Origin of the sequence: Streptomyces sp. NBC_01450, from assembly GCF_036227505.1 — a bacterium.
Taxonomy (GTDB): domain Bacteria; phylum Actinomycetota; class Actinomycetes; order Streptomycetales; family Streptomycetaceae; genus Streptomyces.
Map to the genome: position 1 here is coordinate 10,636,300 of NZ_CP109480.1, position 56,326 is coordinate 10,692,625.

Annotated in this window: 51 protein-coding genes and 8 pseudogenes (2 of these 59 running past the window's edge); 30 read left to right on the forward strand and 29 right to left on the reverse strand. The window is 69.5% G+C overall.

Going from position 1 to position 56,326, the window contains the following annotated elements; genetic code table 11:
- Positions 1-304 (forward strand): annotated as a pseudogene (locus tag OG568_RS47430) (IS5/IS1182 family transposase) (its annotated part extends 25 nt beyond the left edge of the window); the annotation flags it as partial.
- Positions 305-380: 76 nt separating this feature from the next.
- On the opposite strand, the gene OG568_RS47435 reads toward OG568_RS47430, so the two are convergent.
- On the reverse strand, positions 381-815 hold the full coding sequence (locus OG568_RS47435) for a VOC family protein (protein ID WP_329536121.1): 435 nt from the start codon (positions 813-815) through the stop codon (positions 381-383).
- A 114-nt stretch (positions 816-929) separates the two neighbouring features.
- Here OG568_RS47435 and OG568_RS47440 point away from each other — a divergent pair, with 114 nt between their 5' ends.
- The 5 genes from OG568_RS47440 (at position 930) to OG568_RS47470 (ending at position 5,523) form a co-directional block, all read left to right on the forward strand.
- Positions 930-1,133, forward strand: coding sequence for a hypothetical protein (locus OG568_RS47440; protein ID WP_329536122.1), 204 nt, complete (start codon positions 930-932; stop codon positions 1,131-1,133).
- Positions 1,134-2,454: 1,321 nt separating this feature from the next.
- Positions 2,455-2,847 carry a hypothetical protein gene (locus tag OG568_RS47455; protein ID WP_329536123.1) on the forward strand — a complete coding sequence of 131 codons (393 nt, stop codon included), beginning with the start codon at positions 2,455-2,457 and terminating at the stop codon, positions 2,845-2,847.
- A 122-nt stretch (positions 2,848-2,969) separates the two neighbouring features.
- Positions 2,970-4,196 (forward strand): sensor histidine kinase, encoded by a 1,227-nt coding sequence (locus OG568_RS47460; RefSeq protein WP_329536124.1) that lies wholly within the window; start codon positions 2,970-2,972, stop codon positions 4,194-4,196.
- Positions 4,193-4,894: a response regulator transcription factor gene (locus tag OG568_RS47465; protein WP_329536125.1), complete on the forward strand. Its 702-nt coding sequence runs from the start codon at positions 4,193-4,195 to the stop codon at positions 4,892-4,894. The genes OG568_RS47460 and OG568_RS47465 overlap by 4 nt, the downstream gene beginning before the upstream one ends.
- A gap of 353 nt (positions 4,895-5,247) precedes the next feature.
- Positions 5,248-5,523: a hypothetical protein gene (locus tag OG568_RS47470; RefSeq protein ID WP_329536126.1), complete on the forward strand. Its 276-nt coding sequence runs from the start codon at positions 5,248-5,250 to the stop codon at positions 5,521-5,523.
- Between the two features lie 169 nt (positions 5,524-5,692).
- Here the strand turns inward: OG568_RS47470 and OG568_RS47475 are convergent.
- Positions 5,693-6,082 (reverse strand): annotated as a pseudogene (locus OG568_RS47475) (beta-1,3-glucanase family protein); the annotation flags it as partial.
- Between the two features lie 293 nt (positions 6,083-6,375).
- On the opposite strand from OG568_RS47475, the gene OG568_RS47480 reads away from it, so the two are divergent.
- The 4 genes and pseudogenes from OG568_RS47480 to OG568_RS47495 all read left to right on the forward strand — a co-directional run bounded on the left by OG568_RS47480 (position 6,376) and on the right by OG568_RS47495 (position 12,822).
- Positions 6,376-9,147 (forward strand): ricin-type beta-trefoil lectin domain protein, encoded by a 2,772-nt coding sequence (locus tag OG568_RS47480; protein ID WP_329536127.1) that lies wholly within the window; start codon positions 6,376-6,378, stop codon positions 9,145-9,147.
- Between the two features lie 154 nt (positions 9,148-9,301).
- Positions 9,302-10,777 (forward strand): annotated as a pseudogene (locus OG568_RS47485) (glycoside hydrolase family 97 catalytic domain-containing protein); the annotation flags it as partial.
- Positions 10,710-11,930 carry a ricin-type beta-trefoil lectin domain protein gene (locus OG568_RS47490; protein WP_329536128.1) on the forward strand — a complete coding sequence of 407 codons (1,221 nt, stop codon included), beginning with the start codon at positions 10,710-10,712 and terminating at the stop codon, positions 11,928-11,930. The pseudogene OG568_RS47485 and the gene OG568_RS47490, both read left to right, overlap by 68 nt.
- A gap of 10 nt (positions 11,931-11,940) precedes the next feature.
- Positions 11,941-12,822, forward strand: coding sequence for a hypothetical protein (locus tag OG568_RS47495; protein ID WP_329536129.1), 882 nt, complete (start codon positions 11,941-11,943; stop codon positions 12,820-12,822).
- Between the two features lie 131 nt (positions 12,823-12,953).
- Here the strand turns inward: OG568_RS47495 and OG568_RS47500 are convergent, their stop codons facing one another.
- From OG568_RS47500 to OG568_RS47515, 4 genes are all read right to left on the reverse strand, one after another.
- Positions 12,954-14,192, reverse strand: coding sequence for a SpoIIE family protein phosphatase (locus tag OG568_RS47500; RefSeq protein WP_329536130.1), 1,239 nt, complete (start codon positions 14,190-14,192; stop codon positions 12,954-12,956).
- 359 nt (positions 14,193-14,551) lie between these two features.
- Positions 14,552-15,202, reverse strand: coding sequence for a carbonic anhydrase (locus OG568_RS47505; protein ID WP_329536131.1), 651 nt, complete (start codon positions 15,200-15,202; stop codon positions 14,552-14,554).
- A gap of 225 nt (positions 15,203-15,427) precedes the next feature.
- The gene (locus OG568_RS47510; protein ID WP_329536132.1) at positions 15,428-15,739 is read right to left on the reverse strand and encodes a hypothetical protein; all 312 of its coding nucleotides are present in this window, start codon (positions 15,737-15,739) and stop codon (positions 15,428-15,430) included.
- A 113-nt stretch (positions 15,740-15,852) separates the two neighbouring features.
- Complete coding sequence (locus OG568_RS47515) at positions 15,853-16,143, reverse strand: hypothetical protein (RefSeq protein ID WP_329536133.1); 291 nt, start codon at positions 16,141-16,143, stop codon at positions 15,853-15,855.
- Between the two features lie 1,242 nt (positions 16,144-17,385).
- On the opposite strand from OG568_RS47515, the gene OG568_RS47520 reads away from it, so the two are divergent.
- A complete protein-coding gene (locus OG568_RS47520; protein ID WP_329536134.1) occupies positions 17,386-17,967 on the forward strand; it encodes a hypothetical protein in 582 nt (193 codons plus the stop codon).
- 50 nt (positions 17,968-18,017) lie between these two features.
- Here the strand turns inward: OG568_RS47520 and OG568_RS47525 are convergent, their stop codons facing one another.
- From OG568_RS47525 to OG568_RS47535, 3 genes are all read right to left on the reverse strand, one after another.
- On the reverse strand, positions 18,018-18,194 hold the full coding sequence (locus OG568_RS47525; RefSeq protein WP_329536135.1) for a hypothetical protein: 177 nt from the start codon (positions 18,192-18,194) through the stop codon (positions 18,018-18,020).
- 45 nt (positions 18,195-18,239) lie between these two features.
- Positions 18,240-18,575: a hypothetical protein gene (locus OG568_RS47530; protein ID WP_329536136.1), complete on the reverse strand. Its 336-nt coding sequence runs from the start codon at positions 18,573-18,575 to the stop codon at positions 18,240-18,242.
- A gap of 1,012 nt (positions 18,576-19,587) precedes the next feature.
- Positions 19,588-19,959, reverse strand: coding sequence for a hypothetical protein (locus OG568_RS47535; RefSeq protein ID WP_329536137.1), 372 nt, complete (start codon positions 19,957-19,959; stop codon positions 19,588-19,590).
- A gap of 213 nt (positions 19,960-20,172) precedes the next feature.
- On the opposite strand from OG568_RS47535, the gene OG568_RS47540 reads away from it, so the two are divergent.
- Positions 20,173-20,415 (forward strand): hypothetical protein, encoded by a 243-nt coding sequence (locus OG568_RS47540; RefSeq protein ID WP_329536138.1) that lies wholly within the window; start codon positions 20,173-20,175, stop codon positions 20,413-20,415.
- Between the two features lie 419 nt (positions 20,416-20,834).
- Here the strand turns inward: OG568_RS47540 and OG568_RS47545 are convergent.
- Positions 20,835-21,062: pseudogene (locus OG568_RS47545) on the reverse strand (thiamine pyrophosphate-binding protein); the annotation flags it as partial.
- A gap of 123 nt (positions 21,063-21,185) precedes the next feature.
- On the opposite strand from OG568_RS47545, the gene OG568_RS47550 reads away from it, so the two are divergent.
- The 3 genes from OG568_RS47550 to OG568_RS47560 all read left to right on the forward strand — a co-directional run bounded on the left by OG568_RS47550 (position 21,186) and on the right by OG568_RS47560 (position 23,906).
- The gene (locus OG568_RS47550; protein WP_329536139.1) at positions 21,186-21,923 is read left to right on the forward strand and encodes a flavodoxin family protein; all 738 of its coding nucleotides are present in this window, start codon (positions 21,186-21,188) and stop codon (positions 21,921-21,923) included.
- Positions 21,924-22,083: 160 nt separating this feature from the next.
- Positions 22,084-23,334, forward strand: a complete 1,251-nt coding sequence (locus tag OG568_RS47555; RefSeq protein WP_329536140.1) for a molybdopterin-dependent oxidoreductase — start codon at positions 22,084-22,086, stop codon at positions 23,332-23,334.
- Positions 23,335-23,378: 44 nt separating this feature from the next.
- Complete coding sequence (locus OG568_RS47560) at positions 23,379-23,906, forward strand: hypothetical protein (protein WP_329536141.1); 528 nt, start codon at positions 23,379-23,381, stop codon at positions 23,904-23,906.
- A 432-nt stretch (positions 23,907-24,338) separates the two neighbouring features.
- On the opposite strand, the gene OG568_RS47570 is transcribed toward OG568_RS47560, so the two are convergent.
- On the reverse strand, positions 24,339-25,388 hold the full coding sequence (locus tag OG568_RS47570; protein WP_329536142.1) for a PucR family transcriptional regulator: 1,050 nt from the start codon (positions 25,386-25,388) through the stop codon (positions 24,339-24,341).
- 249 nt (positions 25,389-25,637) lie between these two features.
- On the opposite strand from OG568_RS47570, the gene OG568_RS47575 reads away from it, so the two are divergent.
- The 3 genes and pseudogenes from OG568_RS47575 to OG568_RS47585 all read left to right on the forward strand — a co-directional run bounded on the left by OG568_RS47575 (position 25,638) and on the right by OG568_RS47585 (position 28,848).
- Positions 25,638-26,252 (forward strand): hypothetical protein, encoded by a 615-nt coding sequence (locus tag OG568_RS47575; protein WP_329536143.1) that lies wholly within the window; start codon positions 25,638-25,640, stop codon positions 26,250-26,252.
- A 71-nt stretch (positions 26,253-26,323) separates the two neighbouring features.
- A pseudogene (locus OG568_RS47580) lies at positions 26,324-26,614 on the forward strand (flotillin family protein); the annotation flags it as partial.
- Positions 26,615-27,066: 452 nt separating this feature from the next.
- Positions 27,067-28,848 (forward strand): FAD-binding dehydrogenase, encoded by a 1,782-nt coding sequence (locus tag OG568_RS47585; protein WP_329536646.1) that lies wholly within the window; start codon positions 27,067-27,069, stop codon positions 28,846-28,848.
- A 245-nt stretch (positions 28,849-29,093) separates the two neighbouring features.
- Here OG568_RS47585 and OG568_RS47590 read toward each other — a convergent pair whose 3' ends face one another.
- The gene (locus OG568_RS47590; protein WP_329536144.1) at positions 29,094-30,002 is read right to left on the reverse strand and encodes a LysR substrate-binding domain-containing protein; all 909 of its coding nucleotides are present in this window, start codon (positions 30,000-30,002) and stop codon (positions 29,094-29,096) included.
- Between the two features lie 117 nt (positions 30,003-30,119).
- Between OG568_RS47590 and OG568_RS47595 the strand changes: the two genes are divergently transcribed.
- The 5 genes from OG568_RS47595 to OG568_RS47615 all read left to right on the forward strand — a co-directional run bounded on the left by OG568_RS47595 (position 30,120) and on the right by OG568_RS47615 (position 34,859).
- Positions 30,120-31,241 carry a diaminopropionate ammonia-lyase gene (locus OG568_RS47595; RefSeq protein ID WP_443077835.1) on the forward strand — a complete coding sequence of 374 codons (1,122 nt, stop codon included), beginning with the start codon at positions 30,120-30,122 and terminating at the stop codon, positions 31,239-31,241.
- A gap of 229 nt (positions 31,242-31,470) precedes the next feature.
- A complete protein-coding gene (locus OG568_RS47600) occupies positions 31,471-32,655 on the forward strand; it encodes an ArgE/DapE family deacylase (protein WP_329536145.1) in 1,185 nt (394 codons plus the stop codon).
- A 324-nt stretch (positions 32,656-32,979) separates the two neighbouring features.
- Entirely contained in the window at positions 32,980-33,627 is a 648-nt protein-coding gene (locus tag OG568_RS47605; protein WP_329536146.1) for a class I SAM-dependent methyltransferase, read from the forward strand.
- A gap of 90 nt (positions 33,628-33,717) precedes the next feature.
- Positions 33,718-34,188, forward strand: a complete 471-nt coding sequence (locus OG568_RS47610) for a helix-turn-helix domain-containing protein (protein ID WP_266624875.1) — start codon at positions 33,718-33,720, stop codon at positions 34,186-34,188.
- Positions 34,077-34,859, forward strand: coding sequence for an IS630 family transposase (locus OG568_RS47615; protein WP_266624874.1), 783 nt, complete (start codon positions 34,077-34,079; stop codon positions 34,857-34,859). The genes OG568_RS47610 and OG568_RS47615 overlap by 112 nt, the downstream gene beginning before the upstream one ends.
- Positions 34,860-35,083: 224 nt before the next feature.
- Here the strand turns inward: OG568_RS47615 and OG568_RS47620 are convergent, their stop codons facing one another.
- Both OG568_RS47620 and OG568_RS61660 read right to left on the reverse strand, forming a co-directional pair.
- Positions 35,084-36,202, reverse strand: coding sequence for a DUF4037 domain-containing protein (locus OG568_RS47620; protein WP_329536147.1), 1,119 nt, complete (start codon positions 36,200-36,202; stop codon positions 35,084-35,086).
- Positions 36,203-36,322: 120 nt separating this feature from the next.
- Positions 36,323-36,651, reverse strand: a pseudogene (locus OG568_RS61660) (FAD-dependent monooxygenase); the annotation flags it as partial.
- A 356-nt stretch (positions 36,652-37,007) separates the two neighbouring features.
- On the opposite strand from OG568_RS61660, the gene OG568_RS47630 reads away from it, so the two are divergent.
- The gene (locus OG568_RS47630; RefSeq protein ID WP_329536148.1) at positions 37,008-38,030 is read left to right on the forward strand and encodes a cation diffusion facilitator family transporter; all 1,023 of its coding nucleotides are present in this window, start codon (positions 37,008-37,010) and stop codon (positions 38,028-38,030) included.
- Between the two features lie 75 nt (positions 38,031-38,105).
- Positions 38,106-38,210 (forward strand): annotated as a pseudogene (locus tag OG568_RS61665) (SDR family oxidoreductase); the annotation flags it as partial.
- A gap of 14 nt (positions 38,211-38,224) precedes the next feature.
- Here the strand turns inward: OG568_RS61665 and OG568_RS47635 are convergent.
- The 3 genes from OG568_RS47635 to OG568_RS47645 all read right to left on the reverse strand — a co-directional run bounded on the left by OG568_RS47635 (position 38,225) and on the right by OG568_RS47645 (position 40,516).
- On the reverse strand, positions 38,225-38,491 hold the full coding sequence (locus OG568_RS47635; RefSeq protein ID WP_329536149.1) for a hypothetical protein: 267 nt from the start codon (positions 38,489-38,491) through the stop codon (positions 38,225-38,227).
- 41 nt (positions 38,492-38,532) lie between these two features.
- The gene (locus OG568_RS47640; RefSeq protein ID WP_329536150.1) at positions 38,533-39,213 is read right to left on the reverse strand and encodes a histidine phosphatase family protein; all 681 of its coding nucleotides are present in this window, start codon (positions 39,211-39,213) and stop codon (positions 38,533-38,535) included.
- A 64-nt stretch (positions 39,214-39,277) separates the two neighbouring features.
- The gene (locus OG568_RS47645; RefSeq protein ID WP_329536151.1) at positions 39,278-40,516 is read right to left on the reverse strand and encodes a DUF418 domain-containing protein; all 1,239 of its coding nucleotides are present in this window, start codon (positions 40,514-40,516) and stop codon (positions 39,278-39,280) included.
- A 176-nt stretch (positions 40,517-40,692) separates the two neighbouring features.
- Between OG568_RS47645 and OG568_RS47650 the strand changes: the two genes are divergently transcribed.
- Both OG568_RS47650 and OG568_RS47655 read left to right on the forward strand, forming a co-directional pair.
- Positions 40,693-41,034: a response regulator transcription factor gene (locus OG568_RS47650; protein WP_329536152.1), complete on the forward strand. Its 342-nt coding sequence runs from the start codon at positions 40,693-40,695 to the stop codon at positions 41,032-41,034.
- The gene (locus OG568_RS47655; RefSeq protein WP_329536153.1) at positions 41,031-42,134 is read left to right on the forward strand and encodes a sensor histidine kinase; all 1,104 of its coding nucleotides are present in this window, start codon (positions 41,031-41,033) and stop codon (positions 42,132-42,134) included. The genes OG568_RS47650 and OG568_RS47655 overlap by 4 nt, the downstream gene beginning before the upstream one ends.
- Before the next feature lie 175 nt (positions 42,135-42,309).
- On the opposite strand, the gene OG568_RS47660 is transcribed toward OG568_RS47655, so the two are convergent.
- From OG568_RS47660 to OG568_RS47675, 4 genes are all read right to left on the reverse strand, one after another.
- The gene (locus OG568_RS47660) at positions 42,310-43,293 is read right to left on the reverse strand and encodes a quinone oxidoreductase family protein (RefSeq protein ID WP_329536154.1); all 984 of its coding nucleotides are present in this window, start codon (positions 43,291-43,293) and stop codon (positions 42,310-42,312) included.
- Positions 43,294-43,338: 45 nt separating this feature from the next.
- Positions 43,339-43,494: a hypothetical protein gene (locus OG568_RS47665; RefSeq protein WP_329536155.1), complete on the reverse strand. Its 156-nt coding sequence runs from the start codon at positions 43,492-43,494 to the stop codon at positions 43,339-43,341.
- 258 nt (positions 43,495-43,752) lie between these two features.
- Positions 43,753-44,124: a MerR family transcriptional regulator gene (locus tag OG568_RS47670; RefSeq protein ID WP_329536156.1), complete on the reverse strand. Its 372-nt coding sequence runs from the start codon at positions 44,122-44,124 to the stop codon at positions 43,753-43,755.
- 49 nt (positions 44,125-44,173) lie between these two features.
- On the reverse strand, positions 44,174-45,208 hold the full coding sequence (locus OG568_RS47675; protein WP_329536157.1) for an MDR family NADP-dependent oxidoreductase: 1,035 nt from the start codon (positions 45,206-45,208) through the stop codon (positions 44,174-44,176).
- A 463-nt stretch (positions 45,209-45,671) separates the two neighbouring features.
- Here OG568_RS47675 and OG568_RS47680 point away from each other — a divergent pair.
- The 3 genes and pseudogenes from OG568_RS47680 (at position 45,672) to OG568_RS47690 (ending at position 49,321) form a co-directional block, all read left to right on the forward strand.
- Positions 45,672-46,528: pseudogene (locus OG568_RS47680) on the forward strand (molybdopterin-dependent oxidoreductase).
- 280 nt (positions 46,529-46,808) lie between these two features.
- Positions 46,809-47,924 carry an LLM class flavin-dependent oxidoreductase gene (locus OG568_RS47685; RefSeq protein ID WP_329536158.1) on the forward strand — a complete coding sequence of 372 codons (1,116 nt, stop codon included), beginning with the start codon at positions 46,809-46,811 and terminating at the stop codon, positions 47,922-47,924.
- Positions 47,921-49,321, forward strand: a complete 1,401-nt coding sequence (locus OG568_RS47690; RefSeq protein WP_329536159.1) for an NtaA/DmoA family FMN-dependent monooxygenase — start codon at positions 47,921-47,923, stop codon at positions 49,319-49,321. Before OG568_RS47685 ends, OG568_RS47690 begins: the two co-directional genes overlap by 4 nt.
- Before the next feature lie 160 nt (positions 49,322-49,481).
- Here the strand turns inward: OG568_RS47690 and OG568_RS47695 are convergent, their stop codons facing one another.
- From OG568_RS47695 to OG568_RS47730, 8 genes are all read right to left on the reverse strand, one after another.
- Complete coding sequence (locus tag OG568_RS47695; RefSeq protein WP_329536160.1) at positions 49,482-50,348, reverse strand: DMT family transporter; 867 nt, start codon at positions 50,346-50,348, stop codon at positions 49,482-49,484.
- Positions 50,335-51,270, reverse strand: coding sequence for a class I adenylate-forming enzyme family protein (locus tag OG568_RS47700; protein WP_329536648.1), 936 nt, complete (start codon positions 51,268-51,270; stop codon positions 50,335-50,337). Before OG568_RS47700 ends, OG568_RS47695 begins: the two co-directional genes overlap by 14 nt.
- Positions 51,183-51,893 carry an AMP-binding protein gene (locus OG568_RS47705; protein ID WP_329536161.1) on the reverse strand — a complete coding sequence of 237 codons (711 nt, stop codon included), beginning with the start codon at positions 51,891-51,893 and terminating at the stop codon, positions 51,183-51,185. Before OG568_RS47705 ends, OG568_RS47700 begins: the two co-directional genes overlap by 88 nt.
- A gap of 241 nt (positions 51,894-52,134) precedes the next feature.
- Positions 52,135-53,226: a phosphotransferase enzyme family protein gene (locus OG568_RS47710; protein ID WP_329536162.1), complete on the reverse strand. Its 1,092-nt coding sequence runs from the start codon at positions 53,224-53,226 to the stop codon at positions 52,135-52,137.
- Positions 53,226-53,993, reverse strand: coding sequence for an ABC transporter ATP-binding protein (locus OG568_RS47715; protein WP_329536163.1), 768 nt, complete (start codon positions 53,991-53,993; stop codon positions 53,226-53,228). The genes OG568_RS47710 and OG568_RS47715 overlap by 1 nt, the downstream gene beginning before the upstream one ends.
- Complete coding sequence (locus OG568_RS47720) at positions 53,990-54,763, reverse strand: ABC transporter permease (protein WP_329536164.1); 774 nt, start codon at positions 54,761-54,763, stop codon at positions 53,990-53,992. The genes OG568_RS47715 and OG568_RS47720 overlap by 4 nt, the downstream gene beginning before the upstream one ends.
- A complete protein-coding gene (locus OG568_RS47725) occupies positions 54,760-55,797 on the reverse strand; it encodes an ABC transporter substrate-binding protein (RefSeq protein WP_329536165.1) in 1,038 nt (345 codons plus the stop codon). Before OG568_RS47725 ends, OG568_RS47720 begins: the two co-directional genes overlap by 4 nt.
- Positions 55,798-55,925: 128 nt before the next feature.
- Positions 55,926-56,326, reverse strand: the 3' portion of a protein-coding gene (locus tag OG568_RS47730) for an ABC transporter substrate-binding protein (RefSeq protein WP_329536166.1). It continues 532 nt past the right edge of the window; the window shows 401 of its 933 coding nt (coding positions 533-933); its start codon lies off the right edge, out of view; its stop codon occupies positions 55,926-55,928.

The following is a 56,326-nucleotide window of genomic DNA, read 5'->3' on the forward strand; positions in this document are numbered from 1 at the left end:
CCGTGCTGATCGTCGAATACGGTTGCCGAGCAGTCGAAGAACTACGGGTACTCGACCAACCGCCAGCTCGTCATCGACACCGACACTCGACTCGTAGTGGCCGTCGGCCGGACCACGGTCATCGCGGACGGCGGCTACCGGGGTACCGGCCCGGTCATCCGGCACCACCGCCGCGAACGCGGCCAGACCGAACTACCTGTATGGCAGGGGGAGCACAACACCTCCCACCGCAAGGTCCGGGCCCGCGTCGAGCACCGCGATGCTCGGCGAAGCCCGACCACACAACCTTGCCCTTACGGGATAACTCCCGCCCTACACGGGACCACCTTCAAGAGAGGCCCGAGGGAGACGGTTCCCCACCTCGCCGTCTCGGAGGACGCTCAGTCGAGACAGAACTCGTTGCCCTCGATGTCCTGCATCACCATGCACGACTCGTTGTCGTCATCGGCAAGCAGGAGTCGCACCCGTACCGCGCCGAGCGCGACCAGTCGCGCGCACTCGGCTTCGAGCGTGGCGAGGCGCTCTTCCCCCACGAGCCCGGTGCCGACCCGCACGCAAAGATGCAGCCGATTCTTGACGACCTTGCCTTCGGGAACGCGCTGAAAGAACAGTCGCGGGCCGACACCTGAGGGATCACCGCAGGCGAACCATGAACCCTGATCCTCAGGAGACTGTGAGCGTTCGAAATCGCCCCAAGTGGCGAATCCCTTCGGAGGCGGCGGCACGACGTACCCCAACACCTCGCACCAAAAGCGGGCGACGCGCTCAGGTTCTGCGCAGTCAAAGGTGACTTGGAACTGCTTGATCGATGACACAGGCGCACCATAACAGGGGGACTCTCTTGCTCATCTCCCGGTAGGGATCCGCATGTTGACGGGAAACTGGTCCGGCCGACCCGGGGCTGCACCTACGGAGATGACTCCTCCCGAGTGAGGACCGGAATCGCACCCACCCCGAGCAGTGCACGGCGCCGCAAGCTGTTGGAGCTCACGGGCGATGGGGCAGACCTGGTGGCGCGCGCCCAGGGGCTCGCGCGGGAGACGGACGACATCATGCCGGCCGAACTGTCCAATGAGCAGCGTCGCAGTCCGGTGGCCGCCCTGGCCATCCTGGCGACGTTGGCGGATCGCTGAAGCGCGTCGCGTCCGCCGCTCAAGCGCGGCGGACGCGAGCGCCGGCGTCGCCAGGAGACTGGTGCAGCGGGCGCCTCGGGCGCCGTGGCTCGTGAGCCGTTCGGCCGTCAATCGACGCCGCTTGCGGCCGACCGTTCCCATCCCACGCCTCCGACGATTCGCGGACGCCGTGCGCATGGAGAGCTCACGGTCGGTACGACGCCGACACGTAAGCGAGCTGCCTCGGGCGCGACCCCTCGTACGGGGAGCGTCGGTGACCGGGACGGCAGGCGTTGTCCGCGCTGCCGTCGTGGACCACCGGGCACAGGACATCATCAGGCTCGGCGGACAGGGCCGGCACCGCCGCTCTCTCCCCACGCTCGCGATCGACCGGAACATCACGGCCTCGCGGTGGCCTCGTATCTCAGCAGCGGATACGCGGCCTCGTCGGCGACCGTGCGATAGCCCCGTGTTCGGACCTGGGCGATGAGGGCCTTCTCCTGGTCGGGTGAGACGGGCCAGCCCTGTGGCTGTGCCCTGTCGACGATGCTCCACCGGGGGGTCCGGGCGGCTGCCGGGAAAGCCGAACACGGAGACCTCGGTGTGCGAGGTGAGCTGAGGGGCGAGACGGTTGGAGGCCGCGACGGTGGCGCCGTCCGGGATCCGGTCGAGCAGGTGACGGGCCGTGGCGAGCCGCGCGTCGGTGTGCCATGTATATCGGTACCGACGTCACGAACGACGTGTTCGAGTCGCAGGCCACCCGAGCGGCACGACGCCTCTCGACACTGTCGGTGCCCAACCGTCTCAGGGGTGTCGTCGGCGTCTACGACGTGACCGACGACTTGGCGCCCATCTGCGACAAGACGGACCTGCCCGGCCTCTACGTCGCGATCGGCACGAGCGGAAACCAGTTCAAGAACGCCCCTCTCGTGGGCGGTTCCTCAGGACCATCATCGACCAGACCGAGAGCGGCGTGGACCAAGACCGGCATCCAGCGGTGTTCAAGCTCTGGCACAGTCCTGGCACTGCGGGCTGTCCGCGGGCTGGTACGCGGTCAGAACGAACGTCAGCGGGCGGCACTCGCGGTCGGCGGTGAGGTGGACCTTGCTGGTCCGCCCGCCCTGGAGCGTCCCAAGGACCGTCAGGACGCCTCCGCGCCGCAGCGCCGCATTGCCGAGGACCCAGGCGCCGGTGGTTCATTCCGTACGGACGACTTGGGGGGATACGAAAGTCGGGGGTCGGGTTCCACGTTCAGGGCGACGATCGGCGCGGAGTGCCGGAACAGACTGCTTGGGCGACGTCAAAGGACGTCGGTACCCCCCCGTAGCCAAGGAGTTCTGTCATGAGCGTTGTCGGAAAGATCCTGCTCGCGATCCTGGGAGTCGCCGTGCTCGCCGGAGCCGGTCTCTGGTTCGGCATCAGGCACGTCGCGAGCGACATCAGCTCCCACATGATCACCATGGACCAGTTCAAGGGCGTTCACGAAGGCGAGAGCCGGGACGCCGTGCGCGACCGCCTCGGTGAGCCCGGCGGTCTCCAGCCGCAGGACAAGCCGAAGCCGCCGGCCGGCACCACTTGTGACTACTACCTGCAGAAGCATGTGGCCCTGGAGAAGAAGCAGACTTTTCAGATCTGCTACCGGGACGGGAAGGTCACCGCCACCCAGGCCCTGCCGTCCGACGAGGACGAGGCCGCCCGGGACAAGGCCAAGAGCAGTGAGAGCGCCCGGCCCTGAGCCGCTCGGTCTCACGCCGGCCCACCGGGGCACGCTCCGTCCCGGCGGGCCGCGGCCACTGTGCGCCGGTCGGCGGCGGTTACCGGAACGATCTCCCCGAAAGGCCCCTTACCGTGGAACACGTGTCCGTTTCCTCTGCGCCGACCTCGGTCGCGGTTCGCCCTGCCCGGATCCAGTGGCCCTCCGAGCCGCTCGCCTGGGTGCTGGCGGGGCTGATCGCCACTGGAGGGCTGCTGCCGACCGCCACACCGCGGTCCCTGTTGCCACTGCCGCTCGCTGTCTCCCTCGTCCTGGAGTGCGCTACCGGGCTCCTGCTGGCCTGGCGATGCGACCGGCCCACTCTGGTGGCGGCCGTGGTCGCCGGAGCGAGCCTGCTGACCGTTCAACCGGCCCTGCCGTTCGCGATGTACTCGCTGGCCAGACGGCGCGCAACGAGCCCCCTGCGGTACGGCGTCTACGCCACCGCGGTGCTCAGCCAGTTCACCACGGGCGCCCCGGTGGTGGGAGTCATGGCGGCAGCCCTGCTGGTGGGCGCGCCCGCCTGGCGCGGCACGGTGATCCGGTACCGGCACACCAGGCTGGAGCAGCTGGCCGAGCGCGCCGAGCAGGCCGAGCGGGAGGCGCTGCTGATCGCCCGCCGGGTCCGTGCGGAGGAACGGGCCGCGCTGGCACGTGAGATGCACGACGTGGTGGCTCACGAGGTGAGCCTGATCACGCTGCACGCGGGCGCGCTGAGTGTGGACCCGAAGGAGTCGGAGCGAGCCCGCGAGACCGGCGAGCTGATCAGAGTCACCGGCAGGCGCGGGCTGGCTCAGCTGCGCCAGATCCTCGATGTGCTGCGCGACCCGGAGACCGTCGAGAGTTCCTTCCAGCCCGGCCCGGGTCTGCGGGATCTGCCCCAGTTGCTGGCCGACTCGGCGGTGGCGGGCGTGCCCGTGGACTGGGCGCTGTGGTCCGCGACGGTGACGGAACTTCGGTCGGGTGCACGGCCGTTGCCGCCGGCGGTGGAGCACACGGTCTACCGTGTCGTCCAGGAGGCGCTGACCAACATCCGCAAACACGCCGACGGCGCCCGCGCCACGCTGGGGCTGGGGGTGGACGGGGAGTACCTGGAGTGCGAGGTGACCAATCCGGTGACCGGCGTGCCCGGCGAGGCGGCCGGCGAGGGCGCGGGCCTGGGCCTGCGCGGTCTGCGGGAGCGGGCCGCGCTCCTCGGTGGCACCCTGGACACCGGAAACCGGGACGGCGTGTTCCGCCTCCTGCTCCGGCTGCCCGTCGCCCCGCCCGCACCGAACCAGGAGCAGGAGCAGGAGACGATGAGGGCAGAACCCGCCGGGGAGGCTCAGTGATCAGGGTCCTGCTCGCCGACGACGAGGCCCTGGTCCGCGCCGGGTTGCGCCTGCTGCTGCAGACCGCTCCCGACATCACGGTGGTCGCCGAGGCCGACGACGGGCGGGCCGCGGTCGAGGCCTGCGCCCGTGAGACCCCTGACGTGGTGCTGCTGGACGTGCAGATGCCCGGCCTGGACGGAGTGGGCGCCGCCAGGGAACTGTCCGCGTTGCCCGCACCGCCGCGGATCCTGATGCTGACCACGTTCGACGCCGAAACCTATCTGCTGCCGGCGCTTCAGGCCGGCGCCCATGGCTTCCTGCTCAAGGACGCCCAGCCGGGCCAGGTCCTCGACGCGGTACGGAACACCGCGGCCGGCCTCCACGCCCTCGCCCCCGAGGCGGTGAACCACCTGGTGGCCCGGGCGGCCGCCGAGCCACCGCCGTCCGTGCCGCCCCGGCTGCCCCCGTTCACACCACGCGAGCGGGAGGTGCTGGTGGCGATAGCGGACGGGCTGAGCAACGCCCAGATCGGCCGGCGGCTGAGCCTGCGCGTGCCGACCGTGAAGGCCCATGTCTCGCGGATCATGGAGAAACTGCACTGCGAGAGCCGGGTACAGGCCGGGCTGCTCGCCATGCGCGCAGGGCTGGGCGGAGAGGCGAGTCGTCCTCCGACTCGGCCAGACCCTGCCGCTCACCTGGGTCGCGGCGCTCCTTGACCTGTTTGTCGGCCGCGTCGACCAGCTGCCCAGGGCAAGTGACCAGGCCCGGGTCTCACACAAGGAGCCGGGGAGCCCTTTCCGAACCTCGCGGTCACCGCACGGCCTGTCGGAAGCAGACCAGGAACACCGTCGCCCGGAGCGGTGCCGCGCGGGCGTAACCGGGCTGCCCCCGGCGGCTGTTGGAACGGTGTGACCAGAACCAAAGAGCACGCCGAGAACACCTGTGGTCTTGTCAGCCCGTGCCGTCTGCCGCTGTCCACGCACACCGTCACCCACTTCGCCGACCTGTTGCGACGCCGCCTGAAGTCGACACGGTCCAGGTGGCGGATCCTGCCGCCGGGAGGATCGCGGTGATCGTCCTGGCCGTGCTGCGTCACGATCAGCGCCCGGCCGACCCGGCCGGCGGCAACAACAGTTCCGAGCCCACTGTTCGCCGCCGGCGCGACGCGCTGATCGCCCTGCTGGCCGCGCACGCCACACGCCTGGACCGAGTTCTGAAGAAAGTCGCCGAGCAGGGCGGGGAGATGGTCCTGATCGACGGCACTTCCATCCCCACCCAGTGCCGCACCGTAAAGGCCGACCGGCGGAACTACTCGGGTAAACACCAAAGCCCCGGACAGCCGTGAACGTCCGGAACGGCTGGTGTGCCGAGGCCAGGGACCCCTCCGCCGCGGGCGGGCCCAGATCGTCCAGTGGTTTCCAGTGGCTGCCGAAGTCCGTGGAGGAGTGTATGAGGGACATGACGCGCAGGTCGGTGCCGTTGCTGTTCGTGACCACGAGGGAGTTCCAGGGGGCGCCATCGGTCTGGTACTGGGTGACGAGCCCCGACGCGAAGGAGGAGAGCGCTCCTGCCGGTAGCGGGCTGACCGACTGGCTGCCCGAACTGCTGTCGGTCCGCATGGAGATGGGCGCGGCCACCAGATCCACATAGCTGATGTTCGCGTACAGGTTGGTGCTGTTGGACGTGAACTTGCACGTCCAATCGGTTCCGGGCCGGGGTAGACGAAGAACTGGATCTTCTTTCCGATGGAGAGCCAGACGCGTCCGCCGATCACGCCCGGGCACCAGGACCGGGACGGCCAGTGCGGCCACGGGGGCGGTCGCAGCGGCGGAGAGAAAGGCGCGTCGTGAGAGCAAGAGGCACTCCTGGACAGGATGGAACCCGTGCCCTGCTCCCCGACGCACGAGTACTCGATTGGCATAGACCTGTTTGGCGGCGTTAAGTATCGATCATGTACCCGTCGAGATGGGCGACTGTGTGACTGCGCTCGGAGGTCAGGTCGCGCGTCGATCGCTCGCGGCCTGGGCCGGACCAACGCTTCCCGTCTGATTCAAACGGGTTCTTTGGTATAGACCTTGACTGTAAATCAACAAGACTCCACACTGGCGCGCAAACCTCCACGCACGGTTCGACATTGCGCTCGTGTGAGAGCGCTCTCATAGGCAGTCCTCACCCCCCACTGGAGAAGGACGACGCTGTGCAGCGAACCCTGAAATTCCTCCTGCCCCTGTGGCTCACGGCTCTTGTGGCCGCCCTTCTCGTGGCGGGTGTGCCGCCGGCCCGGGCGGCGACGGCCACGACGATCACGGTGGACGGCGGTCAAAGCGGCCGGACGTTCGACGGGATCGGTGCGATCAGCGGCGGCGGGGGCAACTCCCGGCTGCTGCGGGACTATCCGGCCGCCCAGCAGTCACAGATCCTCGACTACCTGTTCAAGCCGGATTACGGCGCGACCCTGCAGTTACTGAAACTGGAGATCGGCGGGGACGCCAACTCCACAGACGGCTCGGAACCGTCCATCGAGCACACCAAGGGACAGGTCAACTGCGACGCGGGCTACGAGTTCTGGCTCGCCGAGCAGGCCAAGGCCCGTAACCCGGACATCAAGTTATACGGACTGACCTGGGCCGCGCCCGGCTGGATCGACGGCGGGTTCTGGTCCACCGACACCATCGACTACCTGATCACCTGGCTGGACTGCGCGAGACAGCACGGGCTCACCGTCAGCTACCTCGGCGGCTGGAACGAGAAGGGCCATGACGCCGACTGGTACGTCCGATTGCGGTCCGCGCTGGACAACGCCGGATACGGCGCCGTGCGGATCGTCGCCGACGACTCGGGCTGGAGCGTCGCCGACGACATGGCGAACAACACGGCCTTCAATAACGCCGTTTCGGTCATCGGCGCCCACTACCCCTGCGCGGGCGGCGACGGCGGCGACGCCCGCTCCTGCTCCAGCACCACCACGGCGAAGAACAACGGCAAGCCGCTCTGGGCCTCTGAGAACGGCTCCCTGGACATGGACGCCGGGGCGCCGGCGCTGATCCGCTCGATCGTGCGCGGATACGTGGACGCGCGGATGACCGCGTACCTCAACTGGCCGCTGGTCGCGGCCCTCTACCCCAACCTGCCGTTCGGCACGGTCGGCCTGGCCACCGCCAACTCGCCGTGGTCAGGCAACTACGCGATCGGCGAGAACACCTGGGCGACCGCCCAGGTCACCCAGGTCGCCCGGCCGGGCTGGACGTTCGTCGACTCCGCGTCGGGCTACCTCGGCGGAGCCGAGTCCAACGGCACCTATGTGACCCTGAAGTCGCCGAACGGCTCCGACTACTCCACGGTGCTGGAGACCACCACCGCCGGTTCGGCGCAGACCGTCGACGTCCAGGTGAAGGGCGGCCTGTCCGCCGGCTCGGTGCATGTGTGGGCGACCCGGGTGAACAACCCGAGCGCCGCCACGGACTTCGTGCACACCCAGGACGTCACCCCGTCCGGAGGCTCGTACACGCTGACGCTGCAACCCGGCTGGATCTACAGCGTCACCACGACCACCGGCCAAGGCAAGGGCACCGCCACCGCGCCCGCCGCCCACGCCCTCGCGCTGCCCTACAGCGACACCTTCGACAACTACGCGACCGGCACCGAGGCCACGTATCTGTCCGACATGCAGGGCTCGTTCGAGGCGCGCCCGTGTGCCGACGGCCGGACGGGGCAGTGCGTGGAGCAGGTGACCCCGGTCAAGCCGATCGAATGGCAGGACGACTCCGACCCCTTCTCGCTGGTCGGCGACCCGACGTGGAGCGACTACACCGCCAAGGCCGACGTCGATCTGCGGCAGACCGGCACCGTCGAACTCCTCGGCCGCGCCAACACCCAGAACCGTCCGCAGAGCCACCAGGCCGCGTACCGACTGCGGTTGAGCGACACCGGCGCCTGGTCCATCGTCAAGAGCTCAGCGGCCGGCAACCTGACCACGCTGGCCTCCGGCAGCCGGGCAGCGCTGGGCACCAACTCGTGGCACTCCCTCGCCCTCGGCTTCTCCGGCGACCTGATCACCGCCACCGCGGACGGCGCCACCCTCGGCACGGCGACCGACGATTCCTTCGCCGCGGGCCAGGTCGGCATCGGTGTGGTCGGCTACCGGACCGACCAGTTCGACAACCTCTCCGTCACCGCCAATCCCCCGGGCAACCACGGCGGCATCCTCAAGGGCCGCCAGTCCGGACTGTGCGCGGACGTGCCCGGGGCAAGCCAGGCCGACGGCACCCAGGTCGCGCTGTGGGACTGCAACGGCGCCGCCAACCAGTCCTGGACCCTGACGCCCGCCGGCCGGCTCACCGTCTATGGCGGGGTGAAGTGCCTGGACGTCAAGGGCGGCGCGACGGCCGACGGTACGGCGGTGCAGATCTACGACTGCAACAGCTCGGCGGCCCAGCAGTGGACCGTCAACAGCGACGGTACGGTGCTGAACCCCAGCTCGGGCAAGTGCCTGGACGCCACCGCGGGCGGCCGAACGCCCGGCACCCTGCTGGAGATCTGGACCTGCACCGGCGGCACGAACCAGAGCTGGATCCGCGGCGCGGTCTCGGGGGCCGTCAAGGGCCAGGAGTCGGGCCGCTGCGTCGACGTCCCTGGCTTCAGCCAGACCAACGGCGCGCAGCCCGGGCTGTGGGACTGCAACGGCGGCACCAACCAGACCTGGACCTCCTCCACCAGCAACCAGCTGACCGTCTACGACTCCAAGTGCCTGGAGGTCACCGGTGGTGCCACCGCCGACGGCAGCGGGGTGGAGATCTGGGACTGCGACGGCGGGACCGACCAGCAGTGGCGGGTGCGTTCCGACGGCAGCGTGGTCAACGTCGGTTCCGGCAAGTGCCTGGACGCGGTCGGACACGGCACGGCCAACAGCACGGCGCTGGAGATCTGGACCTGCACCGGCGGCGCCAACCAGATCTGGCGGCTGACCTAGCCTCCCTGGCCTCCGCCCCCGCCGGGCCGCAGCCGTCCCGCTCGCGCTCACGGCCCGGCGGGCCTTCTCCCGGCGTCGCCTGCCCGCCACTTCGGCGGCACCGTACGGCCTGGCGCACGCCCCTCGTCACCACTCACCTCGATGAAGGAGGCCCATGCCCACCACACCGCTCAGACGCCTGCTGCAACGCTGTCTGCCGGCACTGCTGCTGCCCGTCGCCCTCCTGGTCGTGCCGGCGCACGCCGCGGCCGCGGCCACCGGCTGGACCGTCACCGGCCCGTCCGCGGGCTCCCCGACCGCCGCACAGGTCACGCTGGACAACGGCACCCTCGCCTTCGCCGCCTCCAGCCACGGACAGACCGTGCTGTCACCGTCCTCGATAGGGATCCGCACCAGCGCCGCCGACCTGACGAAGAACCTGACGTTCCTGCGGCGCAGCGACCGGACGGTCACCGAGTCGTACACGATGACCACGGGCAAGCAGCGCGATCGGCAGACCGCCTACACCGAGACGACCCTGTCCTTCTCGGGTACCGGCGACGCCCGGCTCGACGTCGTGGTCCGTGCCTCGGACACCGGTGTGGCCTACCGTTACGTACTGCCGGGCAGCGGATCGGTGACCGTGACCGGTGAGGCGTCGTCGTGGACGGTCCCCGCCTCGTCCAACGCATGGCTCGTGCCGCCCGACCGCGAGGACCAGGGCCAGTGGTTCGCCACCACCGCCGGTGGCGCTCCGACCAACACCTACCACCTGCCCGCGCTGTTCCAGGTCGGCGACGCCTACGCGTTGGTGGCCGAGACGGACCTCGACGGCCGGTACGCCGCCTCCTACCTGTCCCACACGTCCGGCTCCGCCACGTACACCGCCCAGCTGGAAGGCGGGATCACCAGCACGCTGCCGCTGTCGACACCGTGGCGCACAGCGGCGATCGGCGACCTGGCGAGCGTCACCCAGTCCACGATCGTCGACGACCTGGCCGCGCCCTCCAAGGTCACCGACACCTCCTGGATCAAGCCGGGCGCCGTCGCCTGGTCCTGGCTGAGCGAACACAGCAGCCCGTCCAGTGAGGACCGGCAGAAGCAGTACATCGACTTCGCCCAGCGCCACGGATGGCCCTATGTCCTCATCGACGAGGGCTGGTCGTCCTCCTGGGTTGCGGACATCGTGTCCTACGCCAAGGCCAGAGGCGTCCAGGTCGTCCTCTGGTTCAACTCCTCGGATCTGCGCACCGCAGCACAGCGAGACCAGTGGCTGCCGCAGGTGAAGAACTGGGGAGCGGCCGGGGTGAAGATCGACTTCATCGACGGGTACAGCCAGCCGACCCTGCAGTGGTACGACGTCGTCCTCGCCCAGACCGCGGACCTGAAGCTCATGGTCAACTTCCACGGCACCGCCATGCCGCGCGGCATGCAGCGCACCTGGCCCCAGGTGGTCGCCGCCGAGGCGGTGTACGGCTCGGAACAGTTCCGCAACCGCGCCGCCTTCGACACCATCCTGCCCTACACCCGGAACGTGATCTCCAGCATGGACTTCACTCCCGTGGTGTTCAGCATGACCGGCCGTGACACCACCGACGCCCACGAACTGGCCACCTCTGTCGTGTTCGAGTCCGGCTGGCAGCACTTCGCCGACAGCCCCGAGAGCTACGAGGCACACCCCGAGGCGCTGCGCATCCTCGACCAGTTGCCCCCCCGCCTGGGAAGAGACGCGCCTGCTCGGTGGCAGCCCCGGAAAGGAGACGTACCTGGCCCGTCGCGCGGGCGGACGCTGGTTCGTCGGCGGCATCTCGGCCCTGTCCGCCAAGACCTCCCAGACCCAGCTGTCCTTCCTCGGCGCCGGGCAGTGGCTGGCCGAGACGGTCCGCGACGGCTCCGGCGGCCTGACCCACGAGACCCGCGTCGTCACCAGCTCCGACACCCTGTCGGTACCGGAGCTCGCCAACGGTGGCTTCGTGACGGCCCTGTGCCCCTACACGTCCGGCATGTCGACCTGCTCCTCCCGGGGTCAGGCCGGCGCGCTGAAGGGCAGTCAGTCCGGCCTGTGCGCGGATGTCCCCGGGGCGAGCCAGACCAACGGTACGCAGGTGGCGCTGTGGGACTGCCACGGCCAGGCCAACCAGACCTGGACCGCCTCTCCGACCAGGCAGTTGACGGTCTACGGCGGGGCGAAGTGCCTGGACGTCAAGGGCGGCGCGACGGCCGACGGTACGGCGGTGCAGATCTACGACTGCAACAGCTCGGCGGCCCAGCAATGGACCGTCAACAGCGACGGTACGGTGGTCAATCCAGGCTCGGGCAAGTGCCTGGACGCCTCCGGGGGCGGCACCGCCACCGGCACCCTGCTGCAGATCTGGACCTGCAACGGCGGCACCAACCAGACCTGGTACCGCGCCAACACCGCCGCCGCCTACAAGGAGAAGCAGTCCGGCCGATGCCTGGACCTGCCCGGCGGCGACCAGGCCAACGGCACTCGCCCGGTGTTGTGGGACTGCAACGGCGGCACCAACCAGACCTGGTACTCCACGGTGAGCGGTGAACTGACCGTCTTCGCCAACCGTTGCCTGGAGGCCGCCTCAGGAGCCACCGCCAACGGCACCGCCGTACAGATCCACGACTGCAACGGCACCTACGGTCAGAAGTGGCGGGTCCGCTCCGACGGCACGATCGTCAACCTCGGCTCCGGCACCTGCCTGGACGCGGTCGACGCCGGCACCGCAAACGGCACCCAGCTACAGCTGTGGACCTGCAATGGCGGTACCAACCAGGTGTGGACGAGGAGTTGAAGGAATCCCCATGAGATCACCGTTCACGGCGGCCGGCGCAGTCGAGCGCCGTACCGCGCGCGGCCTGGCTCTCGGACTGACCGCGCTCCTGCTGGCCGTCGCGGCCCTGGTGGGACTTCCCCGTCCCGCCCAGGCCGCATCGGCGGGCGTGGCGGTGTACCCGGTCGCGTCGATCTACCCGGCGTCGACGGACTACACGCTCACCGTCAACGGAACGTCCGTCCCCGTCACCAAGTACCCGGGGTACGACATCGCCCAGTTAGCCCTCGGGACCGGCACCGCCACCATGGCGGTGACGAAGACCAACCACACCGACATCGGCTCGTACAGCATCAGTCCGCGGAAGCTGAACCTCAGTGGATCGGTCAGCGGCTCGACCCTGACCTTCACCGTGCGGCACGACGACTACCTGATCGTGAAACTGGACGGCCGCCCCAACCTGGTGATCGCGGCCGACCCGGCGGAGTCCGACCGTCCGTCGACCAGCGGCACCGGGATCTTCAACGTGCGGAGCACCCCGTACAACGTGCAGCCGAACACCGGCGACTACAGCACAACGGCCGTCCAGCGCGCACTGGACGACGCCGCCGCGTGGGGCTCCGCGAACGGAGGACAGGGCATCGTCTACGTGCCCGCCGGTGTCTACACGCTGGGCAACCTGTACCTGCGGAGCAACCGGACTACGGCCCGGTCACGATCACGCCGTAGGCACGTACCTCTCAAGCGCCGATCTCCCGCCCGCCGCCGCGCGAGCCCTGTCGTCGGGGCGGCGGGTGGAGGAGGACGGCACCCGGTCAGTACACGTGCGAGGTCCAGGCGGTGTCGGACGGCAGGCCCGGCCGGTACAGCACGTGCGGAGCCTGTGCCGACGCTGGGTCCAGCAGAGCAGTGATGGTGGTGATGCGACGAGCGGCGATGGTCACGCTTTCAAGTTCAGTGGTTCTAGAAAGTGTCCAGACGTGTCCGCCGTGTGCGGTGAGCTGTCGAGAGAGCAGTCGAGAGCTGTCGAGAGGCCGCGTAGGGTCATAGGCGGATGACGATGAGGGCGATGTCGTCGGCGGCACCCCCAGTGACGTCGAGACGGGCCAACAGCGCGTCGGCCAGCTGGTCAGGGGCGAGGGCGCTGTCCTTGGCCAGGGCTGTGGTCAGGCGTGCCAGGCTGGCGTCGATGTCCTCGTCGCGGCGCTCGATGAGGCCGTCGGTGTACATCACGAGAGTGTCCCCTAGGGTGTAGGACAGGCCGGCCTGGGGGCGGGGGACATGGTGCGGGCGGGCGCCGAGCGGCGGATCGGTCGCTCGGTCCAGCAGTTCGCAGGTCCCGTCGGAGTGGAGCAGGACGGGGGGTGGGTGTCCGGCGCTGCTGTAGATGATCAGTCTGCTGCGGGTGTCGATGAGTACCTTGACCGCGGTCGCGGCCGTCGCGCCGTCCAGGGAGCGGGCGTACAGGCCGAGGACTTCCAGGGCCTGGGCGGGGCTGGGAAGGGCGCGGATGGCTGCGCTCAGGGCGCTGCGGAGCATGCCCATGACGGCGGCGGCGTGCAAGCCGTGGCCGACGACGTCTCCGACCGCTGCGGCGTAGCGGTCGGGTGGCAGGTCGACGACGTCGTACCAGTCGCCGCACACGTTCAGTGATGTGGTCGCCGGTAGGTAGCGCACGGCGATGTTGCCGGTGTGGTGGTCGAGGTCGGGGGCGGAGAGCATGGCTTCCTGCAGGGCGACGGCGACCTGCCGTTCGCGGGTGTGGGCCTGGCGCAGTTCCTGGTTCAGTCGGTGAAGCTCGTGAGCCCGCGCGTACAGCTCGGCCGCCATGCCCTTCTCCCGCTCGGTGAACTCCTCGGTGAGCTGGCGTGCCCGGCGAGAGTGGACGAAGGAGGTGACGTCCTCGGCCCGTTGGACGATCCACTTCACCTCGCCGTCGGGCCCGGGAATCGGGGTGTGGATCTCGGACCACCATCGCTCCTCGAACCATCCTGGCTGGTGGAGGGCGGGGATGTCGTACCGCTGCAGCACCAAGGCGTCCGGCTTCCCGGTGTCCAGTACCCGGCGCAGGGACGCCCTGAGGTTCTGTTGTGTGTCGTCGGGAGCGGCAGGGTTTTCCGGCAGGGCGTCGAAGAAGTACTTTCCGATCAGCTGGCTTCTGGTCAGGCCGGTGGTCTGCAGGTATGCCGTATTGACGTAGCGGACCACCAGGTCCGTGTCCAGCATGAGGTACGGGCTTGGTGTGGCGTCGAAGAATGCCGTGAAATCAGTGTCCGCTGTCATCACGCGCTCTCCGTAGCATGCGAGCGCGGCTGCCTGCACTTCCAATCTACGCGCGCTCCAGCGGCCGGGCTCCGGAGAGGAGCAAGACGTCAGTGCAGGGCCGTATGGCTGCGCCTGTATCCACACAGGTCAAGCAGCGGCCCGCTGGCAGAGTACGCAGGCGGGGACGGCTTTACTGCCGCTTCGCACGGGCCCTGACGACGATGGCGTCACGTGTCTTGGACATTCGCAGGGCTCCGGTGCCGGTCACAACGGCGGCTGGGTTGGCACCACCGCCCCCGGCCGACCGAAGGAGCCTACGACCGCAGCGGTCGGCACCAGCACTCGTTGGCAGGGCAGCCGCGCCGCTCCCTCTCCGCTCAGGCGCCCAGGCTTGGGGCAGCTTCTTCGGCCGGAAGACCTCGGGCGGTGACGAGGCGGGCACTGCCGTCAGCCAGCCGGTAGGACAGGCCCACCACGGCCGTCCGTCCGGCGGTGACCTGGTCGGCGAGTACCCGGGAGCGGTCCAGGAGGAGGTCGACAGTGTGCCGTATGTGCTCGGCGATGATGTCGTCCTCCTGGGTGAGCCCGGCGGCGCGGGCGGCCAGGACACTGGGCGTGACGCGCTCGATGACGTCGCGCACGTATCCGGTGGCGCCCAGGCCGTCAGTCAGGGCGGCACGGGTCGCCGCGACGGCGCCGCACGAGTCGTGGCCCAGCACGACGACCAGCGGGCAGTCCAGGACGCTCACTCCGTACTCGATGCTGCCCAGCACCTCAGGCCCGGCCACGTGGCCTGCGGTGCGGACCACGAAAAGGTCGCCCAGGCCCCGGTCGAAGATGATCTCCGCGGCGAGGCGTGAGTCGGAGCAGCCGAAGAGCACGGCAAACGGGCGCTGGCCGGGTGCCGTTGCGGCGCGGCGCGCGGCGTCCTGGTTCGGGTGCTGTGGGGAGCCCGCGACGAAGCGTTGATTGCCGGCCAGCAGCAGGTCGAGGGCTTCGGACGGCGTCAGGTGCGGGGTGTCAGCCATGGCCGCAGGCTACGTCCAGACACTGCGTACTACACCGCGGGGGTCCGCCACACCAGGCGCGGGTGCGGCGGCCAAGGGCCGGGGACTGTCGCGCGTCGGGCACGCCCAGACGCGCTGAGGCTGCGGCTTCTAGCCGCAGCCTCAGCGCGCGGCGAGTCCCGTCTCCCTGGTAGGAGCAGTTGCCACTGGTTGGCGCGCTGCCTGCATGCTGTTCACCGTGCACGGTCACGCTGTCCCCAACGAGTCGATTGCGCTCACGACGCCCGCCGAACGGGTGACTCCCGCAGGCAGGGTGCGCCCCCCCTGTTCCCTCACCAGGCCGGGTCGGGAGCCGTCCCGCAGGTCGGGGATCACGGTCCTCGGACGCTCGGCGCTGATCGCGCCCGCACGTTTGAGAATGGGGAACGGGCCGGTGACGTCCACGTTCGAGGAGGCGACGGCGGCCGCTGTGGGTTCGCCGTCCAGGTAGACGGCGACCGAGTTGCCGAGCATGTGCTGGGCGGCATCGCGGTTCTGCGGGGACGGCTGCTGGGCCACGTTGGCGCGCTCGAGACTGCCATCGGCCCGGACTGGGCCAGCAGATCAAGCGTTACGGGTGGGACGGCGTCCGGACGGCGACTGCGAAGACGGCCACGTTCACCGTGCACCGCTCAGTCGGCAAACTCGCCGATGCCGTCGACCGTGATGACGAGACCGAGCACGGTCACGACGGCCGCGGAGACCATGGGCAGCCATTGCACCAGCTGGCCGGACCCACACTGACGGAGACCTGCAAGGCTGGCGCGGGCGCTCACCAGGATCAGGCCCAGGCCGACCAGGACGCCGGCCAGACCGACGCTGAATGCGACGATCACGGTCAGGCCCAGAGCGGTGCGGCCCAGGCCGATGGCCGCCAACAGGACCGTCAGCGCCTCGGGGCAGGGGATGATTCCCCCGGACACGCCCATCGTGGCGATGCCGCGGCGGTGGTGGGCATGACGGCCGGGTGATGGTGGTGGTGTCCGCCGCCGTGGCTGCGACTGTGGTCGTGGTGGCCGTGGTCGTGCACGTCACTGTTCGCCGCCGCCCGTTGCCTCCATCTGCGGTGCGACAGCCGCGCGCCCAGGAACAGGATCGCGGCCCCGCTGGCGACCTGGAGCGCCGGCACCAGCCTGCCGGGGTGTGCTGTGGGCGCCGACCAGATAGGAGGCGAGCAGAGCCTTGGCGTGACCGGGGGCCAGGGCGTGGAAGGCGCCGAGGAGTGGTGCCGGACTGCACGGCGGCCGTGAAGTCGAGGGTGACGGAGCCTCCGGCGGCGGCCGGCAGCGCGTGGTTCGGGTACGTGGTCTCGTTGAGCGGGCCCGGGGCGGGGGGTGTGGTAACACGTGCCCTCCTGCGGAGGGGGTGAATGGCAGTGCGGGGCCACGCTGCCTTGTGACTGACGAACTACCGGCCATGGCATCGCGTGGCCGCTCTGCAGAGCATGAAAGCTGCCAACAATCACGTTGGCAAAGGGCCTGGGATGATTTGCGGAAGATGCACAGCCCTCCTTTCCCGCAGACAGGGATCGATTTCGTTCAACGAGTTGCGCGGCGTGATTTTCAAGAATCACAGGCTTTGGAGCAGTCTCTATGGGTGGCATATGAGTGGCAATAGAATCCCTGAAATTGTTGACGATAATTTTGCCCGCGAATTGAGTTGGCTGCCGAGATTGAAATAAGCGTTCGTGAAGCAGTTTCAGAGCGCTCCAGGCGCCCGCACGAGCGTTCCCATCGGCGAGGCGTTCCCTTGATCTACCATGCCCCGGGCCGGTCGGCCGGGACAGGTGCGAGCTGCGACCAATTGCGGGTGTAACCCGTTCGACGGCGGTTCGGAAACTGCTGTGCCACGCGAAGGAGACACGAAATGACGCACGAAATGAAGCGCAGGGCCCTGATCAAGGGAATCGCTGCAGCCGCCATAGCCCAAGCAAGCCCTCCTTCCGCATGCATCAGACAGAGAACCCGGACAGCACGACACTTGACCGGCCCCGCCCTTTCAGGGATGAACTTCGCTGCCTGTGAGCTTTGTTGGTCGTAGTCGCGAGCGGTCAACGTCGTGAAATGACTCGGCGGGATGGCTGCCGATCCCGCTCTCCCTTGATCACCGCAGCCGCGTCTGACTAGGTTTGACGCCGACAATCGACGATCAAGCAGGTGGGACATATGGCGGGTTTGGGTGACCTGGTGCAACTGTTCGGCCCGCCACCGGTCCGAGACCCATCCCCTGATGACTGGGCTGAGGTTGAGGGCTATGTCGGCTCGGCGCTTCCAGGCGACTTCAAGGCGTTCCTTGACGCCTATGGCACTGGCGCGATCTGCGGAGAGCTGGTGGTCTTCCACCCCCGAGGATCCAGCCCGTTGCTGGATCGAATGCGGAAGATCCACGAATCGTTCGGCCAGTCGTGGCGACGTGACTCGGACCAGTACCCGTTCCGGTTCCACCCCGCCTCGGGCGGCCTCATCTCCTGGGGATACGACTACTCCGGTGACGAGCACTTCTTCTGGCCGTGCGACCCAGAGCCGGACCGCTGGAAGATCGTCACGAACATCAACGGGACGGATTCCGAGGTCTTCGACGGATCGTTCACCGACTTCGTGCTCGCCTTCGTCGAGCGCCTGCGCGACGTGGACCCGTACCATGGGATCGACTCAGATGCCTTGGAGTTCCTTGAGCCGGAAGACCTGAACGAACTGGCAGAGCGTGGCGAGATTGGTCCGGTCGAGCCGAGCTTCGAACCGTTCTGATCCGGCTGCTTTACGAGGGCCTGTCGCTCCGGAACGAGTGATGGGGCGCTTCATCGGTCACTCCACAGCATCGGCTTCGGGAGATCGACCGCCGCACTCGCGGCGCTTGTGGCCAGTTGGGAGAGGCTGTCTTCGGCGCCGGTCAGGCTGACGCGAAGCCCCTCGACCTCGCCGAGCCAGCCTTCGCGCTCGGCTTCGGCAATACGGGCAGTGAGGTTGTCGTGCATGTCGATCAGCCGCCCCCATTGGTCCGGGTCGGGTCGGAGGAGCGCTCATCTGACACAAGCGTGCTCATGGATGCACGTTCTGAAGGCGCGTGCACAGGTTCCGATGGACACCTTCCGTTTCTCGAAATGCGCGAGGAAAGCGTCCCATTCTTGGCCGGTAGGGGTTCGGTACTCTTCGCCGGGGCGGATGGCGTAGGAGGCCACCAGCGGGACTGCCCCGTTGATGCCGGGTAGGTGGCTGATCATCGTGCTGAGGAAATCGGCGAGTTCCAGACTGGCCAGTAGGAGGCGTTCGGTATCCGTCTTGGACGGGGCGATCTGGAGCAATGGCACGAGTTCGCCAGTGGACGGGAGCCGGTATTGGGTGAAGCTGTGGTGCATCGGCTACAGCAGTTCCTCGTTACGGATTCCGGTAGCCGCAGGACCTTGATGGCGACGAAGGCCCAGAACGATTCCTCCTCCTCGTTGGTGTAATTTCTCCGCCGTCCACTGTTCGTCTCCTCGGCCCAGGTGAGGTGGCCTGCGGCGCTGGGAGCGACGGCTCTGCGCTGTGAACCGCCGGTGCTGGTGATCAGCACCCCGGGCTCGGTTCCCTGTGCGGCCCGGAGGGGATCGGCGGCAGTGCGTCGCCGACGGTCGGTCGTGCTGATCAGAACGAGGAGGACGGGCGGCCGCTCCCGTGTCCGTTGGTCCATGCGGGCCATGCGGTGCTTGCGGTCCTTGGCCTTTTGGATCTCGTCGTCGCCGATCGGGCACGGCATGGCGACCTCGATGCGTGTCGTGTCCCGTCAGGGCCGTTGGTGGTACGCCTCCTGGTCTTCAGCCTCTTTCCAAGGGCGGGCACCGCCGGCGGCAGCCGCAGGGAGTCGATGTCCGGCGCCAGCGCTTCGATCCGGGCCCAGAACAGACCCGCGAGAGTACGGGAGACGGCGTCGAGGCTGGCGAAGTCGAGCGAGGGTTGTCGCTCGCGGAGTAGCGATCGACGACGCCGTCTGCCCTCTGAACTGCGAGATCTCCGTACTTGGTTCAGTGGGCGGTGGGGGTGCGCTGCCCGATGCTCTGGGCCGACCCCGCCCAGCGTGACCGGCTTGTTGAGATCCGCGACAACCTTCTCGCCCGCGTCGCCGAGGCCGAACGCGAAGGACGGCCCGGTCAGGCAGAGAAGGCCGCCGCTGACGATCGACAGCCGCAGTCCCCAGTACGTCACGGCTCCTGCCTCGATGTCCCCCAGCCGTGGGCCCGCCCACCACGAAGAGATCACACCGGCAGCACAACAGACCAGGTGGTCAAGACGGCGATTGCCCCGGCGCCGATCACTCATCACCAATCCCGGCGAGTCATCTCCCGGCGTCCGGTCCCGTGGGCAGGCTGGTCGGCCTTCCCCGGTTGCCGGTCACGGCAGCCGCCGGAAGACCATGACGTCGGTGGTTCCGTCGATCAGGAACCAGACTCCGGCGCTGATCAGCAGAAAGCTGGACAGCAGCACGGCGACAGGGCCCAGCCAGAGTTGCCCGCCGAGTACTCCGGCTGCCCCGAGCGGGCCCAACGCACGGTTCAGCGGCCGTAGCGGCGGATGATCCTCGGCCGCCGAGACCCATTTGCTCGACACCCAGATCGCAGCGGCAAGGGACAGGGCCACCAGGCCGCCGGGCAACGCGAGAACCTTGATGGTGGCCAGCAGTTGTGATCCACCACCGAGGACGAGTGCTGCCAGGCCGAATCCGGCCTTCACCAGTCCGAGCCACGGCTGTGACGGTTTGGCCACTCACTGCCTCCGCCCTGTGGCCGACGAGTCGCCGCCATGCTCCCTCAGCCGACCGGCATTGTCGATGCCGCCGAGTGCACCGAACTCCTTGGGGGCGTCCACGAATGGCACTGACCATGACCGCAGGGCTGATTGCTAGTCCTGACGACTCCAAGAGCCAGCAGACCACAGGGATGTGATGAACCATCACCACAGTGGTTTCACACGCGGACGGTGTCACACGCTCACCTCCGGCCCGCCTCGCCCTCCACCCTGCGCCGCGTGCTGGTCCTGGTGTGTTCCGGAGGGTTTGCCGACCTGCTCGGCCACGGCCCGGCCGGGGCGTGGGCGGTCGCGGTGGACGGCAAGAGCGCCCGTGGATCGCGCACCGATGCCGCGCCCGCTGCCCACCTGCTGACCGACGTGGCGGCCGGCCGCACCGTCATGCAGTTGCGGGTGCCGGACAACGCGGGTTAGGGGTCTCGTTTTCCCTCGTCGGCCCCGGGCGGCTGGCACCGCTGCGTGAGCCCGGCTAAGGCTCATCCGGCACCAGCTCCTGACTTGCGAAGTGTCCGACACCAGCCCCTGCACCCCACGTCCGCGTCGCGCACGCACCACGGACGAGAACGGCCGCGGTTCTTCCTCGTCACCAACCTGTCCCGCCGGTGGGGCTCCCGCCCGATACCGGGCGGAGGGGGCGTCTGGGCCGAACAGGTCCTCCCTCACACATCCGGCCCCCGATCGGTGCCTGCCTGAGGCGAACCCACCGACCTCGCGAAGCGGGCTTCGCCGGGGTGTCCGACACACCTCCTCCGGCCCTCTCTGTACCGCTTACGCCCTCTGACGCCCTCCACCGCAGTTCAGAGGGCCACGAGAGGTGATCTACGTATTCACCCCGAGTAAGCGATCCGAACACCGTGGCCTGCCAGGATCGCGCCGGGCCCCAGCATGGCCGAACACACCCCGGCCGAGCCGGTCAGCCGCGCGTAGATCTCCACCATGAACGAGGCGGCCTGCTCGTGACGCACTATGACGTAGCGGATCCCTGAGCCGTTGAGGGCGTCGACGAAGCGGATGGTCTCCTCCCCGGGAATCCCGAAAACGTACTCCACACCCTCGGCCACCGTGAGTACCGTCGGGCATTCGGAGGCGTAGTGGTGGCGCCTGCCACGGTCGGCCCGCAGGCTGGATCCAGATGTGGACATGCCGCCGCGCACCGTGCGGCGGCAGGGCTCTGGGAGGACCGTGTGACCGCTTTGTCGCCCGCCACCGATGCACCGCCGGCCCGGTACGACGACCTGCGCGCTCTGGTGATCAACTGCACTCTCAAGCGCTCGCCGGAATCGAGCAACACCCAGGGACTGATCGACCGCAGCACCGCCGTCATGGACGCGCAGGGAGTGCACGTCGATGTCGTACGGGCGGTGGACCACGACATCGCCACCGGTGTGTGGCCCGATATGACGGAGCACGGCTGGGAGACGGACGCCTGGCCGGACCTCTACCAGCAGGTCCTGGCGGCCGACATCCTCGTGTTGGCCGGCCCCATCTGGCTGGGCGACAACAGTTCCGTGATGAAGCGGGTGATCGAACGCCTCTACTCCTGCTCCAGCCTGCTGAACGAGGCCGGACAGTACGCCTATTACGGGCGCGTCGGCGGCTGCCTGATCACCGGCAACGAGGACGGCGTCAAGCACTGTGCCATGAACGTCCTTTACAGCTTGCAGCACCTGGGCTACACCATCCCTCCCCAGGCGGACGCCGGATGGATCGGCGAGGCGGGCCCCGGCCCCTCGTACCTCGACCCCGGCTCGGGCGGTCCGGAGAACGACTTCACCAACCGCAACACCACCTTCATGACCTGGAACCTGCTGCACCTGTCCCGGGCGTTGAAGGATCTCGGTGGCATTCCCGCATACGGCAACCAGCGCACCGCTTGGGACGCCGGCTGCCGCCGTGACTACGAAAACCCCGAGCACCGGTAGGAACGCGACGCACTACGCACAGCAAGAAGACCTGGTCCTTGACCGAAGACCTGGACTTTGACCGGCGAAGCGCCCGGCGGCGCGGCCACCGGGGTGGACGTCAGAGTTTTGTCATGGTTTACGGACCCGTTCGGGAGAGCCCTCGGCCTACGGTCGGGACATGCACAAGCCGGAGCTCCCCACCTCACCCACGTTCTGGCGCAGCTCCGTGCGTGGCCCCTGGTTCACCTCGGTGCTCGGCGTCGTCCTGCTCGGCGGGATCACGGTGCTGTTCGTGACGGGGCTGCTGTCCTATGCCGCGTACAACCCGAACCTGTCACCGGTGAACGACATGACCCCGGACAAGGGTCTGCTCGGCTTCTACCTCTTCTCCTGGCCCACCACCCCAAGGTGGTTGTACCGCCTCACGCAGGGCGTCCACGTCACGCTCGGGATCACGTTGATCCCCGTACTGCTGGCGAAGCTGTGGTCGGTCGTGCCGAAGCTGTTCACGCTGCCGCCGGTGCGGTCGCTCGCACACGGGCTGGAGCGCGTCTCGCTGCTCCTGCTGGTCGGGGGCGCGCTGTTCGAGTTCACGACAGGTGTGCTGAACGTCCAGCTCGACTACCTCTTCCCGGGCTCCTTCTACCCGCTGCACTTCTACGGGGCCTGGGTGTTCTTCGCCGCGTTCGTGGCGCACGCCGTGCTGCGGGTGCCCATGGCGCTGCGCAATCTGCGCCACCTCCGGGGCGAGGGACAACGCCGCGAAACAGAAGACGAGTTGGTGGCACCGGATCCCGACCCGCCCACCGTCTCGCGGCGTGGCGCCCTCGGGTTCGTGGGCGGTGGATCGCTGGTGCTGTTCGCTACGACGGCCGGGCACAGTTTCGACGGGCCGTTGCGGGAGACGGCCGTTCTCGCGCCCCACGGCGGCCCCGAACCGGGCTCCGGCCCCGGTGGCTTCCAGATCAACAAGACGGCCGCGGTGGTGGGTATCGACATGCGGGAGACGAGCGAGGAGGCATGGCGGCTGGTCGTCGAGGGGCGTGGGCGCACGGTCCGGCTGAGCCGGGACGAGTTGCTGGAACTCCCGCTCCGCAGTGCCGCGTTGCCCATCGCCTGCGTGGAGGGCTGGTCGACCTCCGACCAGTGGTGGCGGGGCGTACCGCTGCGGGACCTGGCGCGGCTCGTCGGATACGAGGAGGGCGCGGCGCCCGACGTACTGGTGGAGTCGTTGCAGCGGCACGGGGCGTTCCGGCACGCGGCCCTGCGCTACAACCAGGTCCGCGACCCGCGCTCGCTGCTGGCCCTGTTCGTCAACGGCGAGGATCTGACCCCCGACCACGGTTACCCCGCGCGGATCATCGTCCCCGCGGCGCCCGGCGTGCTCAACACCAAGTGGGTGGCCCGGATGACGTTCGGAGACCTGTGATGCGACGACCTGTGATGCGACGACCTGTGATGCGACGACCTGTGATGCGACGACCTGTGACGCGACGACGACCTGTGACGCGTCGGCCGTTCGGGAAGCCCGTTCTGGGCAGTCCGCTCCAGATCCTGCTGCTGGCCTGTTCGCTCGCGCTCGCCGGGTACGCCGGAGTGCGGCTGCTCGCCGGGGACTGGTTCGGAGTGGTGCTGTGGTTCGTGGGCGCGGCGGTCCTCCACGATCTGGTACTGGTGCCCTTGTACGCGGGGGTGGACCGGGCCTTCACACGGGGGTTGGACGTGGTCGGCCATCGGGAGTGGACGCTCTATGTCCGGTTCCCGGCGGCCTTCTCCTGTCTCCTGCTGCTGATGTGGTTTCCGCTGATCAGTGGGCAGGTGTCGGGCCTCTACCGCTCCGACACCGGTCTGTCCGGCGACGGCTTCCTCGCCCGCTGGCTGCTGGTCACGGCGGTGTTGTTCGGGGGTTCCGCCGTGCTGCTCGTGCTGCGCTCGCGGAGGTCGGCGCGGTCGGAGCGGTTGCGCAGGGCGACAAAGGAGCGGCCCCCGGCCGCCCACTGAGCGCCTCGACGCCGGCCCGCGTGGCGGGCGTATCGCAGGAGGGCGGTGACCCAGTGGCCCTCACCAGGGAGCGCGTCGAAGACGGACCGGCGCAGCGCCTGCCCGCCGAGCCACACGGTGTGAGCGACGGCCCGCCTCGCTGACGTCGATACCCAGCGCTCGTCGCCCCTGCGCGGCGAGCGCCGCCACGGGCCGCCGGGCCCGCATCCCGACGTCGAGGACGACCCCTTCGTACCGCCGCGGTACCTCCAGATCCGCCTACCGGGTGCCCGACGCATCCGGAGCCGGGTCCAGGGTCCCCGCTATGGACGTACCTGGCGTCCCTGTTGAAGCGCGTGGGCGGCGTCCCCGCCCACGGAAACCAGGGCTCGGATCGGGATGCGGGCTGTCGTCTGGATGCCCCGAACCCCGACTACCGCTGAGCCGACCGGGTCAGAGGCTCTGGGCGGGCCAGTTCAGCAGTCGGGCGCCGATGACGGCGGTCTGGAGCGTGTAGCGGTGGGCCGGGTCGGCGGGGTTGGCGCCGGTCAGCTTGTGGATGCGTTCCAGGCGGTAGGTCAGGGCGCGCACGCTCAGGGAGAGGCGGCGCGCGGCCTCGGCGGCGACGCAGCCCGAGTCGAAGTACGCGGTGAGGGTGTCCAGGAGGTGCTCGGGGCCACCGCGGGCGGTGGTGAGCGGGCCGAGGGCGTCGAGGGCGAGGTCGGCCATGGCCTGGCGGTCTCGGGTGAGGACGGGGTAGACCAGCAGGTCGGCGGCGCGCAGCACCGGGTCGTCGAGTTCGAGGCGTTCGGCGAGTTCGAGGGTGTTCAGTGCCTCTTCGTAGGACTGGACGACCCCGCCGGGGCCGGGTTGGGGGCGGCCGATGGCGACGAGTCCGCCGTCCGAGGCCGCGTACGCCTGCTTGGCGAAGTAGGTGAGGACGTCGTCCTGGTCGCCGGGCGCGACGCACAGCATACGGCCGTCCTTGGTGGTGAACAGAATGTTGCGGTCGCCGAAGCGCGCGATGAGGGACTGTTCCACCTGTCGTGGCACTACGGCGCCCGCGTCGTAGGCGGTCGTGCTCTGCGCCACGGCCACGGCGTGCGCGTGGGAGAGGCGTAGGCCGAAGCGCTCGGCGAGGCGGCCCAGGTCGCTGCGGCCGTAGAGGAGGTCGTCGATGAACTCGCGGCGCGCCGCCTCCTCTTTCCGTACGGCGAGGAACTGTGCTCGTTCGTAGCCCTCGGCGAAGGCGTCGATGACCTGTTGGATCGCGGCAAGTGTGCTGTCGACGGAACCGGGCGTCGCGGGCCAGGCGACGCGGGCGGCGGACAGGTGGGCGCTGACGAGGGCGCGCAGGCCGTGACCGGCGTCGGCGGCCTGTTCGCCAAGGGTGCGGCGTGACTCGATCTCCTCGCGGGTGAGGCGCCGACCGGTGGCCGAGACCTCCGCCAGGATCAGGGCATAGCCCTTCAGATACTGCTCGGATATGTCGTGCCCCGTCACGTCGTCCCCTGGTTTCTTGACGGCCCGGTGACGACTTCTTAGCGGCGACCGGCATGCAGACCCTAATGAACACTGCCGGGAACCGGCAATGCGCTGGTCGGTACCTGACATGCACGATGTGCGCAGGGGAGCACGGCGGATGCTTTCGGTGCCGGACACCTGGGTGGTGTCCGACACCGAAAGCCGGAGGGGAGCCGTGCGCCACCGAAACAGGTCGGCATCACAACACGACGAACGGAGGGTGGGGGCATGTGGTCGTTTCTCGTGGCTGTCAGCGGTTTTCCCACCATCCTGTTCACGGCCGCGCTCGTCGTGGTTGTCGGCTTCTGGCTGCTGGTCGCCGTCGGAGCGGCGGAGTCCCACGGCTTCGACGGCCACGTGCACTTCGACGCCTGGGGGATGGGCGGGATACCGGTCACGGTCGTCTTCTCCCTGGCGACCGCGATCGGCTGGTTCCTGAGTCTGAGCGCGACCGTCCTGCTCGATCCCCTGGCGTCCTCCGGGGTGGTCCGCGGGCTGGCCGGGCTGGTGGTCCTGGCGGGGGCACTGCTGATCGCCTGGCGTGTGACCCGCGTGCTCGTACGGCCGTTGTGCCACCTCTTTCCCGATGAACGGGGGCCGTCCCGGCTGGACTTCGTGGGACTTACCTGCACCATCCGCACGGGGCGGGTGGACGTCGGCTTCGGCCAGGCCGAGGTCGCGGCCAAGGACAGCTCCACCGCGGTGGTGCAGGTGCGCCAGACCGCGGACGAGGTCCTCACCAGCGGCAGTACCGGCCTGTTGTACGCCTACGACGAGGTCGGCGAGTTCATCTGGGTCGCGCCGTACGACACGGCGCGCGACCCGCGGGGCCACGGCACCTGAGTCGCCCGCGCCCGCTGGACGCCGCACCTTCTGACCCGCTTGAAGTTCCTTATGCCTCAAGGACGTTTGCCATGGATGTCCTCTCCGTGGGCATCGGCGTGCTCGTCGCCGTTGTCCTCCTCATCGCGATCACCATGCTGTTGGTGGTCGGCCGGCTGTTCCGCAAGGTGGAGCAGGGACGGGCGCTGATCATCTCCAAGACGAAGAAGGTGGATGTCACCTTCACCGGTGCCGTGGTGCTACCGGTGCTGCACAAGGCCGAATACATGGACATCTCGGTGAAGTCCATCGAGATCCGCCGCACCGGCCGTGAGGGTCTGATCTGCCAGGACAACATCCGCGCCGACATCCACATCAGCTTTGGCCGAACGTGTCCCGGGCGCGGGCGAGCGACACCGCGCGGCGTTTCAGGGTCGCGCGCTCCTCGGCGGGAAGCGTGTGGGCCCAGAACAGCTGGGCGGCGGCGCGGGCGGCGGGTTCGTGACGGAGAAGGGCCGCCCTCCCGCGATCGCCGACTTCCGGGCGGAGCTGGCAGTCCACGCCGGCGAGGCGTCCGCCGCGTACCTCTTCGAGGAGCTGACGACCGACCCTGACGGCTGTGGATCTGGTTCTTGAGGTGCTCCGCTCTCCTTGGGCGGTGTGTCGCGTGCGCGGCGAAGGCAGAGTGCCGGCCCGCGGCTCAATTGGCGCGAGATCGCCGACGCGGCCTGGTTTCCCGGGGTGCTACCGGCGGTAACAGCAGAGGTGTCGCGGCATGCCTCTGCATGTCTCCCGCACCTCCCGCACCTCCCGTACCTCTTCCGGAAGGCACCTCATGGAGAATTCGGCGTCGCCCACAATGATCAGCAGACGAAGGGCTTTGACGGTGGCCGGCGGCGTGGCAGCCGGCGCCGCCCTCGCGGCGCACGCGGTACCGGCGTTCGCGGCCGGGGCGTCGGACGCCGACGCCATCGTCGTCGGCGGCGGCCTCGCCGGTCTGGTCGCGACGGCCGAACTGGTCGCCGCTGGGCGCAAAGTGCTGCTCCTGGACCAGGAACCCGAGTCCAACCTGGGCGGACAGGCGTTCTGGTCCTTCGGCGGTCTGTTCCTGATCGACTCCGACGAGCAGCGACTCATGGGCATCAAGGACTCCCAAGAGCTCGCGTGGCAGGACTGGTTGGGCACGGCGGGCTTCGACCGCGGCATCGACGACCCGGGCGGCCAGGACTACTGGGCCCACAAGTGGGCCGAGGCGTATGTGGACTTCGCCGCGGGGGAGAAGCGGTCCTGGCTCTACGGCCTGGGGATCCGCTGGTTCCCGATCGTGGGCTGGGCCGAGCGCGGCGGCGGACTCGCGGACGGGCACGGCAACTCGGTGCCCCGCTTCCACGTCACCTGGGGCACCGGTCCGGCCGTGGTCGAGCCGTTCGAGAAGCAGGTGCGGGCCGCGGTCGCGAACGGGAAGGTGACCTTCAAGTTCCGGCATCGTGTTGATGAGATCGTGCGTACCGGCGGTGTGGTGACCGGTGTGCGCGGCGCGATCCTCGAACCCAGTACCGCGGCGCGCGGCAAGGCCAGTTCCCGTACGGTGGTCGGCGACTTCGAGCTGCACGCCCCGGTCGTGATCGTCACCTCGGGCGGGATAGGGGCCAACCACGATCTGGTACGGCAGAACTGGCCGGCCCGGCTCGGCACCCCGCCCAAGTTCATGGTCACCGGTGTGCCGGCGTACGTGGACGGGCGGATGCTGGGGATCACCGCGGCGGCGGGCGGCCGAGTCGTCAACCCCGACCGGATGTGGCACTACACCGAGGGCCTCAGGAACTACGACCCGATCTGGGCCAACCACGGCATCCGCATCCTCCCGGGACCGTCCTCGATGTGGTTCGACGCCAAGGGCAAGCGGTTCTCCGCCCCCGACATGCCGGGCTACGACACCCTCCACACCCTGGGCTCGATCACCGCCAGCGGCTACGACTACTCCTGGTTCGTCACCACGCAGAAGATCATCGCGAAGGAGTTCGCGCTCTCAGGTTCCGAGCAGAACCCGGACCTCACCAACAAGGACATCCTGAAGCTTCTCTCGCGCATCTGGCAGACGCCGGAGCCGATCGAGAAGTTCAAGAAGAACGGTGTCGACTTCGTCGTCGCCTCCAGCCTCTCCGAACTCGTCCTCGGGATGAACAAGCTGACCGGTGACGGTCTGATCCAACTGGCCGACCTCCAGCGGCAGATCGAGGCGAGGGACCGGGAGATCGGCAACCCGTACACGAAGGACGTCCAGGTGATGGGCATCCGCAACGCGCTGGCCTACACCGGGGACTCACTCAGCCGCACCGCCGCGATCCACAGGATCCTGGACCCCAGTGCCGGCCCGCTGATCGCCGTACGGCTCAACATCCTCACCCGCAAGACCCTGGGCGGCCTGCAGACCGACCTCTCCGGTCGCGTTCTGGACGCCTCCGGCGCTCCGGTTCCCGGTCTGTACGCGGCTGGTGAGGTCGCCGGATTCGGCGGCGGGGGGGTGCACGGATACCGCTCCCTGGAAGGGACGTTCCTGGGCGGCTGCCTGTTCTCCGGACGGCAGGCAGGACGCGCGGCGGCCGCGGCGATCTGAGCCGTACGGCCAGCCGGGCACCGACCTCCCGAAGCGTGCGACCGCTCTCCGCCCAGCGGCAACTTGGTGCTCCAGTGGCAGTTCACTGTCGCCGCTGGTCAAAGTCGCCGCTGGTCAAACTGCCGGGTACGTCCATCAGGGTGTGCCGCACGGGTTCCAGGATGTCCTCAGCCCTGCACGGCGTCGCAGACGTGGTACGCGACGCCGCGCAGGCATAGGGGGCCGAGACCTGATGGCTCGCCGTCTCAGGGGAGGGTGACCGCGCGGCGAAGGGTGTCCCGGCACGCGAGTACGGCGGGGTGCTGGCTGCGGCCGCGGCGTACGACGGTGAAAATGCGACGTGTGCGCTGGCCGCGGGGGAGTTGCCGCAGAGCGACGGTCGGGTGCTGTCCGCTCCAGACGAGGTCGGGAAGGAAGGCGGCGGCGTGTTTCTGCTCGACGAGGCGGAGATGGAGCAGGAGGTCGGTGGTCTCGAACCGCACATCGGGTTCGAAGCCGGCGTCGCGGCACAGGGTCATGGCCCAGTGCCGGGCGCTCGTGCCTTCCGGTTCCAACGCCCAGGGATGGTCCGCAAGTGAGCGCAGTGCCGCCATGGGGCTCTCGGCGTGCGCATCGTCCGGGGGCTTCGGCAGTGCGAGGTGGAGGGGGTCGTCGAGCAGGTCCTCCTCTTCGAGTTCAGGGGGCCGCGGGTTGGGGTTGCCGGGGTATGCCTCGGCGAGGACGAGGTCGAAGTCGCGGGCCTGCAGGGCGGACAGGGCCCTTTCCGGCTCCATCTGTGTGACGTGGACCCTCAGGTGCGGGTGCCGATCACGCAGGAGGTCGAGCGCGGTGGGAACCAGGGCCAGGGCGGCCGTCTGGAACGAGGCGATGCGAAGGGTGCCGGTCAGGTCCGTCAGGGAGGTGGCGATGTCCGCCTCCGCGCGCTCCAGGCGTTCGAGAACCGCTTCCGTGTGGGCGACGAGGATCTCGGCCTGCTCGGTCAGCCGCACCCGTCGCCCGACCGGTTCCAGCAGCCGGACGCCCACCTCGGCTTCCAGTTGCGAGAGCTGCTGGGAAACGGAGGACGGGGCGTAGGACAGGGCGGTGGCGACGGCCGCCAGAGTGCCGCGGTGCTTGAGTTCGCGCAGCAGGCGCAGTCGGTGCAGGTCGAACATCGGCAGACCGCTCTCCTCGCCGACGTGGAGCGATGGCTAAATGGTCGGTTTCTCTGATGACTATCGGTCGAAAACTTTCGCTGGACCGATTGTATGCGGACGCTACATCCTGATCGTGTGACCGAGACCGTTTCCTCTCTGCGTGCCCTGCCGTGGTCCGTGCGGCCCGACGCCCGTATGTGGCGGTGCGAACCCGCCCCCGCCGAGGTGCGGGGCTTTCACGCCGCGCTGCCCGACTACTCACCCACCCCGCTGGTCGAACTCCCCCCGCTGGCGGCGGAGTTCGGTGTCGGCCGGGTGTTCGTCAAGGACGAGTCGTGCCGTCTGGGGCTGCCCGCGTTCAAGGCGCTGGGTGCTTCCTGGGCGGTCCACCGCGCCCTTGCCGAGAGCGCCGCGAGCGGCAAGGAACCGAGTCCGCTCACCCTGGTGACCGCTACCGACGGTAACCATGGCCGGGCGGTGGCCCGCACGGCACGCCTGCTCGGGCAGCACGCCCACGTTTTCGTCCCTCAGGGCGTGCATCCGCAGGCCGTGGCGGCCATAGTCGCCGAGCAGGCGAAGGTCACCGAGGTCGCGGGGCCGTACGACGAGGCCGTACGCCTGGCGGCCCTGGCGGCCGCCGCGCCGGACGCGGTCCTGGTCCAGGACACCGCCTGGCCGGGCTATGAGCAGATCCCGGGGTGGATCGTCGAGGGCTACTCCACCCTCTGCGCCGAGATCGACGAGCAGCTGGCGGGTGAAGGGGTCGTCGCAGGACCCGACTTGGTCTCCATCCCGGTGGGTGTCGGGTCACTGGCACAGGCCGTGGTCACCCACTACCGAAGCCGCCCGTCCGGACGGGCGCCGGCGCTGCTGTCGGTGGAACCGGAGACCGCGGCCTGCGTCCTCGAGAGTCTCACCGTCGGTGAGCCCGTCAGCGTCACCACCGGCGACACCATCATGGCCGGGCTGAACTGCGGCACTCCCTCAAGCATCGCCTGGCCCTACCTGCACAGTGGGCTGGACGCCGCTGTCGCCGTCTCCGACGCCGACAGCACCAGCGCGGCCGCCGGACTCGCCGCCCTCGGTGTCTCCTCGGGGCCGTGCGGAGCCGCCACGCTCGCCGGTCTCCGTACGGTGCTCACCGGCGCGGGTGCCGAAGAGCGCCGTACGGCACTGGGACTCGATGCGACCTCGGTGATCGTGCTGGTGAGCACCGAGGGTCCGGCCGCCAACCCGCACTTCACCACCGATCACTGAACACGCGACGCCTGAAGGACGCCTGCGTCGAACCACCGCACCTTCATCACCACGCACCAGACCGGCTGGACCACGGGGAGGGCGGCAGCGTGCTGACCCACTGCGCCGCCGCACTCGGTGTGCTCGGCCCGCTGACCATCGTGCCCGGCCCGGACATCGCGCGCCCTCCCACCCTCCACGTACCCCGCCCCCGATCCCCCAGGGCGGAGTCAGACTTCGGAAGGCCCATATGCTCCCCGAGACCGGCTCGACTCCACCGTCCCCTCAACCTCTGGACTCGGAACCCGGCCGCCTGCTGGCCCGGCTGATCGCCATCGACTCCGTCAACCCCGACCTCGTTCCCGGCGGGGCCGGCGAGAGCGCCATCGCCGACTTCTGCGGCGAATGGCTGGCTGCCCGCGGCTTCGAGGTGCACCGCCTGGAAAGGCGCCCCGGCCGGCCCTCGCTCGTAGCGATCGCCCACGGTACCGGTGGCGGCCGCTCCCTCATGCTCAACGGCCACCTCGACACGGTCAGCCTCGCCGACCACGACGGAGACCCGCTCGAGCCGCGGATCAGCGACGGCAAGATGTTCGGCCGCGGCACCTTCGACATGAAGGGTGGCATCGCGGCGATGATGGTCGCCGCCGCCCGCACCGCCGCGCACGCTCCTCTGCGTGGCGACGTCATCCTCGCCTGCGTCGCCGACGAGGAACACGGCAGCTCGGGCACCGAGGAGGTGCTGGAGTCCTTCACCGCCGACGCGGCGATCGTCACAGAGCCGAGCCACCTCGAAGTCACCCTCGCCCACAAGGGCTTCGCCTGGTTCGACGTGGAGATCGAGGGCCGCGCGGCCCACGGCTCACGACCCGAACTCGGCATCGACTCCATCACCAAGGCAGGTCACTTCCTCGTCGCGCTCGAGGAACTGGGACAGCGGCTCGCGCAGGGCCCCGCGCATTCCCTCCTGGGTACCGGCACCGTGCATGCCTCCGTCATCCACGGCGGCGAGGAACCCTCCACCTATCCGGCGCACTGCCGCATCACCCTGGAGCGCCGCACCGTCCCCGGCGAGAGCGCGGACAGTGTCGAGCGGGAACTGACCGCCGTACTCGACCGCCTTGCCCACACGGTCCCAGACTTCCGCTACCGCCTGACGCCCGGCCTGCACCGGGAGCCCTTCGAGGCCGACCCCGAGTCGCTCATCGTCCGCACCCTCACCCGCCGCGCGGAGCAGGCCCTCGGCCGCCCGCCCGTGGTGCGCGCCGAGCCCTTCTGGACCGACTGCGCTCTCCTGGACCGCGCGGGCATTCCCTGCGTGCTCTTCGGTGTCGACGGCGCAGGCGCGCACGCGGCCACCGAGTACGTCAACCTCGCCTCGCTGGACCGCCTCACCGACATCCTCACCGGCACCATCGCCGACTTCTGTTCCTGAGCCCTGTACCGGACCCGAACCTGGACCCGGTACTGAACGAAATACGCATCACCACGCCAAGTGCCCCGGAACCTGCGACTGCGGAAGTCGGGATCATGTACTCCCTGCGCGCCATCGCCCCGCGCATGGCCGACGGCCCGCTGCCCGCGGTGGGCCTACGCAGGGAAACGCCTCGGGCGCCGAAGGGTGGCGGCGACGGGGAGACGATGAGTACGGGACATCGAACGCATACTTCTTGAACCAGCGATGGCCCCGACGAACAAGGGGGAGGGAAGATCGTGATTCGTTCGGCTCGCCTCAGCGCCAGGAACTACTGTCGCGAGCGTGATCGAACATGATGCTCTCAGCGCCACCCGTGAGGCCTACGACGCCGTTGCCCCCGTGTATGCGCAGCGGTTCCGCGACGAGCTGCGCGACAGGCCCCTGGACCGCGCGATGTTGGGTGCCTTCGCCGAGGTCGTAAGTGCGAGAGGGGACGGTCAGGTCGCGGATCTGGGGTGCGGGCCTGGTCATATCACCGCTTACCTGGACGAGTTGGGGCTGGCGGCGTTTGGCGTCGATGGCTCTTCTGCGATGATCGAGTTGGCTCGACAGGCCTACCCGGGCCTGCGGTTCGACGTGGGCTCGATGGCCGCGTTGAACATCGCTGACGGGGCGCTGGGCGGCGTACTCTCACGCTGGTCCGTCATCCACACTCCGCCGCAAGAAGTCCCCGTCATCTTGGCGGAGTTCCACCGGGTGCTGGCACCTGGCGGCCACCTTCTGGTCGGCTTTTCGGCCAGCGACGATCCGTCTCACCCGACGCAGGTCTTCGACCACGCAGTCGCGCCGGCCTATCGGTGGTCGCCCGATCACTTCGCCGCGACGCTGCGCAAGTCCGGGTTGGCCGAGGTGGCCCGGATGGTTCGCGAGCCTCAGCCCACCGATCGACGGCAGTTCAAGGAGATTCACCTGCTTGCCCGCAAAGGCTAGTAGCGTGTCGCTGCTTAGGTATGGGCTGTTTGATTGAGAGGCTTGCGTCTGGCAGATTCCTCTCCCGCTCTGCCGGACAGGACTGGTGCGATGGGTTCGCAGAAGAAGAGGCCGGTGGTGCTGACCGCGCAGGACCGCGAGGAGTTGGTCCGGGTGACCACGACGGGGGTTCATCCGGCCTCGGTAATCAGGCGGGCGAGGGTGCTGCTCGCACTCGACACCTCTGCAGGCGGGATCGGCTCGCAGGAGGTGATCGCGGCCCGGCTCGGCGTCTCCGGTGAGACGTTGCGGCTGGTCGCCAAGCGTTTCACCGAAACCGGTGGCGATGTTCACGCCACCATCGCGCGGAAGAAGCGCGACCTCCCGCCGGTGCCCTCACCGGTGACCGGTGAGGTCGAAGCCCGGCTGATCGCGATGGCGTGCTCACAGCCACCCCAGGGCTATACCCGGTGGTCGCTGCGGCTGCTGGAGAAGCACGTCGCACTGGTCGAGGACATCCCCGATCTGGACCATTCCACCATCGGCCGGGTCTTAAAAAAACGGAACTGCGTCCTCACCTGAAGAAGTGCTGGACCATCCCACCACGGGCGAACGCGGAGTTCGCGGCCCGGATGGAAGACGTACTGGCCGTCTATGCCCGGCCCTATGACCCGGCACGTCCGGTCGTGTGCATGGACGAGAAGCCCTACCAGCTCCTCGGCCATGTCCGCGACCCGCTCCCGGCCCGCCCAGGTCACGACGCCTGCCAGGACAGCGAGTACATCCGCTGCGGCACGTGCTCGATCTTCGTATGGGTCGAACCCCTGCGCGGGTGGCGTCGAGTTCAGGCACTGTCCCAGAGGACCCGGATCGACTGGGCCGGCCAGGTCAGGCAGCTGCTGAGCGTGGACTACCCCGATGCCGAGACGGTTGTGCTGGTGATGGACAACCTCAACACCCACGGCATCGCCTCACTGTACGAGGCATTCGAACCAGAAGAGGCCTTCGCCCTGGCTCAGCGCCTCGAGATCCACCACACGCCCAAGCACGGGTCATGGCTCAACATCGCCGAGATCGAACTCTCCGCGCTGACCAGGCAATGTCTCGACCGCCGGATCGGCGACCTCGACACCCTCAACACCGAACTCTCAGCCTGGCAGAACGCCACCAACACCGACCAACGTCAGGTGGACTGGCAGTTCACCACCCACGACGCACGCATCAAACTGCGCCACCTCTATCCCAGGAATTAGCTGCGACAGTCTACTAGGCGTGTTGACCCGCAGGGTTGTTCACGCGGCTGATGGGTGGTTGACCGCCGAGTGCGGTGTGGCAGCGGCACGGTGGTGATCGCCGGATGGGTTCCGGCGGTCGCCACGGCCGCGGCGGTTGTGCCCGGCAGTGGTGGTCAACCCGAGCTTCCTCGTCGACTTCCTTGGCCGTATGCGGCGGCACGCTGCTGGCTCGGAAGGCCCGGTCAGGTCCACTCTCGCTCGGACTTCTGCATGGTGTGGCTTGCCGCGCGGGTCAGTTTCGGGCGGCTCAGGACGTCGGTGCTGTCGAGGAACTGGTCCACGGAGCCGACGGGTAACAGATCACGAAGGGCCGGGTCCGTGATGCGGGCCCTGAGGGCCTTGGTGAAGCGGTCGGCGCGCAGGACCTGGAAGGGCCCGGAGTGGTAGGGGCGGGTGGCGGGGTCGACGCGGTCGGTCAGGCCCAGCTGATTGTGCAGGCCCGCGATCGTCTCGTACGCGTGCGCCAGATGCTGTTCGCGGCTGCGCCAGTCGGTGGCGGCGAGGGCGGCGGTGAGGTCGGGGGTGAGGCGCGGGCCTAAGGGGGTGCGGGCGAAAGCGCTGCCGAGCCACTTGCTGTAGGGCGGATAGCGGCGGTCCATCAGGAGACACAGGCGCATGAGGTCGCGTACGAGGCGGGCGGCGACCATGGCGGATCCCAGCTCGTCGCCGACCTCGCCGCAACGGCCGACGAAGGCTTCCTCCTGGGATATGCGCTGCCACTGGCAGGCCAGGACATGGAGCCAGATGTCGTGCGGGTACCAGCGGAGGGCCGTGCGTAAGGGGGCGAGTTCACCGAGGCCGTCATGGAAGACGGCTCCGCCGGTGACTTCGGCGAGGAGTTGGGTGGGGGTGGCGAGCCAGTCCGTCGGGGTGATGCCGGAGGAGGGGACGAAGCCGAGTGTGTCGGTGAACCAGGCCGAGAGATGGGTGACTTCGACGCGGTGGTGGACGGGGCGGTCGGTGACCTGCATGACGCGGATGTCACGGTCGCCGGTGGGGGCGAAGTGGGTGGGGTAGCCGTGGAAGGTCTTCGGGAGGTGCTCGGCGAGTACGTGTCTGATACGTCCCGCATGCCGGGAGACGTCCTGGCGGCGGAGGAAGAGCTGGAGGCGGGGGCCCCATTCGTGGTCGGCGGAGCGAGGGGTGTCGAAGCCGAGCACCTCGGAGCCGCTGCCCAGGCGTGCTGCGGAGTGAGGGATTGCGGGGGAGGCTTCCTCCAACAGGGGGCGTACCGCTTCGGTGTAGAACCGGCGGGAGAGTTCCAGGCCTGGGATGAAGGGCGGCATATTCGTGATGCTCATGCCGGGAAGCCGTGCCCATTCTGTGGCGAGGCATGCGTGGTGTCTTCACGTTGTCTTTCGCTCGTGAGGCAGCCGCAGGTTTGAGGAGCGGCGGCCCCTGGTACCCCGCCCACCGAAAAGCTCGGGAATGTCCGGCAGATGGTGGTCCTCGCCCGCCCACGCGGAACAGGCCTGCACGCTCGTGGCGGTCGAGAGCCGCCGGCTCGCAAACGGGTCGAGCGCGTCGAGTACCTCGGTCGGCGTCGCACCCGCGAGGGCGTCGCCGAGTACGGCCGCGTCCCGAACCGCCTGCGCCGCACCCTGGGCCTGGAACGGCAGCATCGCGTGGGCACTGTCGCCGAGCAGGTCACTCGTCCGATGAACCATCGCGCGAGCGGGGCACGTGTGGAGAGATCGTGGCGGAAGACGGGGGACCGCCGAACGCGGAGACCTCTCCCGTCGTACCCGTCGCGGCAGGCAGGGACCGCCGATCGGCACCGGCCGGAAAGAGGCGACCAGATGACCGGCGAGCAGCACCCCCGGGCGGCGGCCCGCGGCACGCCGGGCGCCCAGGGAGGCGAGTGCGGGGCGCGGAGCGGTGGTGGAACCCGTAGGCCCTGGCCAACCGACCCTCTCGTGTGCGGTTCGCTGTCGGGTAGCTTCGAACGGGACTGCTGTCGACCTCCCTCTATTGGCGCCACGTTTGCCCAGTTCAGAGGCTGGTTAACGGACATGACAACGGTCACCGGTGCAGCCTTTGCCGATTCGCTCCGGCATGCGTTTCACTTCGATCGAGGCATCCATCGCGAGGGGGAAGGTGCACAGCATGAGCGACCACGGTCATGAGCACGATGCGGCGCACGAGCACGGCTCGGGAGGCCACGCCGGGCACTCCCACGGCGTGACGGCGGACGCCGACCGGCGCTGGCTGGGCATCGCGCTCACGCTCATCACCGCATTCATGGCCGTCGAGGTCGTCGTCGGTATCGTCGCGAGCTCGCTGGCCCTGATCTCGGACGCGGCGCACATGCTCACCGACGCCGCCTCGATCGTGCTCGCCCTGATCGCGATGCGGCTGGCCGCGCGCCCGGCCCGCGGCGGCTTCACCTACGGCCTCAAGCGCGCCGAAATCCTCTCCGCCCAGGCCAACGGGCTGACCCTGCTGCTGCTCGGCGCGTGGCTGGCGTACGAGGCGGTCCGCCGTCTGGTCAACCCGCCGGAGGTCGAGGGCGGGCTGATGCTGGCCACCGCGCTCGTCGGCATCGTGGTGAACGTGGTGGCCGCCTGGTGCATCTCCAAGGCCAATCGCACCTCGCTGAACGTCGAGGGCGCCTATCAGCACATCCTCAACGACCTGTTCGCCTTCATCGGCACCGCCATCGCCGCGCTGGTCGTCGTCACCACGGGCTTCGCCCGCGCCGACCCCATCGCCACGCTGGTCGTCGTCGCGCTGATGTTCAAGGCGGGGTACGGGCTCATTCGCGACTCGGGCCGCATCTTCCTGGAGGCGGCGCCCGCGGACATCGACCCGGACGCGCTGGGCGACAAGCTCGCCGCCCAGCCGGCCGTCGTGGAGGTCCACGACCTGCACGTCTGGCAGATCACCTCCGGGCAGACGGCCCTCTCGGCCCACGTCCTGGTCGAGCCCGGCGGCGACTGTCACGCCGTCCGCCGCGACCTGGAGAAAATCCTCCAGCACGACTACGGCATCACCCACACCACCCTTCAGGCCGACCACGTCCCCGACAACGTGCTCCAAGTGGCGTTCCCGGGTGACACGGCCGACGACACGGCGCACTGCGACGACCGGCACGGCCCGGTCCACCGCGATGAGCCGCACGAGCACTGATCCCCTGTAGCCCGGCCGGAGCCGACGCGTACGTCTCGTGGTGATCGGCTCGGGTCGGAGCGCACCAGCTCCAAGCAGGCCCTCAACGGCTTCGTGAAGTCCGTCGCCTTCTACTGTGGCCGACGCGGCATCCGCGCCAACGCCGTCGCGCCCGGCGGGGTCAACACGGGGATGGACACCGCCTTCCGCTCCTCCTACGCCCAGGAAATGACCGCGCCGGCCATCGCCGCCGGACCCACCGCGTTGGCGGTGATGTCGTCCGCCGCCCAGCGCCGTCCGGCCTCCACGGCGTGGTGCCCGGCGGCATCCGCACCCCCTTGCAGCAGCGCGCGATCGACCTGGTGGCCGCGGAGCGGCTGTGGGAGCTGTCCACTGCCGCCGTGTCCGTCTGGCACGGCCGGCCGGGGCCGTGCCCTGGTCCGCGACGCGGACAGCGCGCCGTCGATCGCTGCGCCTGCCATGTCTTCACCAGCCTGCTGGCCCGAATGGCTCTGCCGGCGGTTCACACCCAGGCGATGAGGTCGTGCCGCTCGTCGGTCGCCGCCTCGCCCCACAGGAGTGTCGTCCGATTCTGTGCGGCGATACAGGGCATGGGAACAGCGCGACGGGTGTCGGCTCTTCCGGGGGTGACGGGCCCGGGGCTGACGGTCCAGTGGTCACCACGCAAGGTGAGGGTCACCAGGGACAGGGGTGGCACATCGAAATGCCAGAAGGCCGTCGCCGGTGCGGACAGCGCATGGACGAGCGAGGCCCGGACAACGGCTGGTTCGGTGATGGCCAGTGCGTCGCCCGTGCCAGGCGGCACGCTGCTCAGCCAGGTGGCGACTCGGCGGCAGAGCCGGCGTACCGACTCGCCTCCGTGTGGCGCGGCATCCGGGTCTGTGAGCCAGGCGCCGTACCCGTAGGGGTCGTCCGCGGTGACTTCGCCGACTGTGCGGCCACGCCACGTACCGTAGTCGAAGTCGCGCAGTGCGGGTTCGAGCGTGGTGTCCAGGCCGAGAGCGTCAGCGGTCTGCGCGCAGCGGGTCGACGGTGCCCGGATGGCCAGCGAGTACGGGGGAAGGGTCGTGCCGACGACGCGTGCCGTGTGCAGGCCGCGCTCGCTGAGGAGGCCGTCACCGAAGACCGGGTTCCTGGTGGTGTCCTCGGCTGTCGCGCAGATGAATGTCAGGCGGACCGACATCGGCTTACCTCTTTCCGTGAGTACTTGGTCGACTTTCCGTGAGTGTTTGGTCGACCACGGCCGCCTAGTTGATCAGGCGAGCCGGTGTGGTGGCGGCGTGCAGCATGTATTCCAGTGGTCCTCTCCGGAAGGCCCGTTTCCAGGCGACGGCCAACAGCATGGTGGCCGCGGCCAAGCAGACCAGGGCCAGCAGGGCGGGGAAGGTCGGCAGGCTGTCGATGCCCAAGGCCTTGATGGCGATGATGTGGCCGGTGTAGGCGGTCAGGGAGACCGAGCCGACCGCGATGACGGGGGCGGCGAGCCACCGGAATCGGGCCGATTGTTCCGTGGCGATGAGACAAGCGGTGATGACCACCAGGCCGACGCCGGTGTTACCCATGATCGACCATGTCGTCTGGCTGTGTGGCGCGGCCACCAGCAGCCAGTCCGGGGTACTAGTGGTGGGGTCGCCCACGGCGTCGGACCACCATGCCGATGCGGCCGACCCGCCACCGGTCGTCGCGCTCACGGCTGCCTGCGCGCCCGGGACCAGGTGCAGGGCCAGCCAGGAGCCGCCGTAGCCGAGTACGGCCAGTGCGCCGCCGAGGAGACCGACCTTGGCGCGTATGCCGGGCCTCGCGAGGTCGATGCGGCCCAGCGCCATTCCGGCGATGACGAAGGGCAGCCAGGTCAGTACCGGGTACGCGCCGGTGATGAACAATTCAATGATCCCGTTTGAATCGGTGATCCGGGCCAGCGGGTCGTGGGCGATGACGGCATCGGCCCAGCTCCCGCCCTCGACCGCAACCCGAAGCGGATACAGAACTTGGGGCAGTACGAGCGCGGTCGCCGCGGCGATGACGGCCAGGGTGCCGGCCCGCAGCCGGTACAGCGGAACGGAGAGGAAGAAGACCGTTCCGTAAGCGGCAAGGATCACGTCGACCGAGGTGTCCAGGCAGGTCAGGGCATATCCCAGGGCAACCAGAACGGCGGAGCGGATCAGCACCCTGCCCATGGCCTGCCGCCCGGCTCGCCCCGTCCGTGGCTGCGGCCGACCAGTGAGAAGGACCAGGGTGAACCCGGCAAGCAGAGCGAACAGGGCAGAGGACCGGCCGCGTGCCACCTCCATGGCCCAGCCCAGCGGGCCGCCCACCGAGGGGTCGGGACCGATGTGGGCCGCGTACATGCCGAACACCGCCAGGCCGCGGGCCAGGTCGAGGCCGATCAACCGTCCTGTTGACGACGTGGGGGAGGGGGCGGCGGCATCCGCCCTCACAGCGGATGCCGCCTCGGACGGCGCGGCCTCTGATACGTCGTGCACCATGTGTTCCAGGGTCCTGGACGGTGTGTGTCACAACCATCCGGCAAATGTCCGGAACCGCCCCCGCCGACTGGCCGACCCAGCCCCCGCCGACTGGCCGGTTCCGGCGTCAGAAAACGCCATAAGTGTCATGGTGTGATACGAATCGGGGCAGTGGTCCGATGGTGAGTGGAGCACCCGTGATCCGAGTATTGGTGGTCGATGACGAGGCCCTGATGCGTAAGGGTTTTCAACGCACCTTCGACGCGGCGCGGGACATCGATGTCGCGGTGGCGGTTCCCGGCGGCCAGACGCTTCAGGCGGCGCGGGAGATACGTCCTGACGTCGTACCGCTGGACATGCTGGACATCCGGATGCGACCCCTGGCCGACGGCGGCGCCATACGGTCGTCCAAGGTCATTGGGCAGGTCGTGGACGTCCACGTGAACGCCGGCCCCAAAAAACTCGCTGCCCGCAGGCTCGCTTTGCTCGCCGAACGGGCTCGCCTTCTCAAGCCACCGCAGGACCAGGAGGGGGGATGAGCCTCGGCCGCCTGCGTGCCCCGCTGCTGGACGCCGCCCTCGTCGGAGCCTCGCTGCTCGATGTCTGGTTCAAGGTCCACATCGACGAGCAGCTGCGTATGGCTTGCGCCCTGGTCGCCGCCTTCTCTCTTCTGTTGCGCCGCCGCCGGCCGCTGCTTACCTTCCTGCTCACTCTGCCCGCCGTCCTGGTCTCCGACGCGATTTTCGCCGCGCTGGCCGCGCTGTACACCCTCGCCTCATTCACCCGACACCGCGCCCTGCTGGCCGTCTGTGCCACGGCGTTCACGATCTGCGACATGACCTCATGGCCGTCACTGAACTACAACCTTGCGTCCACCTCGACCCTCTTCACTCTGGGCTACACCGCGGCGACGGCAGCCGCTCCTGTCTTCCTGGGTCAACTCGTCCAGACCCGCAGCGATCTGTCACAGCGGCTCGCCGAGATCTCCGAGGCGCGCGACCACAAGCGCCTGCTGACCGACCAGGCCGTGCTGGCCAAGGAGCGCGCGCAGCTCGCCCGGGAGATGCATGACGTGGTCTCCCACCAGGTCAGTCTGATCGCGGTGCGGGCCGGAGCGCTTCAGGTCGGGACCCAGGACGCCGAGGTCAAGGAGGCCGCCGCCACGATCCGGCGGCTGAGCGTACAGACCCTGGACGAACTGCGGCACATGGTCAGCGTCCTGCGCGCCTCCGGGGGCCGCCCCACGGAGCTGACACCGCAGCCCTCTCTGGCCGACCTTGAGCGGCTGGTCGACAACAGCGGCATCCGCGTCGAGCTGCAGACCGACGTGTCCGACGACCTTCCGCCCACCGTCCAGCGCGCCATCTACCGCACCGTCCAAGAAGCGCTGACCAACGTACGCAAGCACGCCCCCGGAACCACCGCGACGGTTCGCATCCGCCACGAGGACGGCGCTGTCCGTGCCACGGTCACCAATACCGCACCGACCCGGCCGCCGCTCCCCCTGCCCAGCGCGCACCACGGGCTGGTCGGCCTGGGGCAGCGCGCCGCACTCCTCGGCGGCACCGTCACTTCCGGCCCGACAGCCGACGGGGGCTACGAACTGGACCTGGAGCTCCCGGCCGAGGACACGTCGTGACGGACCACTGGCCGCCGTCACGACCGAAGCGGCAGAGCGGGGATGCCGCGGTCCATCCGCGTGCCGACGGCGGTACTCGACCGGGGACGGCAGGCGTGGAAGACGGGCGGGTACCCGATCGTCCGCGGTGACGACACCTTGAACGTTCTTGCCGTTCTTGGCCGTTGTTCCTCCTTCATACGGCCAGCAGGGTCTTCCCCACGTTGTGTCCCGCCTGCATCCGCTCATGTGCCCGGGCCGCGGCAGCCAGCGGAAGGATGTCGGTGACATCGATGTGCACGCTTCCCGAGGCGACGAGTTCCAGGGCTGCCAGACCATGGGCGCGCAGGAGGTCGGGGGCACGTCTGGAGACGTCACCGATGTTGTAGCCGGTCAGCGAGCGATTGTTCTTCCACAGGGGGAGGAGCGGTAGGTTCAGGTCGGGGTGGCGAGCGGCTTCGCCGTAGAAGGCGACACGGCCGAAGGGGGCCAGCACGTCCAGACTGGCGAGGCGCGTGGGGCCGCCCACCGGGTCGAGGACCACGTCCACGCCTCGCCCGCCGGTCGCGTCGCGCACCGCGTCGGGGAAATCCTCCCGTGGGAAGACCGCGTCGTATCCGAAACGTTTGGCGTACTCGGCCTTGTCGGTGCTGCCGACAGTGCCGTACACGGTGTCCGCGCCGAGTGCGCGGGCGATCTGGGCGGCGACGGAGCCCACGCCTCCGGCCGCCGCGTGGATCAGAACGCTGTCGCCGGGGCGGAGCCGGGCCGCTTCGGCGAGGACGCCGTAGGCCGTGGGCAGGACGAGTGCGGCCCCGCCGGCGGTCCGTAGATCGATCTCGCCGCGTGGGGTGTGCAGCGGGAACGTGAAGCGGGCTGGGGCGACGGCGTACTCGGCGTAGCCACCTCCGTCGGGCAGGTGCACGGCGACAGGGTCCCCGACGGCGAACCCGCTGACGCCCTCGCCGATCGCGGCGACATGCCCGGAGGCTTCCATGCCGGGGATGTCGAGTGTGTCCGGTGGGCCGAAATCGCCGAGGCGGTGCTGCACTTCGGCGTAGTTCACTCCCGCGTAGGCCACCCGGACCAGCACCTCTCCGGGGCCGGCTTCAGGGGTCGGCACCTCCACGGTGCGCAGGACCTCGGGCCCGCCGTTCTCTTCGAATCCGATCGCGCGCATGACGTGTCCTCCTGCGGTCGTTTTTTGGTGGCAACTCGGGTGCGCTCACCGCGGTCCTGGTGCCGCGGTCCTGATGTCGCGGCACCAGCTCCACCGGCGTACGACGTGGTGTTCCGCCGCCCCCGGAACGGCGTCGCTCGTCTTGCCGAGGAGGGCCAGCAGCAGGATCGCGAGGAGCAGGATGTCCGTGCGGTCGGGCATGTGCGGCGGCGCACCGGTGAGGGCGAGCTCAGGAACTCGGTGTGAGGCGCGAGATGTTCAGCGTTCGGGCTGACGGGTGATCAGCGGGTGGCGGCGCAACAGAGCGCGGCTGCGACACGTACCAGATCGACGCAGCGGCGGCAGGTCAGCGACTGGCGCGGCATACGGGGATGCAAGCATGGGTGACTCGCAGGCGTCAACGGACCGCCATCATCCGAGACGATCACTGTCGGGGACCTTGAGAGCCTTGGCCGGCCGTCACGGCTGTCCGTATGTGTGCAGAGCCAGGTGAGCGCGCAGACGGGTCAGGCGGTCGATCTCGGCGTCGAGAGCCGCGAGTCTGCGGTCGATCACTCCGGAGCCGGGGAGGTCGCGGTCCGGGGACCCGCACGGCGGTCGGGGATTCTCGACGAGCAGGCCGAGCCGGTCGGCGATACTGCGCAGGTCCTCGATGGTGAGCCCGAGCGCCAGCAGTTCACGGATGACGCGGACTCTGGCCACCTCGTCCGGCCCGTACTCACGTTGCCCGGCGGCGCTGCGCCGCGGTGGCGGCAGCAGGCCCCGCGCCTCGTAGAACCGCAGGGCTCGCGGGGTGGTCCCCGCCGCTGCCGCCGCATCTCCGATCCGCATGTCCGCCCTCGCGTCTCAGCCTCCGTCGCCGCGACCGCGCGACGACATGTCACCGTGGCGGCAACTCCACGACGACGGTTCCGAAGTGCCGCCCCTCGAACAGTTCCTGCAACGCCCGAGGGGCACGATCCATGCCCGGGATCCGTACATGCGGGAAGGTGATCTCGCCGGAGCGCAGCCAGTCCCCGAAGTGCTTGGTCCATTCCGCCCTCACGTCGGGATGGTCCTGGCCGCTGTAGCCGTGGAGCGAGATGCCTTGGCCGATGAGCCGGAAGGTGTCGATCTCCGCGGGTGCGCTGCCACCGTCGCGGCGCGGCGACAACTGGCCTGACAGCGCGCCGACCAGTGCGAAGCGGGCACCCTGGCGCGCGGCGCGAACAGCCGCGTTCAGCTGGTCACCGCCGACGGTGTCAAGGAGGACGTCGATGCCGTCCGGCGCCGCCGCGGCCAGTTGCTCGTCGATCGGCCCGGGCCCTGGCACCACGACCGCGTCGTAGCCCAGTTCGGCCCGCAGCCGCTCGGCCTTGTCCGGCGAACGGGTGCTCCCTATGACCCTCTTGGCGCCCAGCAGACGCGCGACGGGGCCCGCCAGCGTTCCTACGGCTCCTGCCGCTCCAGTGACGAACACGGTGTCGCCGGGGCGGACTTCGGCGAGCCGGGTCAGCGCTCCGTAGGCGGCCGACCCGGACGACAGGTGGGCCACCGGATCGGGCAGGACATCGCCGAGCGGAGTGCAGTCGCTCGCCGCGACCAGCGCGTGTTCGCGCCACCCGAGCAGATGCGTGACCGCGTCCCCTGGGCCCAACGGAGCGCCGGGCCCAGCCGTGACGACCTCGCCGACGGCGGGACCGAACAGTACGTCGCCGGCGTGGATGCGGGGCAGCGGCATGCCGTCGGCCTCGCCGCCGATCAGAGTGCGCAGCCCGGGGAACACGAGGAAGTACCGGTTCCGGACGACGACTTGTCCCGGACCGGGGACGGGGACCGGCCTCCGCGCGATCGTGAAGTGTTCAGGCCCGGGGAGCCCGCCGGGGGTGTCGGCCAGCAGGATCTCGCGGGTCGTGGAGGGCGGAACTGTGGCCATGTCGGGGCTCCTGGACGGGTTGGAGGGTGAGCGCGTGCTGTGACAGTGGGATCGGTCCGGCTGTCGGCGCGCAGACGCTAACCCCTGACGCGCGCGTCAAAGGCAAGACGGTTGCGGCTGCCCGAGACCGGAGCGAGCAACTCCGCGGCAGGCGCGGTACTTTCGCCCGACGTCGTGCGTACTGTGCCGATGCGAGCGCTCCGTTGACACCTTCCGCCCCACGTGCTTGCATCCCGCCTTGCCGTCGCCAGAGCCTCTGACTCGCCGCCGCGCCGTGGACCTCGTCCGCGTGGCCGCCGCGCTGTGTCGGACGACCGGCTGACCACGCGCTTCCGCACATCCCCGTCAACAGTCCGGCTGGACAAGCCAGTTACGCACGCACCGGCCCCACCCACGGATGTCCGTGCCCTGGCCCACGCCGACCCCTCTCGCGCTCTTCACCCCCTCATGACGAGGACCCGCCATGCCTTCACCCACCTCCCCCGGTCACCACCACGAAACCGACTACGACCGCCGCAGACTGCGCCAGTGGCTCGCCGGTGAGGCCAGGGCCGACGGGGTCACCCGCCGTCGGCTGCTCACCCTGCTCGCCGCCACCGCCGCCGGGACCGCACTCGGCACCACGCGGCCCGCCCGCGCCGCCGACGGAGTCGTCAAGCCCCTGCCGCCCGAGTGGTTCATCGAGCGCGGCACCAACGCCGAGACCCGCTGGGAGGCGCTGCGCGGAACCGGCCACCACACCCCCAACGAGCGGTTCTTCGTGCGCAACCACACCGCCACGCCGGTCCTGGAAGCCGATGACTGGCGGCTGCGGCTGTGGGGGAGCGGGCTGCGTGGCACCCCCGGCGAGGACCGGTCGGTGGAGTTCGGGTACGACGACCTGCGCGCTCTGCCGGCCGTCACCCATACCGCCTTCGTCGAGTGCGCCGGAAACGGCCGCTCCTACCCGCAGGGCGGCAGTGCGCCGCTCACCCGGCAGGCCACGAAGAGCGCCTTCGAGCTCGCGAGCGGGGCCACCTTCACGGCGGGCCAAAGACACGTACTGCACGGACGGTCGTGGTCGGGTGCGGGCGCCGTCGCCCGGGTCGACGTCAGTACCGACGGAGGGGCGAACTGGCGGCCCGCCCGCCTGCACGACCGGCCCCGCGCCGGGACCTGGACCCGCTGGTCCCTCGGCTGGCAGCCCTACGCACCCGGCGCCACCCACCTGCTGGCCCGCGCCACGGACACGCCGGCCGTACTCAGCCGGACATCGCCGTGGCCAACACACAGTGCTATCTGTTCGACGCGGTGGTGCGACTTCCGGTGAGCGTGGTGTGACGGAAAGCAGGCCTGGCGCTGCTCGATGCGCGTACATCTAATGTCCTTGACACCTTAAGGGGCCGACGACGTAGGTTGAGGCGATCACTTCCGGATGGGTGGAGGCCCCGATGCGCGTACGTGGCGCCGCACCGCACGGTGCCGGCACGGGCACGCGCCTGGTCATCCGGCGGCACGTCGACTACTGCCGCACCGCCTCCGCAGTCTGTCCTTCCGCACGCCCCTGACCCACGTCGGCCCGTCGGGCCGGCCGTCTTGTCGTGCCCTCGGAAGGAACCCCATGTCCGGCCCCGCCCTGCGGCTCGCCCTCGAAATCGACGGCGACGGCGCCCACCCCGCGGCCTGGCGCCGCGCCGCCCACTCGCCCGATCACCTGCTGACCCCGCGCCGGGTGGCCCGCATCGCCGCCGCCGCGGAGAACGCCGGGTTCACCCTGCTCACCCTGGAGGACGGCGCACTCCCGCCCGGCGCCACGCCCGACGTGGTCGGCCGCATCGGCGCGGTGGAGCGGGCCGCCTTCATCGCCGCGTCGACGAGCGTCATCGGCATCGCGCCGGTCGTCCCGCTCACCTACGCCGAACCCTTCCATGTCTCCAGCCAGTTGGCGTCCCTGGACCACATCTCGGTCGGGCGCGCCGGGTGGGTGGTGAGTGAGGAGACACGTCCTGAGGCGGCCCCCGTCTGGGGCCGCCCCCTCGTCGACGGCGCCGCCGCCCGCGCACGCGAGTCCCGTGACGGCGTCGAGGTCGTCCGCGCCCTGTGGGACTCCTGGGAGGACGACGCGGTCATCCGCTCCGTGGCCACCAGCCGCTACCTCGACCGCGACCGGCTCCACTACGTCGACTTCACCGGCGACACCTACGCCGTGAAGGGCCCGGCGATCGTGCCCCGTCCGCCGCAGGGCCAACTCGTCGTGCTCGGCCGACCGGACCTCGTGCCCGCCGAGCAACTCGACGTCGCCCTCGTCGAGAGCCGCGACATCGCCGCGGTCACCTCGGCCGCGGCCGCGGCGGCCGCCGGAACGCCGCGTACCTTCGCCGAGATCGAGTTCGCCCTCGACACCGCGGATGCCACGGCCGACGAGCGCGTCGCCGATCTCGAGCGGCATGCGCCCTGGAGCGACCGGGGACGGCTGCGCCACATCGGCTCCGCCGCCGGACTCGCCGCGCTCCTGGGGGAGTTGAGGGGCGTGGTGAACGGCGTACGCCTGCACCCGCTGGTGCTGGACGAAGACCTTCCGGAGCTGTCCCGGCTCGTCCTGCCCCACCTCTTCGAGCGGCGCCACGCCGTCCGCCCGCTGCCCGGCACATCTCTGCGCACCCACCTGGGCCTCGAGCGGCCCGCCAACCGCCACGCCGCCGGTGCGGCGTTCGACGCGCTTGAGGAGACCCGATGACCCGCACCGACCCCCTCGACGTCCCCCGCCCGGACGCCCAGCTCCACTTCGGCGTCTTCTTCCAGGGCGTCAACCACTGGACCATCTGGTCCGACCCGGCCAGCGGCTCCCAGATCGACCCCGCCAACTTCCGGCGCGTCGCGCAGACCGCCGAACGGGGCCTGTTCGACGCGTTCTTCCTGGGGGAGGGGCTGCGGCTGCGCGAGGTCGACGGACAGATCCACGACCTCGACGTCGCCGGGCGGCCGGACGCCATCACCCAACTTGCCGCACTGGCCGCCGTCACCGACCGGATCGGTCTGGTGAGCACCTCCAACACCACCTTCAACGAACCTGCCGACCTCGCCCGCCGGCTGTCCGGTCTCGACGTGCTCTCCGAGGGCCGCGCCGGCTGGAACGTGGTGACGACCGACAACGCCTGGACCGGCGCCAACTTCCGCCGTGGCGGCTACCTTGACCACGCCGACCGCTATCGGCGCGCCGAGGAGTTCCTCACCGTCGCCCGCGAGATCTGGGACAGCTGGGAGAACGGAGCCGTCTCCGGCTCTCCTGGTGCCCCGGCCTGGGCGGCCCCCGGCGCAGTACGCCAAGTCCGCCACCGGGGGCCGCAGTTCGACGTCGACCTCGCGCCCGCCCTGCCGCGCAGCGCTCAGGGCCACCCGGTGATCTTCCAGGCCGGGGACTCCGGCGAGGGCCGGGACTTCGCCGCCCGCAACGCCGACGTCATCTTCTCCGCGCACGGCAACGACTTCGAGGACGCGCTCGCCTTCGCCGACGACCTCCGCCGTCGCCTGCGGGCCGTCGGCCGGCCCGACGACGACCTGCGCATCCTTCCGGGCACGGAGCTCATCATCGGGGCCACGGAGGAGGAGGCCTTGGAGAAGAAGCGCTGGATCCGCCTCCAACAGGTCACTCCGGCAACCGCGTTGGGCATCGTCGGGCTCCTGTGGGGCCTGGACCTCTCCGACCGCGACGCAGACGGGCCGCTGCCCAAGGAGGACCCGGTCGTCGCGGAGAACGACGGTTCCTTCGGCGCACGGCGGATCGCCGACTCCCGCCAAGTGGTCGCCGAGTGGCGGGAGAAGGCCGAGGCGAACCGGTGGTCGCTGCGCGAGACCGTCATCGCGCTCGGTCCCCAGCGTGGCCACGTCGGCACTCCGGCGGGACTGGCGGACAAGTTCGCCCACTTCGTCCGGCACGGCGCCGTCGACGGCTTCAACGTCACGCCGTACCTGATCCCCGACGGCCTCGACGACATCGTCGACCTGCTCGTCCCCGCACTGCAGGAACGCGGTGTCTACCGCACCGACTACACGGGTACGACGCTGCGCGAGCATCTGGACCTGCGGGAACCCCTCACCCACCGCTCCACGACCGACCGGCGACAGGCCGGCTGACCCGCTCCTCCTCCGAAACGACGGTCCACCCCGTCAGGACCGGGCACTTGGGACGCCGCGAGTACGTCCTCGCGGCGCCCAGGCCGGTGCGCAGGTCTCCTCGCTGGGAATCACCCGGCCGTTGCCGCGAAGGAGCACGGCAAGGAGCCACCTGACGACTTCACTCTGGAGCGGCCGCCGGGGCCGGTGATGCGGTCGGTCCGGGTGCGGTCCGCGGGGTACGGCGCGAGACGCCTACATCGAGAAGGCACAGCGAGCCCCCGGCGAGCGCCAGACTCGACGGGAACTCTCCCAGTGTGGGCCAGGCCAGCAGCACGGTGATGGCGGGCACGATGTAGGTCACTGCTCCCAGGCGACCCGCGGGCATGTGCGCCAGAGCGTACGACCAGGTCCAGAAGGCCAGCGCCGTCGGAAGCAGTCCCAGGTACACCACGCCCGCCCAGCTCCCGGCCGACGCATCGCCCAGATCCGTGACGAGCTGTCCCGCGAAGGGCAGGCAGGCGATGGCACCGATCGTGCTGGCGTAGGCGGTGACCTGCAACGGCGACGCGTGGGAGAGCGCGGGCTTCTGGAAGATGACGCCGACGGCGTGACCCGCCGCCGCTGCCAGGCAGAGCAGCACCCCGGTCACAGCCGTGTCACCCCCGCCGCTGGAAGCCCCCGCCAGCGCCGCACCCACGAAGGCCACCGCGAGGCCGACGAGCAGGGGACGCGGGAAGCCCTCGTGCAGCAGGAATCCGGCGAGCAGCGCCACCAGGAGCGGACCAGCGCCGACGAGGAGGGCCGCCGTCCCCGCGTCCGTGTGCCGCCCGCCCCAGTTCAGTGCCACCATGTACAGCCCGAACCAGAAGACGCCCATGCCGGCGATGCCGGGCCATGCGGCGCGCGGCGGTAGCCCTTCGCGTCGGATCGCGATGTGCCGGATCGCCACGAACGCCGAGGCCCACAACACCATGGTGAGCAGTGCGGCGGCCAAAGCGGTGGCCGGGGTCTTCGCGGCGACAGGGGACGTCTCATGCTGTGCCATCGGGCAACTCCCTGTTGGCTCCGCGCAGGACGCGGCGGAGAATCCTTCCTGTGCTGTTGCGGGGCAGTGCGTCGATGAACTCGACGTCCTCGGGGACCTTGTACGAGGTGAGCTTCGCCCCGGTGGCGGAGCGGATCGTGGCCGCCAGCGTGGCGAGCCGGTCCACTCCGGGCTGGGCGACGACGTAGGCACGCAGGCTCGTCACGCCGTCAGCCCGCCGCACCGAGCACACAGCGGCCTCACGTACCCCGGCGATACCGGTGATCAGGTCCTCCACCTCCGTGGGATGGACATTGGCTCCGGCGACGATCTCGATGTCGTCCACGCGCCCGAGCAGCCACACCAGACCCTTGTCGTCCACGCGTGCGGCGTCACCGGTCGTGAACCACTCGTCGGGGCCGAGCCGGTGCGGTGGCAGGCTGCCCCGCTTCACACCAGGGCCGATGGTGGGGCCGGCGACCTGCAGTTGACCGACCTCGCCGTCCGGTACGGGCTCGCCGGCGACGTCGACCACCCGCACCCGGTACGGAGGAAGGACGCGGCCCAGGCTGTACGGGCGGGTCTCGTCCGGGCCGTTGGCCAGGACGGCGTGACCGATCTCGCTGGTGCCGCAGATGTTCAGCAGACGTGGTCCGAGGATGTGGCGCAGCCTGTCCTCCAGGGGGCGGGGCAGTGTCTCGCCGGCGACGAGCGCCAGACGTAGTCGGCCCAGCAGGCCGACGGCTTCGGGGCGGGCGAGCAGCCTGGTGTAGAAACTGGGCTGCCCGTAGAAGACACTCACCCCGTGGTGGTGCAGGATTTGCGGGACGCTCGTCTCGTCCGCCCGCTGCGGCGTCAGTACGACGACGGCGCCGCGTTGCAGCGGAGCAGGACCGAGTTGCCCAGCCCGTAGGCGAAGTACATCCGCGACACGGAATAGCAGACCTCGCCCTGGCGGAGCGAGAGGACACCGCCGATCGCCCGGTCGAAGTGGAGGGCGTCACCGTGGTCGTGGAAGCAGAGGCGAGGTGCCCCCGTGGTGCCGGACGTGAACACGGCGAAGGCGGGAGCGTCGGACGTCAGCGGCTCCGGGGCGCCACCAGCGTCGCCGTCGGCTGCCTGGTCGTAGCTCTCCGTCAGTTCCCTCTGCGTCACGCTGCGACCGCGGAACTCCTTTTGGAGTGACGCGTCGGCGACGACCAGTGAGGCCTCGGCGATCTCCTCGCTGGAACGCAGTTCATCGGCGTGGAAGAACGTGTTCACCGGCACGGCCACCGCGCCGATCCGCAGGACAGCCAGAAACGTCACCACGAAGGCGACGCTGTCCGGAAGAGCCAGCAACACCAGCTCCCCGCGCCCAACACCCAGTCGCCGCAGGGCCCCTGCGGTCCGGCGTACCCGCTCGTACACCTCGCCGTAGGAACAGCGGTGCGTTCCCTGGAGGTACGCGGTGCGGTCGAGCCGGCCTTTGTGCCGCGCGAGGTGTTCCAGTCGTACGGACAGGTTGCCGTCGCCCGGGGCGACCCCGGCGGGAGCGGCCGGTATGTCCGTGAGGACGTCCGTCACCTGCACACTCCCTCTATCTCCACGAACAGGTCGGGCCGGCACACCGCGACGTTGAAGTACGCGATGTCGGATGGCGGCGACGTTCAGACCCCGCCCCGCTCACGGGGCGTGTTCTGCCCGGCCTCGATGGCCACCGGCAGCCGGTTCTCCGCCGGCGGGGCGAGAGAGAGGGGCCGGTTGGCTGTCCCTCGCTCACCACGGACACGACCCGGACGGCTCGATTCGACCACGGAGCTCGTGCTCAATACGCCGAGGAGAGACGCGTCCGCAGCCGTACTCGATCGAGGAGCCGGAGCCCGTCGTCGGTGGTGAACCAACGAGTGTGGTCCACCAGATACCGGTACGCCAGATCGGCGTTGGCCCGCGATCCGGTGACGCCGTGGAAGTAGCCCAGCTCGGACAGGGCGAACTCCGCGTGCACGAGCGGCAGCAGCTCGGGCAGGGCAGCCGACTCGGCGGGGCTCAGCGGGCGTACCGAGGTGTACCCGTCGAGGAGCGCGTCCACGTCGTCCGGGCGGACAGGACGGGACGGGTCGAGCCACTGGACGGTGTTGCGCTCGATGGCGGTCGCGAGGTCGTGGACGGCGGTCGTGCGGTCGCTGAGGCCGAAGTCGAGGACGGTCGACACCGTGCCGGTCGCCGCGTCCCACAGGAGGTTCGAGGCGTGCCAGTCGTTGTGCGTCCACAGCGGTGCGAGGCGGCCGAGGTGGGGCAGCAGACGCCGGTGAAAGGGAAGATGAACCGTGCGCAGGTCCTCCCGCCAGGGACGGCCCGCCAACGCCGCGACCAGTGCCGGTCGCTCGGCGGCATACGCCTCCAGCGCGGCCTCGGGGTCCACCGCCGCGAAGATGCCGAAAGAGGAGACGAGGGGCTGCGGGCGTCGCCTCGAGGCACCGAACCCCTCTGACGCCAGGTGGAGTTGGGCCAGTGCGGCACCGGCGGCCCGGGCATGGGCCACGGACGCGAACGGCGACCACGACAGCGCGTCCCGGTAGAGATCCGTCCCCGTTCCGGCCGTATGGACCTCGTACACCCACTCCCCGCGCGCCTGGGCCCCCAGTACCTCCACGACCGGCGCACCCCGGTCCCGTAGATACCGCAGGAAGGCGTGCTCCTCGGCCAGACCTTCCAAGGTGCGTACGTCGCTGTGGTGCCGTTTCACGAAGAGCCGTCGCCCGCCCCGCTCGACCAGGGCGGCGGCCGACAGCGGGCGTGGGCTGCGCCAAAGTACACGCACGGGACCGACGACGGCCTCGACCTCCGCCTCGGTGAGTGGCGGCCAGTCGGGGGCCACCGGTTCCGTACCCATGCCGTGGGCGAGGAGCCCGCTCATCAGGCCGTCACCCCGTTCACCTGGCTCGCCCGGCCACTGAGGGAGTCCAGCAGCCGGCGCTCGGTCGCAGCGAACTCCGGCTCGGTGAGGGCGTCGAGACCACGCGGGCCGGAACGCGGCACCTCGATGCGCTCGACGACCGTGGCCGGACGAGGCGAAAGGACATGCACCGTGTCGGCGAGCAGGACGGCCTCACGAATGTCGTGCGTGACCAGTACGACGGTCCAGCGGTAGCGCTGCCAAATGTCGGCCAGCCACAGCTGCATCTCGGTGCGGGTGAGCGAGTCCAGCGCGCCGAACGGCTCGTCGAGCAGCAGCACCGGCCGCTCCAGAACGACCGTGCGCAGCAGGGCCGCCCGCTGCCGCATACCGCCGCTGAGCTGGAAGGGATACGCGGACTGGAAGCCGTCGAGGCCAAAGGCGTCGAAGAGTTCGCCGGCCCTGCGCCGCGCCTCCTTCTTCCGTACTCCCTGGGCCTCCAGTCCCAGCGCCGTGTTGTCGAGCACCGTACGCCAGGGGAACAGCAGATCCTTCTGGGGCATGTAGGCGACCTTGCCCGAGGCCACGGACGCGGGAGCACCCTCGACCAGGATCTCGCCCGAAGTGGGCCTGTCCAGACCGGAGATCAGATTGAACAGTGTGCTCTTGCCACTGCCGCTCGGACCGATGACGGCCGCGAACTCACCCGGCTCCACGGTGAGGTCCAGGTCGCGCAGCACCGCGAGCGACCCGAACACCTTTCCCGCGCCCCGCACTTCAAGACTCATGACCGGCCCTCCTTCACCAGCGCCCGCTCCCACGGCAGGACGAGCCGCTGCAACAGATAGGTCGCCCCGAACAAGGCGATGCTCAGCGCGGCGGTCACCGCGACCGCCGCGAACACCAGGTCCGTGCGGAACGCGCTCTTCTGCGCCTGCATATAGATCCCGAGTCCCTTCTCGGCGCCCGCGTACTCCGCGAAGACCGCGCCCACCACGGCGTACGTGATGCTCACCCGCAGCCCCGTGAAGAAGTGGGGCAGTGCGCTCGGCACCCGGACCAGCCGGAAGGCGCGCACCCGGCCCGTGCCCAGCGAACGCAGCAGCCGCATCGCGTCGCGGTCGGTGGCCGCGAAGCCCGCCGCCAGGTTCGCCGTGAGCGGGAAGAACGTCGTCAGGGTCACCACCAGCATCTTCGGCAGCAGACCGAAGCCGAACCAGATGATCAGCAGCGGTGCGACGGCCACGATCGGGATGGTCTGGGAGGCCACCAGGAGCGGGTACAGGCCCCGGCGGGCCGCCGCCGAGAAGTCCAGCACCACGGCCACGAGCCAGGCCGCGGCGAAGGACAGCGCGAAACCGAGCAGGGTCTCCTGGAGGGTGGGCAGCGTCTGGTCCCACAGGTCGCCACGGTTCGCCCACCCTTGGGACAGGACGCGGCCGGGGCTGGGCAGCACCGTCGGGTCGACGCCGGCGGCGGTCACGTACACCTGCCAGCCGGTCACGAGCACGGCGAGGAGGAGCAGCGGTGGCCAGACCGCGCGCAGGGCCGTCCTCACTTGGTGTCCGGGAGGTAGGCGTCGGTGAAGAACGCCGAGGCGTCCGGCGCCTTGGTGAGCTTCTTGCCGTTCTCGTCCACCAGCAGGCCGGACTCGAACTCGAAGTCGGCGAAGTCCTGCCAGCGCTTCGCCGTCTGGGTGCCGATCGTGCCGTCGGCGGCGCGGTAGTACTCCTTGGCGAGCAACGTCTCGCTCTTCTTGACCAGTTCCGTGTTGGTGAGCGTGCTCTTGTTGGCCGCGATGAGGAGATCGGCGGCCTGGTCGGGGTGGTCGGCGGCGTACTCGTACCCCTTGTCGACCACGGCAAGGAACTTCTTGGCGACCTCGGGGTTCTGCTTCAGGTACTGCCCGGAGGACGCGATGAGGGTCGAATAGATGGCCGGGAAGCCGTAGTTGGAGAGCTGGAAGTCCTTGAGAGGCTTGCCCGTGAGTTTCGCCTCCAGGCCCTCCCAGGTGGGCATGGGCATCGCGAAGTCCGCCTTGCCCGCGTAAAGGGCCGCGTACGCGGAGGTGTTGAGCGTGATCTGCTTGAACGTGCCCTTGCCGCCGTCCTCCTGGATGACCTTCTGGAGCAGAGCCTTTTCGTAAGGGGCGCCGAAGCCCGCGTACGTCTTGCCGTCGAGGTCCTTGGGGGAGGCGATGTCGTCGCGGCCGGCACGCACGGAGACCGTGACGTTCGTCTTCTGGGTGACGGCGTACACGGAGGTGATGTCCTGGCCCGCGGCGCGCGCGGTGGTGACGCCCTCCTGGTACGAGATCCCGAAGTCCGCTTTGTGGCCGGCGATCAGGGTCTCGGGCGCGGTCGAGCCGTACGGCACGATCCTCAGGTCGATTCCCGCGTCTTTGAACCAGCCTTTCTGCTGGGCGACGTAGATGCCGGTGTGGTTGGTGTTGGGCGTCCAGTCCAGGGCGAGGGTGACCTGGGTGGTGCCGTTCTTCGCCGCGGCGGACGTGGAGTCCTGCGCGGCACAGCCCGTCGTGGCGAGGGCTGCGGCGGTGGCCACGGAGAGCAGGGCGGTCGTACGGGATCTCATGGGGTTTCCTCGGATGGGCGCGGCGGTGCTGGGGGCGTGGGAGAGTGCTCTTCACGCCCGACACAGCGCGCTGTCGGCCCGCATGAGGTCGATGGCCACGCGTCTCGTCAGTTCCCTTGCCTGGCAGGTCATTCGGCGCCCGCCGCGGCGGTGGCCAACAGGTCGTTCGTGTACGACGACCGCCAGTCGCGGGCGTGCGGGACGGCCTTGTGCCGCGCGAGCCAGTCGGCGTAGGGGCCCATGCGGGTCTCGTCGATGACACCCCAGTTCCCGTCGGCGTCGGTCCAGGTCGGGGCGACCAGGCTCAGGGAACGGGCGATCAGGGGGCGCGAGAAGTAGGGGATCACGCGTTCCAGCACGGCGCGGGCGCCGGCCTGGTCGGCCGCCGCGGAGGCGTAGCCACGGGCGGTGGCGGCCAGGAAGGCGCGTATCAGGTCGGGGCGGGCGTCGGCGAGGGTCTCGCTCGTGCCGAGGAGGTAGCTGTGGTAGCGGGGGGCGCCGATCTCGTCGACCGGCCAGGTCAGACGCT

Excerpts from the sequence above, each read along its gene's own strand:
- OG568_RS47455 (WP_329536123.1), top strand. The coding sequence starts at position 2,455 with ATGAGCGTTGTCGGAAAGATCCTGCTCGCGATCCTGGGAGTCGCCGTG.
- OG568_RS47495 (WP_329536129.1), top strand. The coding sequence starts at position 11,941 with ATGAGATCACCGTTCACGGCGGCCGGCGCAGTCGAGCGCCGTACCGCG.
- OG568_RS47500 (WP_329536130.1), bottom strand. The coding sequence starts at position 14,192 with ATGACAGCGGACACTGATTTCACGGCATTCTTCGACGCCACACCAAGC.
- OG568_RS47505 (WP_329536131.1), bottom strand. The coding sequence starts at position 15,202 with ATGGCTGACACCCCGCACCTGACGCCGTCCGAAGCCCTCGACCTGCTG.
- OG568_RS47520 (WP_329536134.1), top strand. The coding sequence starts at position 17,386 with ATGGCGGGTTTGGGTGACCTGGTGCAACTGTTCGGCCCGCCACCGGTC.
- OG568_RS47525 (WP_329536135.1), bottom strand. The coding sequence starts at position 18,194 with ATGCACGACAACCTCACTGCCCGTATTGCCGAAGCCGAGCGCGAAGGC.
- OG568_RS47530 (WP_329536136.1), bottom strand. The coding sequence starts at position 18,575 with ATGCACCACAGCTTCACCCAATACCGGCTCCCGTCCACTGGCGAACTC.
- OG568_RS47555 (WP_329536140.1), top strand. The coding sequence starts at position 22,084 with ATGCACAAGCCGGAGCTCCCCACCTCACCCACGTTCTGGCGCAGCTCC.
- OG568_RS47560 (WP_329536141.1), top strand. The coding sequence starts at position 23,379 with ATGCGACGACCTGTGACGCGACGACGACCTGTGACGCGTCGGCCGTTC.
- OG568_RS47575 (WP_329536143.1), top strand. The coding sequence starts at position 25,638 with ATGTGGTCGTTTCTCGTGGCTGTCAGCGGTTTTCCCACCATCCTGTTC.
- OG568_RS47585 (WP_329536646.1), top strand. The coding sequence starts at position 27,067 with ATGGAGAATTCGGCGTCGCCCACAATGATCAGCAGACGAAGGGCTTTG.
- OG568_RS47590 (WP_329536144.1), bottom strand. The coding sequence starts at position 30,002 with ATGTTCGACCTGCACCGACTGCGCCTGCTGCGCGAACTCAAGCACCGC.
- OG568_RS47600 (WP_329536145.1), top strand. The coding sequence starts at position 31,471 with ATGCTCCCCGAGACCGGCTCGACTCCACCGTCCCCTCAACCTCTGGAC.
- OG568_RS47610 (WP_266624875.1), top strand. The coding sequence starts at position 33,718 with ATGGGTTCGCAGAAGAAGAGGCCGGTGGTGCTGACCGCGCAGGACCGC.
- OG568_RS47620 (WP_329536147.1), bottom strand. The coding sequence starts at position 36,202 with ATGAGCATCACGAATATGCCGCCCTTCATCCCAGGCCTGGAACTCTCC.
- OG568_RS47630 (WP_329536148.1), top strand. The coding sequence starts at position 37,008 with ATGAGCGACCACGGTCATGAGCACGATGCGGCGCACGAGCACGGCTCG.
- OG568_RS47635 (WP_329536149.1), bottom strand. The coding sequence starts at position 38,491 with ATGGCAGGCGCAGCGATCGACGGCGCGCTGTCCGCGTCGCGGACCAGG.
- OG568_RS47640 (WP_329536150.1), bottom strand. The coding sequence starts at position 39,213 with ATGTCGGTCCGCCTGACATTCATCTGCGCGACAGCCGAGGACACCACC.
- OG568_RS47645 (WP_329536151.1), bottom strand. The coding sequence starts at position 40,516 with ATGGTGCACGACGTATCAGAGGCCGCGCCGTCCGAGGCGGCATCCGCT.
- OG568_RS47655 (WP_329536153.1), top strand. The coding sequence starts at position 41,031 with ATGAGCCTCGGCCGCCTGCGTGCCCCGCTGCTGGACGCCGCCCTCGTC.
- OG568_RS47660 (WP_329536154.1), bottom strand. The coding sequence starts at position 43,293 with ATGCGCGCGATCGGATTCGAAGAGAACGGCGGGCCCGAGGTCCTGCGC.
- OG568_RS47665 (WP_329536155.1), bottom strand. The coding sequence starts at position 43,494 with ATGCCCGACCGCACGGACATCCTGCTCCTCGCGATCCTGCTGCTGGCC.
- OG568_RS47670 (WP_329536156.1), bottom strand. The coding sequence starts at position 44,124 with ATGCGGATCGGAGATGCGGCGGCAGCGGCGGGGACCACCCCGCGAGCC.
- OG568_RS47675 (WP_329536157.1), bottom strand. The coding sequence starts at position 45,208 with ATGGCCACAGTTCCGCCCTCCACGACCCGCGAGATCCTGCTGGCCGAC.
- OG568_RS47685 (WP_329536158.1), top strand. The coding sequence starts at position 46,809 with ATGTCCGGCCCCGCCCTGCGGCTCGCCCTCGAAATCGACGGCGACGGC.
- OG568_RS47690 (WP_329536159.1), top strand. The coding sequence starts at position 47,921 with ATGACCCGCACCGACCCCCTCGACGTCCCCCGCCCGGACGCCCAGCTC.
- OG568_RS47695 (WP_329536160.1), bottom strand. The coding sequence starts at position 50,348 with ATGGCACAGCATGAGACGTCCCCTGTCGCCGCGAAGACCCCGGCCACC.
- OG568_RS47710 (WP_329536162.1), bottom strand. The coding sequence starts at position 53,226 with ATGAGCGGGCTCCTCGCCCACGGCATGGGTACGGAACCGGTGGCCCCC.
- OG568_RS47715 (WP_329536163.1), bottom strand. The coding sequence starts at position 53,993 with ATGAGTCTTGAAGTGCGGGGCGCGGGAAAGGTGTTCGGGTCGCTCGCG.
- OG568_RS47725 (WP_329536165.1), bottom strand. The coding sequence starts at position 55,797 with ATGAGATCCCGTACGACCGCCCTGCTCTCCGTGGCCACCGCCGCAGCC.